This window comes from Enterobacter sp. BIDMC 30 (genome assembly GCF_000534355.1).
Taxonomy (GTDB): Bacteria; Pseudomonadota; Gammaproteobacteria; order Enterobacterales; family Enterobacteriaceae; genus Enterobacter; species Enterobacter ludwigii.
Genome location: NZ_KI973169.1, coordinates 4,640,580 through 4,697,124, shown reverse-complemented (window position 1 = coordinate 4,697,124; position 56,545 = coordinate 4,640,580). Strand labels below are relative to the sequence as shown.

Here is a 56,545-nt window from a genome sequence, read left to right as displayed (position 1 = left end):
CTCGACGCTGCCTGTTCGTTCTGCTGATGAGACCCAGGCCGCCGCGGCTGCCGTTGAAAATGAACGCCTGGTACTGGTGCTGGAAGATGAAGCCGATGTCCGCCAGACCCTGTGCGAGCAGCTGCATCAGCTGGGCTATCTGACGCTTGAAGCGGACAACGGCGAACAGGCCCTGAAGATGCTGGACGCGTCACCGGATATTGGCATGTTTATTAGCGATTTAATGCTGCCCGGCAACCTCAGTGGTGCCGAGGTGATCAACCATGTGCGCAGCCATTATCCGCAGCTTCCGGTGTTGCTGATCAGCGGCCAGGATCTGCGTCCGACGCATAACTCGCAACTGCCGGACGTGGCGTTACTGCGTAAGCCTTTTACCCGTGTTCAGCTGGCGCAGGCGTTGCGCAAGGTGATGACAGGAACTGGCTGAGAGCCAGGGTCGCCGCCCCCTGAGCACCGTTAAAGGATGACGATGATGCTGTAATGAAACGGACTGCCTCATACGGCAGCGGACGGCGCAGATGCTGTTTAATTCTGGCAATCAGCGCGTCGCGTGGAAAATCGACCATATCCATCACGCCGCCGCCGAGGATCACCGCATCCGGGTCGAAGAGATTTACGCTGGTGGCAATGGCTCGGGCTGCATGATTTAAGAGCTGTATGACAAAGGGGTCATGACACGCTGAGGTAAAAATCTCGCCAATCGCGTAATCACGGGGCTGTTGTTCATACCACTGTTTCAGGGCAATACCGGAACAGACGGTTTCCAGACATCCTGTGTTACCACAACCGCAATGGCGTGACATATCGCCCTGCGGAATATGTCCAAGCTCGCCCGCGACCCCGTGTGCACCTGTCCAGGGCGCGCCGTTCAGCCAGATGGCGAACCCCATGCCGGTACCGAGATAGGCTGCCAGAACCTGCTGTTGCTGCAAGTTGTGCTGCATAACATCAAAAGAGAGCTGGAGGTTAACGTCACGGTAGAATTCGACCGGGCATCCCAGCGCGTCCGCCAGTTTACCCGCCAGGTCCCGTCGGTCTGTTGCCTGTAATGGCAGGTTTGGTGTCGAGATAATGGTGCGTTTGTCTTTGCCGACCAGCGCAGGAAAACCCATCACCAGACCCCGACAGCGAACCTGATAGTGGCGAAGCCTTGCAACGATCATTTCTGCGACGCCGCACATGACGCCTGAACGGATAATGTCTGCTGTACGGTGTTTTTCACAGTGCAGCACGGCCCCCTCGGCTGTAAGCAGGCAAAAACGGATATGGGTAGCGCCCATATCCACTCCGGCAACGACATCAGGCTGTTTTTGCATGAGGAAGGGCCTCGTTCTTTGCCGACAGAATCTGTCCGGCCATCAGTTGCCATGCGTCGTCGATATTCTCTGCGTGGTTGAACAGTCCTGACGTCCCGACGATAAAGACATCAGCCCCGGCGGCCATCAGTTTTTTGTAGGTGGACTGATTGCAGGAGCCATCGATCTCAATCTCATAGCGCAGCCCTTCACGTTCGCGCCAGGCTTTCAGCTCGGCAATTTTTTCGAGCATTTCCGGAATGAAAGGCTGCCCGGCAAAGCCAGGATCGACGGTCATGACCGTAATTTTGTCCGCCTTGTGAATGTAATATTTCATCGCTTCAACGGGCGTTTCAGGGTTGAGGATCAGACCGACTCTCATGCCATGACGGCGAATTTCGTCAATCAGACGGAAGGCCTGACCGTTAATCGTTTCCGGATGCAGGGTGATGAAATCCGCTCCGGCCTGTGCCAGTTGACTAATGTAGTCCTGGGGGCGCGTCACCATCAGATGGCAGTCCAGCGGTTTGGTGGCGAGCTTCTTCACCTGGCTGACAAAGAACGGTGACAGCGTCAAATTGGGCACAAAGTGACCGTCCATGATGTCGATATGGAAGTAGTCCGCGTGCTGGTCTATGAATTCGATCTGCTCTTTGAATTTCAGCAGGTCCATACACATCAGGGAGGGGGAAATTTTCATCGTCAATTCCTTACTTACTGATCAATCTATCGAGGGCGACAGCGGCGATAATCAACCCGCCCATCACCACCAGCTGGTAGTAGGTTTGTACTTGTAAAATATTGAGTCCGTTATTGATGGTGCCGATGATGAGCCCCCCAATCACGACAGAGAAGATGCGCCCTTTACCGCCAAAGAAACTGGTTCCGCCGATAATGGCGCTGGCAATGGCGTAGGTTTCAAAGCCCATACCAGCCAGCGGCTCTGCTGCCCCCAGTCGTGCCGTTGACACCACGCCTGCCAGCCCTGCACACACACCGGAGATAATGAAAACCACCAGGATATGAAACTTCACGTCAATACCGGAGTAGAACGCCGAGTTCTTGTTACCGCCCAGCGCGTAGATGTTGCGTCCCAGCCGCATACGGGTGGTGAGGAACCAGAGAATCACCGCCACTACCAGCGAGAAGATCACCGGCACGGGAATACCTAAGAGATTGGCGGCAAAAAAGTTTACAAAGTCGAACGAGAAGCCGTATACCGAGTTGGCATCCGAAATCACCAGCGTAATGCCGCGAAAAATGGCGTTAGTGCCCAGGGTGATAATGAACGGATGCAGCCCGGTCCAGTTGACCAGACAGCCGTTGATCGCGCCTAACGCACCGCCAACCAGCACGCCGCCAATGAGCGCTGCCAGGAACGGGTCGACGCCGGCCAGCATGAGCTTGGCGGTCACCATCCCGGACAGCGCCAGAATCGCCCCGACGGACAGATCGATACCTGCCACCAGAATGGCAAAGAACTCGCCCATCCCGATCAGCACCGTCACCGAACTCTGGACAAAAATTTGAGTGATGTTATTGGTGGTCAGGAAGTATTCCGACGACAGCGTGCCAAAGATGGCAACGATGATCGCGAGGATGAAAAAGGTGCCGTACTTGTCCCAGAACAGCGCGAAATTAAACGGTTTTTTTTCGTCCATATCGCGTTTCACTCTTGTGGTAATGCCCATGCCATAATCTCCTCTTCGCCCATGTCGTCGCGATTGGTCAGGATTTGCGTCAGTCGCCCTTCGCAGAACACGGCGATGCGGTCGCAGACGGCGATAATTTCAGGTAGCTCGGATGACACCATCAGGATGACCTTGCCCTCGTCAGCTAACTGGCGCATCACCTTGTAGATTTCGGCCTTTGCGCCGACGTCGATGCCGCGGGTAGGTTCATCAAAAATGATGACGTCCGGGTTGCAGCACAGCCATTTGGAAATCAGCACCTTCTGCTGGTTTCCGCCGGAGAGCTCAGTGATGTTTTGCTCCACACTATGGCACTTTAACGCCAGCAGCTGGCGCTGCGTTTCAGCAGTTTTGCGCTCTTCATGTTCGCGAAACAGGCCCATGGCACCTTTGTAGCCGCCATTTTTCAGGCTTTGGCTGACCGCCATGTTCTGAGCAATAGAGAAGTTGGGGAAGAAGCCGTTTTCCCGACGACTTTCAGTGATGTAGGCCATCCCTTTTTTCAACGCATCCAACGGCGAGTGTGGGGAGATGGTTTTACCGTTGAGACGGATTTCACCGCTAGCGCGTTTATCCACCCCGAAGAGGCAGTCCATCAGCTCGGTGCGGCCTGAGCCGACGAGTCCTGCAAAGCCAAAGATTTCACCGCGATTCACACTGAACGAGATATCACGTACTTTTTTCTTGTCCCGGCTGGTGACGTTTTTCACTTCGAACACGGTATCGCGTTCGAGGTTGCCGGTACTTTCTTTCATCGCGTTAAAGCGGTTTTGCAACTCGCGGCCCACCATCAGGCGCACAATATCGTCGTTTGTGACATCACTCACCATGCCCGTGCAGACGCTGCTTCCATCTTTCATCACGGTAAAGCGATCGCAAATGCGGCGGATTTCTGCGAGCTTATGCGAGATATACACAATTGCTGTGCCCTCTTTACGTAATTGATTCATGATCAGGAAAAGATAATCCACCTCTTTATTGGTTAAAGACGATGTGGGCTCATCCATAATGATCGCTTTAGCGTTGAGCATTAATGTTTTTGCAATTTCCAGCATTTGCTTGTGGCTGATGGATAAATTCGCCACCTTTTCATCTAAATCGACTTTCAATCCCACGCGTAAAAGCATCATTGCGCCGCGAATACGCATCTCTTTCCAGTCGATGATATTGACGCCACAGACTTTTTTCGTCAGATGACGGCCAATATATAAATTCTCCAGAACGGTTAATTCATCGATAACGCTAAGTTCCTGGTAAATTATGCCAATGCCCAACTGTGCTGCCAGTTTATGATCGAGCTTGTCGTAATTTACCTCGTTGATAGTAATAGTTCCTTTGGTCGGTTCATGTATTCCCGACAATACTTTCATTAAGGTTGATTTACCGGCGCCATTCTCCCCTAATAACGCATGAATCTCGTGGGGATAAATAGTTAAATCAACCGACGTTAATGCGTGAACCGGACCAAAGGATTTGCCGATCCCCGCCATTGAGATATATGGCGTGACCATGTTTACTCCTTATGTTTTCCCTCTCATCCTGCGGGAGAGAGCTGGGGTGTGGGCTTCTGACCGCACCGGATATCAGTTATTTCGTCACCAGAACCGAATCAACCAGTTTGAATTCAGGCGTTTTTTCTAGGGGGATCACGTTGCCGGTTTTCGCCGCATCCACCATCAACTTCAGGCCCGTGGCACCAATATCCGCTGGGTTCTGCGCGACGGTGGCGGTCATTTGTCCGGCGTCGACCATCTTACGTGCTTCAGGAATGCCATCCGTGCCAACGACCAGTACTTTTCCTGTTTTACCGGCGTTTGCCACCGCCTGTGCCACGCCCATTGCCATGGTATCGTTTGCACAGTAGAAGGCTTTCAAATTCGGGTTGCGTTGCAAAACGTTGGTGGCGACATCCAGGGCTTTAATGCGATCCCAGTCGGCGGGTTGGCTGGCAACGAGCTTGATTTGACTTGCTTTTTTAAAGGTTTCTGTAGCGCCATTGCGGCGTGCCTCTCCCGATGCATTTCCGGCTTTCCCTTCAATAATCGCGACTTCACCGCCCTGCACACCGAGTTTATCAATGATAAAGCCTGCCCCTTTTGCCCCAACGGCTACGTTATCCGTCGTGACAAAACCTTCAACGTTACCGCCGGCTTTTTTCAGGTTATCCATATCGATTTTTTCATCGAGGTTGACCAGAAAAATGCCTTTCTGCCAGGCGCGTGACACGGGCATCACCAGGTTGACCGAGGAGAGTGGGGCAAAGGCAATGCCTTTGTATTTCTTATTACTCAAGTCTTCAAAAAGCTGCAGTTGAGACTGAAAATCACCCTCTGACGGCGAAGCAAAAATATCAACACTTACCCCCAGGGTTTTTGCTTCATCTTCAACCCCTTTCTTCATATCCACCCAGAATGGATTGTTCAATGTTTTTAATACTACTGCATATTCTGCGGCAGCAAATGCGCTGGTAGATAACATTAAGCCCATAGCGGCGCCGCTGAAATATTTCAGATATTTATTCATAGCAGTGTTCTCAATGTAGGGTATATTTTGTTGATCCCGCTAGTACGGGATCAACCTTTTATCGTTACTTCAGGGCACCAGGGGAGAAGAAATCCACAATAGCACCGGTTTTTTGCATGTTGAGTGTGGCCTGTTGAATATTCTGTTGTGCAACGGATACAAATAAAGCATCTAATAGTGTGAGTTGTAATATACGCGCGGAGGCGTTGCGCCCTAATAAAGGGGTCTCTGGTGCTGGCGAGCAAATAATATAATCAGCGAGTTTGGCAATGGGCGAATGATAGCTATGGGTAATGCAGATAATCTTCGCACCGTTCTTTTTCGCTAACTCTACTGCAGCTTTCACATCGCTGGTGCGTCCTGAGTGTGTTACCACCAGCACTACGTCTCCCTCTTTCAGCAGCGATGCTGACATCATCATGATATGGGCGTCCTGATAGGACTGGCAGCGCACGCCGATACGTAAAAACTTGTGCTGGATGTCGGCACAAATGGCGTTAGAGCCGCCGACGCCGTACAGATCGCGCTGGTTAGCCTGAGCGAAGAAACGTGCTGCGCGATGAATTTCATCCACATTAACAATCGACTGGCCTTCCATAATGGTGCGAAGCGTAATGTTGAACACTTTATTAACCACATCCTGTGGTGCTTCATCAAAGGCGAGTTCAGCGGGGAGCACCTGCTCGGATTGAGAGAAGTAGTCCACAAGCGCTGCGCGCAGAGTACGAAAACCGCTAAACCCGAGCAGCTTGGCCACTTTGACGATCATCGCTTCCGAGACCAGCAGTGTTTCGGCAACATCTTTAATTGCCGGCGCACCGCTCAGGTTACCTGGCTGAAGCAGCCAGTCGACGATACGGCTCTCGTTGTCGGTCATCCCTTCCTGTTTCATACGCAGGTAAGGTGCCAGACCGATGCCATTAGGCAGCTCTTTTTCAAATTCTGACTGACTCATCGCTCTCTGTTGTCCTTAAAAATGAAGACGACACTATATCATCACAACCTTCCCGGGAAATATGCTGCCAACTTCACAATATTTATAAATTCATAAAGTTTTATTGCTTGTGAAGTTTTGGGCTGTGTGTTGTTGCTTCATTCGTTGTAAATCAATCATTTAATTTATTCTGCATTTAATGACCTAAGACTTACAGGCAAACTTAACCATCAGGTCAGGGTTGAAATGCGATCCTCAGGGGTGTAGAACACGCTCAGAACGCGATGGTTTTGTGGTTTTATTGCACAACTAACCGGTCTTAAATCACAAAATACATCGCGTTCGTAAAGTTTACTCACTGAGAGGCAAATCATGAAAAGGATTGCGTTTGGTTGCGATCACGTTGGCTTCATACTGAAAGAGGACATACTGGCCCATCTGCGTGGGCGTGGCGTAGAGGTGGTGGATAAGGGCACCTGGTCGCCCGAACGCACCGACTACCCGCATTATGCCAGCGCTGTTGCGACGTCCCTGCTCGACGGTGAGGTTGATGGCGGCATCTTAATTTGTGGTACCGGCGTTGGGATCTCTATTACGGCCAACAAATACCCCGGCATTCGTGCAGTGGTATGTAGTGAGCCTTATTCTGCGCAGCTTTCAAGGCAGCATAACAACACCAATATCCTGGCATTTGGCTCACGTGTTGTTGGCCTTGAGCTGGCAAAAATGATTGTCGATGCCTGGCTCAATGCAGAATTTGAGGGCGGGAGACACCAGGTGAGAGTGGAAGCGATAGGGGTGATTGAACAGGCGCAGAAATGAGATTCCTCCGCTACCCCAGCCAGCTGTTGTTCATTACCGTAAGGCCAGTCCACCTGCGAGTCTGGTCTTATGAAACGTTACTCTACCGCTCTGTTATTTGGTCTGCTGTCACTTACCAGCCAACTGGCTCACGCCGATGTTATTGATGAAGCCATTGGCAATATTCAGCAGGCGATCAACGATGCCTATAACCCCAGCAGCAGTCGCAGTAGCGATGATGACGACGATCGCTACGATCGCAGCCGCCAGACCGACAGCCGTCAGTATGACGATCGCCGCAGGCAACTGGAGGATCGCCGTCGCCGTCTGGATGAGCGTCAACGCCAGCTGGATGATGACAGACGTCAGTTAGAAGAAGATGAACGCCGGTTAGAAGACGATTACGATCGCTGATACGCGCGGTTTAGCATCCATACGCCTCGCCCTCTCATTCAGAGAGGGAGTGACCTAATCCAGCAACAACGTCATTCCGTCATATCCCGCCTCGAACCCGTCGGGTAGCGGGTTATCCATCATCCATACGTCGAACTGATGACTGATATGGGTCAGGATCACCTGCGGACAGCCGATGATCTCATTTAAGGCAATAACCGTATTCAGATCGCAATGGTTGCGCGGCGTTTCGTCACGCGGTTCGTGGCTGCAGTCGATGATCATCGCCTGCGGCCGGTTATTGAGCAGGAATTTTACCGTTTTATCAGGTAATCCGGCGGTGTCGGAGAGCCAGGCCACACGGCTGTGGGCGGACTCCAGCAGGTAGCCAAAGGTGATTTTCGAGTGATTCAGCGGCAGCGGCGTGACCCGCAGGCCCTGCAGTTCAAACACCACAAACGGCTCTACCGTATGGCTGAAATCCAGAATCCCCGGGTGTTTAAACAGGTCGTCACACCCCGACTCGTCTGGCGGACCGTACACCGGAACAGGGGCACCGACGCCCCAGCGCAGGGGGAACAGCCCCTGGACGTGATCCATATGGTAGTGGGTCAGTAAAAACTGCTGAAAGCTGCCTGCCGGCCAGTCGTCCATCAGGTGCGGGATACCGGCGTCCAGCAGCGTTACCGCATCGTTGAATTTGACTACCGCGCTACAGGGGCGACGGCGATGGTTATCCTGCAGACGCGCCCGGCGACACGCGGCGCAGTCGCAGCCAAACACCGGCACCAGCTGAGCGCTACCGGTTCCCGTTAACGTAATCGTCAGACTCATCGTGCACCTCTACAACAGTTTGGTGAAACGAAAATGGCTCTGCGTATACCCTTCACGCGCATAAAAACGGTGAGCGTCCAGGCGCTTCACGCTGGTGGATAGCTCTGTCAGTTCAGCGCCCGCCTGCCGCGCCACGTTCTCCGCCCAGGCCAACAGCTGGCTGCCCACCCTGAGACCGCGCGCCTGCGGCATGACCACCAGCTCCTGGATCTCGCCAATCCATCTGGCGTGGTGCAGGTGAAACTGCATATGCAGTCCAATCATGCCCACCACCTGGCCGTTTAGTTCAGCCAGCTGGTAGCGCATATTGTGGTCCTGCAGATTGGCAAGATACCCGGCGTGGAACGCCTGATGATCAAACTCACTCTGCTTGAGTTCGCAAATCAGCGCGTAAACAATCTGCGCATCGTCGGCAGTGGCGGGGCGAAGCTGGCAGTCAGGCATGCTGTTTCTCCTTCTGACGGATAAGCGTTAAAAAGTTATCGACTGACTGTAGCAAACTTCCGTCGTTATTGAGGATATGACAGTTCGATGGGGTATAGCGCGCCGCACGTTCAAGCCGCTGCTCGATCTCTTTGGCGTTTTCACGACCCCGGCTCTGCAACCGGCTGCGCAGCACATCAGGCGAGACCTGCAGACAGACCGGCAACAGCGCTGCTTCATAGCGAGCGCGCGCTTGTTGAAGGTGTGCGCGTGAGCCGTTGACCAGCACGTCGAACCCGGCGTGCAGCCACAGGTCTGTCTCGATGCCTATCCCGTAGTAATAACCGTTGGCGTGCCAGCTAAGCGCCAGCAGATTTTGCCCGGCGCGCGTGAAAAATTCCGGCTCGCTCAGGGCGATATGGTTCTCACTCCCGGCATTCGCCGCACGGGTGATATAGCGGTGCGCAACCAGAAGCTGGGGATGTTCCCGCTGCCGTAACGCGGACAGCAGGCTGTCCTTACCAGAGCCTGACGGCCCCATTAGCCAGATTAGTCTTCCCATCAGAACACCCGTTTCCCCTGACGCCAGACGTGGTCGATATGGATGTGCTCGCCCTTACGGTGAACCAGCACCAGATCCGCCCGTTTACCTTCAGCTATCTCTCCACGATCGTGAAGATTGAGTGCCGTTGCCGGGTTTTTCGTTACCAGACGAATCGCCTGCGGCAGCGTAAAGCGATTGTTTTCGTCAGCCGCGACCCGGAAGGCGGCGTCCAGCAGGCTGGCGGGGTAGTAGTCGGACGAGAGGATATCCAGCAGACCTAGCGACGCGAGCGCGCTTGCCGCCACGTTGCCGGAGTGTGAGCCGCCGCGCACGATATTCGGCGCCCCCATCAGGACGTTCATGCCATGGGTGCGGGAGGCTTCTGCTGCTTCAAACGTGGTGGGAAATTCAGCGATTACGCTGCCAAGCTGGTGTGATTCGCGCACATGTTCATGCGTCGCATCATCATGGCTGGCTAAGGCAATGTTGCGATCCCGACACATGGCGGCAATGGAGAGTCGGTTTGGTTGAGACCACTGCGCCGCAAGCTGTCGCTGTTCCTCTTCATAACGCGCCATTTCCTCGTTGGTCAGCGCGTATTTTCCCTGATAGTACTCGCGGTATTTCTCTATTCTGGCGAACTGACGCTGCCCCGGCGAGTGGTCCATCAACGAGACCAGTGAGACCGGCTCGCGGTCCACCAGCTTTTCAAACAGCGGCAGAGTGGTGTGATGCGGGAGTTCACACCGCAGGTGCAAACGATGCTCGGCGCGGTTAAGGCCGCGTTTTTGCGTCTCTTCCACGGCGTTGATCATCTTCTCAAGGTTTTCCAGACGGTCGCCGCCGTCGCGCACGTCGCCAATCGCTACGGCGTCCAGCACGGTAGTGATGCCGCTGGCGACCATCAGCGCGTCATGGCTGCTCATTGCGGAATGAGCTGGCCAGTCGACTTTCGGACGCGGGGTAAAGAATTTATCCAGATTATCGGTGTGCAGTTCGATAAGGCCCGGCAGCAGCCAGCCCCCTTCACCGTCCATCGCTTCCGGGGCGCGGCTCTGGGTTTCCGCAAAGGCGCGGATCTCTCCGGCCTGGATCTCAATCGAGCCATCAACGACTTCATTTTCCAGCACCAGCTTTACGTTATTCACGATCATGCGAGCGTCCCCATCGGGTGCAGCCTGTCTGCGACGCGGGAGCGAACGGTGTCGTCGTGGAAGATCCCCACGATCGCCGCGCCGCGTGCTTTGGCCTGTTCGATCAGTTCAACCACCGCTGCGCTGTTTTTGCTGTCGAGCGAGGCAGTGGGTTCATCAAGCAGTAAAATCGGGTAGTCGACGATAAACCCGCGGGCGATATTCACCCGCTGCTGCTCGCCACCGGAAAAGGTCGATGGGGCAAGGTGCCAGAGGTGTTCCGGCACGTTCAGGCGCGTGAGCAGGCCGGCGGCTTTCGCGGCGCAGGTTTCGCGCGGAACGCCCAGGTCCAGCAGCGGCTGCATGACCACGTCCAGGGCGGAGATCCGTGGGATCACCCGCAAAAACTGGCTGACCCAGCCGATCGTCGAGCGGCGCACGTCCAGCACCTTACGCGCCGGCGCCTGCACCAGATCGACCCATTCATTGCCATGACGAATATAGATGTGGCCTTCGTCCGGCAGATAGTTGGCGTACAGGGAGCGCAGCAGCGTCGATTTGCCGCTGCCGGAATGGCCGTGCAACACCACGCATTCACCCTTGCTAACGTCCAGAGAGGCGCTGTGCAGGACCGGCAGGCGCACGCCGTTTTGCTGGTGGAGTACAAAGGTCTTACTGACATTTTCTACGCGGATCATGGGGGCCTCTTAATTCTGCAATACCGATGACACCAGCAGCTGGGTGTACGGATGATGGGGATCGTCGAGTACGCGGTCGGTCAGCCCACTTTCCACCACCTGACCCTGCTTCATCACCAGAAGACGGTCCGCCAGCAGGCGGGCAACGCCTAAATCATGGGTGACAATCACCACGGCCAGGTTCAGTTCCACCACCAGGCCGCGCAGCAGGTCGAGCAGACGTGCCTGAACGGAGACGTCCAGCCCACCGGTGGGTTCGTCCATAAACACCAGCTTCGGGTGAGTGACGAGATTGCGGGCAATCTGCAGGCGCTGCTGCATACCGCCGGAGAAGGTGGTGGGCAGGTCATCAATGCGCGAGGTGGGGATCTCCACATCGCTCAGCCATTGCTGTGCCGTGGCGCGGATGTTGCCATAATGGCGTGCGCCGGTGGCCATCAGCCTTTCACCGATATTGCCTCCGGCCGAGACCTGGCGGCGCAGGCCGTCCATGGGATGTTGATGCACCACGCCCCATTCGGTGCGCAGCAGGCGACGGCGTTCGGCCTCGCTCATGCCGTACAGCGACCGGCCCTCATATAAAATGTCGCCCTTTTGCGGCGTCAGTCGTGCAGAGATAGATTTCAGCAGGGTGGTTTTGCCCGAGCCGGACTCGCCGACAATGCCCAGCACCTCACCTGGCCACAGCTCAAACGAGACGTCGCTGAAGCCTTTGCCCGGCGCGTAAAGGTGGGTCAGGTTATTAACCGAAAGCAGCGGTTTCATTGGCTTTTCGCCTCGCTCTGTTGGCGGCAGAAGTCGGTGTCGGAGCAGACAAACATCCGTTTGCCCGTGTCATCCAGCACCACTTCGTCCAGATAGCTGTGTTTTGAGCCGCAAATGGCGCACGGCTCGTCCCACTCCTGCACCGTAAACGGGTGGTCGTCGAAATCGAGACTTTCCACGCGGGTGTAAGGCGGTACGGCGTAGATGCGTTTTTCACGCCCGGCACCAAACAGCTGCAGGGCAGGCATCATGTCCATCTTCGGGTTGTCGAATTTGGGGATGGGGGACGGGTCCATCACGTAGCGTCCATTGACCTTGACCGGATAGGCGTAGGTTGTGGCGATATGGCCGAAGCGGGCGATATCCTCATACAACTTTACCTGCATGACGCCGTACTCTTCCAGGGCGTGCATGGTGCGGGTTTCCGTTTCACGCGGCTCGATAAAGCGCAGGGGCTCCGGAATAGGCACCTGAAAAATCAAAATCTGATCTTCCGTCAGCGGCGTTTCCGGAATGCGGTGACGGGTCTGGATCAGCGTCGCATCTTCGGTTTTTTCGGTGGTATTGACGCCCGTCACCCGTTGAAAGAACTGGCGAATCGACACGGCGTTGGTGGTGTCATCAGCCCCCTGGTCGATGACCTTCAGCACGTCCGACTCGCCAATGACGCTGGCGGTCAGCTGAATGCCGCCGGTACCCCAGCCGTAAGGCATGGGCATTTCGCGGCCGCCGAACGGCACCTGATAACCGGGGATAGCCACCGCTTTCAAAATGGCGCGGCGGATCATGCGTTTAGTTTGTTCATCCAGATAAGCAAAGTTGTAGCCGCTTAAGTTAGTCATGTGCGCGCTCCCGTTGCAGGCGTTTCAGCAGTTCCAGTTCGGCCTGGAAATCGACGTAGTGCGGCAGCTTGAGGTGGGAAACGAAGCCCGCAGCCTCGACGTTATCCGCATGGGCCAGCACGAACTCCTCGTCCTGCGCCGGGCCGGAGACCGCTTCGCCGTAGTCCGGTGCCTGCAGGGCACGGTCGACCAGCGCCATCGCCATTGCCTTGCGCTCACTCATGCCGAACACCAGCCCATAACCGCGGGTAAAATGCGGGGCCTCGTTCTCGGGGGCGACAAATCCATTCACCATTTCGCATTCGGTCATGAGCAGTTCGCCGACGTTCACCGCAAAACCCAGCTCTTCGGGCACGATCTCGACGTTAAGGAAGCCGCTACGAATCTCCGCCGCGAACGGATGGTTGCGGCCGTAGCCACGCTGGGTGGAGTAGGCCAGCGCCAGTAAATACCCCTCGTCGCCGCGCATCAGCTGCTGCAGGCGCGACGAGCGTGAACAGGGGTAAACCGGCGGCGTGCGGGTGATGTCGTCAGGTTGCGCGCCAGTATCGTCTTCGGCCTTCGCCAGACCCTGTTTCGCCAGCAGGCTAAAAACGTGTGGGGAGGGAACCTGCTCTGCATCCGAGGTGCTCAGCTGGGGCGTTTCGCCGTTCGCCAGCAGGGTGAAATCCAGCAGACGGTGGGTGTAGTCATAGGTGGGCCCAAGCAGCTGGCCACCGGGGATGTCTTTATAGACCGCTGAAATACGACGTTCCAGACGCATTTCTGCCGTATTGATCGGTTCGCTCACCGCCAGTTTCGCCAGTGTGGTGCGATAAGCACGCAGCAGGAAGATGGCTTCGACGTTGTCGCCGCTGGCCTGTTTCAGCGCCAGCGCCGCCAGTTCGCGGTCAGCGACGCCGCCTTCAGTCATTACCCGGTCGACGGCCAGATTGAGCTGCTGCTCAATCTGGGTGACGCTGAGCTCGGGAAGCGCGTCATCACCCCGTCGTCTGTGCGCCTGCAAGGCATGGGCGGCGGCGATAGCCTTCTCGCCCCCTTTGACGGCAACGTACATCAGCACACCTCCACATGAGTGGTACGAGGGATGGCCAGCAGGCGTTCTCCGCAGGTGAGGATCAGGTCAATACCGAGTGGGAACGGATGCGGGCGTTCGGTCAGTTCATGAATGATGCACTCCGGCAGCTGTGGCGCGACCATGCGCTCTTCGGCAATACCCGCCCCCGTGAGGCGCAGCATGCGGCCACCACTCAGGCTTGATACCTGCAAAATCAGCGTGGCGCTGGTCTCCGGTGCCACCGCGCTTCCTTCGCTCAGGGCATTAAGCTGCTCGTGGCTGATTTGCTCGTCGGCCACGGCAAACACCGCCTGCCGGGGCTGTTCAACCAGCGGGGCGTTGGTGTGAAAGCGCAGGTTCTGGCTGGCGATATCATTCGATAACGCGCCAGAGAGCCACACCGGGGTGTCGTTGTCGGCGAGCGTCAGCAGTACGCTGGTGGTCGCCAGATTCAGCGGCAGCCAGCCCTGAGAGAGCTGATGCAGCGAGACGATGACGCCCGGCTCGCTCATGGCTTTCAGCAGGCGACGAAAACTTTGTTGGGCATCCTGGACGGCCAGGGTAAAAGCGGGTTGAAGCGTCATGCGTTATCTCCGCGAACGAGCGTAAAGAAGTCGACCCGGCTGGTGTTTATCTGGGCCTGGCGGGCGGCAATCAGTGCAGCACGGTCGGCTTCCAGCGGGGCAATAAGGGTTTCCATCAGGGTCTGGAAATGAGGTTGTTCCTGTAACAGGGCGTCAATCACCGCGCAGCGTTCGGCGTGTGGTTTGTCGCGCCCGAGCACGTAGCTGTAGCCCAGCGTGCCGCTGTTCAGGCGGATCACTGCGCGGGTGAGGGTGGCATCGCCGGCGAAGAAGCGCTCACCGGTACCGCCCATACGTGCCTGGATCTGCACCAGACCGATTTCCGGCGCGCGGATGAGGTCATATTCCGGCGTCAGATTCAGCGCCTGTATGCGGTCCGAAAGCGCAGCGGGCTGGCTGTGCGCCAGAACGCCCATCCAGCGCTGGCGGGTGGAGGTATCGAAATGCATTCAGTGCTCCATGGTGAATTCGATCATGTCGGCGCGGGTCAGGCTGACGGAGTATTCCGTCGCGTCGATCTCGCCGTCACGGTGGTTGAGGGTGCGAACGCAGAGCAGCGGAGCCATGTTGGGGATCTCCAGCACTTTGCTCTCTTTGGCCTGCGCGCGGCGGGCGCTGATGCGCGTCTGGGTACGTTTAAGCGCGATGCCCGTGGCATCCTGAAGAAAATCATGCAGCGAGCCGCTGGAGAAATTTTGCAGCACCGGCCACAGCGCCAGGTCGGCGAAGTAGTGGTCTATCTGGCACACCGCCACGCCGTTGACCCGACGCAGGGTACGCAGGTGGATGACATTGTCGCCCTCCTGAATGCCCAGCGCGTCCGCGACGTGGCTTGAGGCCGGGCGCAGCACCGACAGCAGTTTTTCGCTGGTCGGGTGGCTGCCCTGATCCAGCAGGTTCTGGCTAAAACGCGCCTGCGCATTGAGCGGATAGTCAAACGGACGCATCAACACCAGCACGCCGACGCCCTGACGGCGCTGCACCCAGCCGCGCTCGACCAGCTGATCAATGGCGCGGCGCAGCGTGTGTCGGTTCACTTCATAGCGGTCGGCAAGCTGCTGCTCGGCAGGCAGGTAGTCTCCGCAGCGGTAGTGGGTGCGAAGTTCCACCTCGAGCTTTGCCGCTATCTCTTGCCAGCGGGTAGGGTAACTGGTCGGATGTCTGGATAAGTGCATACAAATCAAAGCCTCGCTTCTCAGATGAAGTGCTTACGCAAACGTTGAGACATAAAATCCAGCAGGCTGACGGTGATGATAATGAGCACCATCAGGGCGCAGGTTTGCTGGAACTGGAACCCGCGAATCGCTTCCCACAGCGTGACGCCAATACCGCCTGCACCCACCATGCCGACGACGGTGGCGGAACGAACGTTGGATTCGAAACGGTACAGGGAGTAGGAGATCAGCAGCGGCATCACCTGGGGCAGTACGCCGAAGAGAATCTCTTCAATTTTGTTGGCGCCCGTTGCGCGGATCCCTTCGACCGGGCCCGGCTCAATAGCTTCCACCGCCTCGGAGAGCAGCTTGGAGAGCACGCCGGTGGTATGAATAAACAGCGCCATCACCCCGGCGAACGGACCCAGGCCGACGGCCACCACGAACAGCATGGCAAAGACCATTTCGTTGATGGCGCGGCAGGCGTCCATCAGGCGACGCATCGGCTGGTAAATCCACCACGGTACGATGTTCTCGGCGCTCATCAGGCCGAACGGAACAGAAAGGATGACGGCCAGGGCGGTGCCCCAGACGGCAATTTGCAGAGTGACCGCCATTTCGCTGAGGTAATCCTGCCACTGGCTGAAATCAGGCGGGAAGAAGTCGGCGGCAAAAGTGGCCATATTGCCGGCATCTTTAAACAGCAGCAGCGGATCCATTTCTGCGCCCTGCCAGGAGATAACGAGCACCGCAAGCAAAATGGCCCAGCTAAAAAGCGAGAACCAGCTGCGTTTCGGCGGTGGGAGGGTGATGGTTTGCATGTATGCCCCTTTGGTCTGAATGCCCTCTCCCACCGGGAGAGGGCGGTAAGCGTTATTGCACCGCTTTATTCACGCTGCTCATGGCGCCGAGCGCGGCGGTCAGGCGGTCAAGGTCTTCGAGCTGAGCCTGAATCGCAGCCACTTTGCTGCTCTTCTCCTCCTCCTTCAGGCCCTTGTTGTCCTTCACGCCCTGCATCTCTTTAAACAGCGCCAGCTGGCGAATCGGGACCAGCTGCAGGTCGCTTGACGGGCGGAAAGGTGCCCAGCCCAGGCGTTCCAGAACCGTTTTTTCTTCCGGCGTTTTGCCGTAATTCATAAAGAAGTCGTACACCTTGTCTTTGGTGGTCTCAGACAGATTTTTGCGCCAGACAATGGGGTCGCCCGGGATCAGAGGGGATTTCCAGATAACCTTCAGCGCTTTCAGCTTGTCCGGTGCCGAGGTTTTCAGCTTGTCGAGGTTCTCGGTGTTGTTCGTGGCGACATCCACCTGCTTATTGGCCACGGCCAGCGCGTTGGTTTCATGGCTGGCGTTCACGGTGCGCTTAAACTCGCTGGCAGAGGCGTTGTTTTTAGCAAAGACGTAATAGCCCGGCACCAGGAAACCAGAGGTGGAGTTGGGATCGCCGTTACCAAACGTCAGCTCTTTACGTTTGGCGAGCATGTCGTTCAGGTTGTTAATGGGGCTGTCTTTATTGACGATCAGCACGCTCCAGTAACCCGGGGAGCCATCCGCGGCAACGGTCTGGGCAAAGACCTGGCCGTTCGCGCGATCCACCGCTTCCATGGCGGAGAGGTTGCCGTACCAGGCGATGTCGACTTTGTTAAAGCGCATCCCCTGGATGATGCCCGCATAGTCCGGGGCGAAGAAGGCGTTCACTTTGATCCCCAGTTTGGTTTCCATATCTTTCAGGAACGGTTCCCACTGAGGTTTCAGGTTCTGCTGTGATTCCGTCGAAATAATGCCAAAGTTCAGCGCTTTTTCCTGCTCCTGGGCGTACGCAGGGCTTAACAGAGTGCTTATGCTGAACATGCTGGTAAACGCCAGCGCGGCAACGGCTTTGTAGCTCATGTACTTTCCTCGGATCGGTTTTAATTAAGCAGCCTGCGCGTTCTCTTCGACGCGGTTAATGCTGCGGTAGAGACGGTCGAAACGGTCGTTATCAAACTGATGGCTTGGGCCATCAAAGAACACATGCCCCTGACGCAACGCGACGATGCGCTCGCAATAGCGCAGGGCGTAATCCACCTGGTGCAGCGTCACCACCACGGTGATGCCGTCGTTGAGGTTGATGTCGCGCAGGGTTTCCATCACGATGCGAGCCGATTCCGGGTCCAGCGAGGCGATGGGTTCATCGGCAAGAATGATTTGCGCTTTTTGCATCAGGGCACGGGCGATAGCCACGCGCTGCTGCTGTCCACCGGACAGGGTGGAGACGCGCTGGTGGGCGAAATGCGCCATTCCGACGCGGGTCAGCGCCTGTAACGCTTCCTGCTTTTGAGAGGGGGAGAACCAGCGCAGACAGGTACGCCAGAACGGGGTGCTGCCGAGCGCGCCGATCAGCACGTTCTCCAGTACCGTCAGGCGATTGACCAGGTTGAACTGCTGGAAGATATAGCCCGTCTGGGCGCGGCTTTTGCGGATATCCCGCGCCAGGCGTCCTGCACGCTGCACGGTGTTGCCCAGCAGCTCGACGTGGCTTTCTGAGGTCTTATCACAGGTGATAAGGCCGCTTAAATGACGCATAAGGGTGGATTTACCAGAGCCGGATGGCCCCAGGAGCGCCACCATTTCGCCCTGCTGGACGGTCAGATCAACGGCATGCAGGGCCTTGTTGTGATGAAAGGTCTTGCTCAGTTTCTCGACGCGGATAACAGTTTGCATATGCTGGGCCTCACAATAAATGTGGCCTCATGCTGGCGCATCAATATGACATTTGGGTTAAGTCTCGGTTGCGGGAGTTTGAAGAGTTGAGGGGAGTTTGATGACAGGCGGGGGCAGACTGCCCACCGCCAGAAGATCACTGCTGTTGCTTAACGACGTTAATCATCCACGGCACGCCGTATTTGTCGGTGACTTTACCGAAACCGTGCGCCCAGAAGGTCTCCTGCCAGGCCATTTCGATATGGCCTTCCGCGGCCAGATTGTCGAACCAGCGTTTGCCTTCTGCCACGTCCTGGGTGTCCAGCACCAGCGTGAACCCGGCATACTGCGCTTTGCTGCCGGGCGGCTGCCCATCACTCATCATGATATCGCTGCCCGCAATGCGAACATTCGAGTGGGCGATCGCCGAATCCGGAAACTGCATGCCAGACGGACAGCCTTCTTCGCTGCTGTCGCCTTTTGGCATTTCACCGAAGGTGATTTTATAGAGGAGCTCTGCGCCGACGGCGTGCTGATAAAAGGCGGAGGCCTCGGCACAGTTACCGGCGAAAGAGATGTAGGGACTTAACGGCATAATCTATACCTCACGTAAGAAGAGCCCGTTAAGTGTAGTTCTCGCCAGCCCGGTAAGCGAAGCGCCACCGGGCGGGTAAATCAGTTCTTTTTCACAAACTCTGATTTCAGTTTCATCGGGCCAAAGCCGTCAATTTTGCAGTCAATATTATGGTCGCCTTCTACCAGACGGATATTCTTCACTTTAGTGCCGATCTTCAGCATGGAAGAGCTGCCTTTAACCTTCAAATCTTTAATCACGGTGACGCTGTCGCCATCAGCCAGCAGATTACCGTTCGCATCTTTTACAACAAGCGTATCAGTATCGTGCGACGGCTCGGCGTCATTCCATTCGTGAGCGCATTCCGGGCAGATGAACATGCCATTATCTTCATAGGTGTATTCAGAATTGCATTTCGGGCAGTGTGGGAGTTGCATAAGGGTATCCTCAAAAAGTGCGTAACACGCTGGAAAGTGCCAGCAAAATGACGGCTGGGTGCCGAAAAAGGGGGCAAGTATAACGCAAATCCACACCGTTGTCGGTGATATTCTATTTAAAAAAAAAGCAAAAAGCGTGTCGCCAGTGACATTTCCTGTCAGTCAGTTAAGCGATGCTTACGGCATTAACACGGTGGAAAGAAATGGCAGTAAATATATCGAATATTTTATTGCAGCAAATTGCTACGCACCTCCATTTCGGATAAGGTGAAGCGACACATTGTTATTTATCTCCTGACTTCCCCGTCATCCATATCTTATGGCGGTGACGCATTACCTCTCTTTTTAGGTGGGTAAATAATGATGATATATCCTGAAGTTTCTTAAAAATGGGCCAGGCTTTTATCTTTTGGCTGTCATGCCAGAGGGGAAGCTTTACACGCCATGCAAGGATAGCGATTTATTTCTGATTATCTTCAATCAGTTATATTTCGGTGAACATGTTTTCCACACGTGATCATATAAGCCTGAACAACATAATTAAAACCAGTGGCTTAATAAAAGTAATAAATTTGCGTTAAGGAAAGGCTTTTATCATGCACACACAGACCATTTTTGAATTAAGCCAGGAAGCAGAGCGTTTGTTACAGCTCGCCCTGCAAAATCTTGATACGTTGAAATCAATGCCGACGGCGAAGCTGGAAAGCACCGCCGCAGCCATTACGGGTGAAAAGAACAACGTCTTACCTTTGCATTTTAGTGCGCGGGGTGTCGAAGCCCAGCAGGCGATGCTGAATAATGAATTACGGAAAATAACCCGTCTGGAAATGGTGCTGGCAATTGTGGGCACCATGAAAGCGGGGAAATCGACCACCATTAATGCCATTGTCGGAACCGAAGTGTTGCCGAACCGCAACCGACCAATGACGGCGCTCCCGACATTGATCCGTCATACGCCGGGTCAGAAAGAGCCGGTGCTCCATTTTGCTCACGTCTCTCCTATCGATGAATTAATCCTTCTGTTACAGAAAAAGCTCTGCGATTACGATCGCGGTAAGCTGGCGCAGCGTCTGGAAATTGATAAGGACATGATTACGCTGCTGGAAAGAATTGAAAAAGGTGAGGCTTTCGAGAAGCATCACCTTGGTGCGCAGCCGATATTTCATTGTCTGAAAAGCCTTAACGATCTGGTGAGGCTCTCACAGGCGTTGGGCGTCGAGTTTCCGTTCTCTGAATATGCGGCCATCGAACACATTCCGGTGATTGAAGTGGAGTTCGTGCATCTCGCGGGTCTGGATGCCCACCTTGGGCAACTGACGCTGCTTGATACCCCCGGGCCGAATGAGGCCGGGCAACCGCATCTGCAAAAAATGCTGAGCGAGCAGTTATCCCGCGCGTCGGCGGTGCTGGCGGTGATGGATTACACCCAGCTCAAATCGATTTCCGATCAAGAGGTCCGGCAGGCCATTTCAGTCGCCGGTAAATCGGTGCCGCTGTATGCGCTGGTTAATAAATTCGATCAGAAAGATCGTAACAGCGACGATGAAGAACAGGTTAAAGCGATGATCTCCGGCACCTTAATGAAAGGGAATATTTCGCCGGGGCAAATTTATCCCGTTTCGTCGATGTGGGCGTATCTGGCGAACCGCGCCCGTTATGAGATGACTACCCACGGTCAGCTACCGGATCACAAGGAGCAGCGCTGGGTTCAGGATTTTGCCGAAGCCGCGTTGGGACGCCGCTGGCGTACGGAGGATTTGGACGACATCGACCATATTCGTCATGCTGCCGATTTGCTGTGGGAAGATTCGTTATTTGAACAGCCGATCCGCAAGCTTATTTATGCTGCCTATGCCAATGCATCGCTCTTCGCCCTGCGTTCGGCGTCGCATAAGCTGCTTAACTACGCCCAAAATGCCCGGGAGTACCTGGACTTCCGCTACCAGGGGCTGACGGTCGCTTTTGAGGCGCTGGAATTGAATATCGCGCGCCTGGAAGAGGACATGGCCCTGCTGCATACGCGTCAGCGCGTGGTGAGCGACGAAGTGAAGCATGAAGTGGAGCAGGCGCTTAACGCTACCGCTGACTTTATGATATCGCAGAATACTTCACTCCAGCAGGCGATTAGCCATGTGTTTAGCGCCCGCTCTGTTCTCGACCTGGCTGGCATCGAACCGCGGGATCTTCGCCGTGACGAGCCGCAGGCGCTGAAACAGCTGGTACTGGATGATGAAGGACAGGCGCAAATTGCGCTGAGTAAAATCCGCTCCTCCTGCGAGCTGATCATGCTGGATGCGCAGACGAAGATCGGCCGGGAGCTGGCGTTACGCTTCGATCAACTGGAGTCGACGCTGGCGCGCTCGCTGAATGAAGCCATGCGGCCAATCGAAACGCGTATTAAAGAACAACTCAGCCATGCGGGTTTTCGCGCGCGGATAAGCTTCCCGGCGTTTCAGGCGCATCAACTTAACTTCAACACCCGGGCGCTGTTTAACGATGCCATTGCGCAGGACCACCGCCCGGCAGGCCAGCCAGCGGGCGCGGCGAGCATGCGTGAAACCGTCTCTCGCTGGCTGAATAACCCGGGCTGGGGCTGGGAAGATTATGTTGTTGCACGCACACGCTATGTCATTGATATTGAACAGCTGCATGAAAAATTCAAGCAGCATATCGATCAGTTCTGTGAACAAATCCGTAAAGCTTTGACCGCCCAGGTCGATGTCTCTGTTACGGCGGGGATGGCAACGTTCTTTGCGGAATTTTCGTTATGCCTGACCGGGTTACAGGAAAGTTTGCGTGATAGCCTCGCAGTACGTCAGCAAAATGAGCATTCGACCCGAGCGCTCAGCCAGCTGTTAAAGCAAAGTATCACGACTGCGACGTGGATACAGGAAGATACCCGACTGTTACGCGATGATATTCAAACCCTATTCGCGGCAGAACAACCATGACAACACAACTACTGGACGGCCCCGGGCGAACGCTGGAGTGTATTCATCCAAAATTTATGGTCGATCTGGTTCAGGGGGTAGATGCGGCGCGTCATCCCCACCCGGGACCACAACAGCTGCAGTTTCGTGAGCGTTTGACCCAGGAGATCATGACGCATACCCGGCTACGGCCCTGGGCGATGGCGGGTATGCTTAATGAAAATGCGGCGCTGCGCCTGGGGCTGGCGGAAAAGCTGGCCGGTATGCTTGACCCCGGGCACCTTGCGCTGACGCTGATGGCAGACAAATTGATTGCGCTGCGTCAGCAGACTAACCCGCGGGCCCAGCAATCGCCCGGCCTGATTCAGCAGTACGCTGAGCTTTCCGCTCATTTTACGCAACGAGCCGCCTATAAAGAGAAGGCGCTCTCCCAGCGAGGGCTGACGGTGCAGGCGGGTGAGCACAGCGAACAAATTTTTACCCGCTGGCGAGCCGGTCACTACGATGGCTGGTCGCTGGCCGGGCGTTGCTATGTCGTCCTGGAAGAGCTGCGCTGGGGTGCATTTGGTGATGCCTGTCGCCTGGCGAATGAAGACGTGGCGGCGATGCTCAAGGATAACTTACGCAGTATGGCGGCAAACTATCTTGCGCAGGGCATCAACGCTTCTCCTTCCACCCGCCATTTCTACCATCAGTGGCTGACAACGCCCGCATCGCCGGGACTGATAGATCATAAAGACATGCTCGGCTGGCTGGGCGACTGGTGTCAGGCGGATAACCATCCGGTGAGCTGGTCGGTGACGCAAAGCTGGCACACTGTCGCGCTGGGTATGCCGAGGTTGTGCTCGGCAAAACGGCTTGTGGATGGGATGGTGGAAGAGATTTTTGGTGGCTGAAATCCCCCTCTCACCGGGAGGGGGGCACCGGTTAATGGTGTGTTTCAACAGGCTTAGGCTCTGTCTGAACCTCAGCAACATGTCCGACGCGTTTTGCGTACAGTGCGGTGATGATGGGAACCAGAATCGCGGTCACAATCACGCTGGCTGCAACCAGTGCCGTCGCGGACGCGGCCACCGGTTCAAAAGCCGGGTTAATCTGCGCAATGATCACCGGGTTGGCCACGGCTGCACCTGCGGCTGAAGAGGCGGCGATCCCCGCCGTTCCGTTTCCTCCCCCAATGACCCGGTCGGCAATAATCAGCGGAATACCGGTGATGATGATAACCGCCACGCCCAGCACGATACCCAGCAGACCCGTATCGAGGATGACATTCAGGTTGATGGTGTTACCCAGCGCAAAACCGAAGAACGGGATCAGCACCGGCGTGGCTTTGCTGAAGAAATCACGCAGATCGTGATCCAGGTTACCCAGAGCAAAACCGATCAGGAAGGGCAGGATCGCGCCGATAAAGTGGTGGGGTTCAAAGGACGCCAGGCCAGCAGAGCCCAGAATCAGCATGGTCATCAGCGGACCGGACTCCAGAGACATCAGGACAAATGCACCTGACTCTTCTTTGGTGCCGTACTGGTTCATCAGGCTGGCATACAAACCGCCGTTGGTCATATCCATCGCAGAGACAATTGCCAGAACCGATAATCCGGCGAAGAATCCGGTCTGAATTCCATTCTCCGGAATGAACATCGCACAGATCATTGCCACTACCCAGGCCACGGCAATTTTCGTAATCACCAGCGTGCCGGATTTTCGTAATACGGTGCCTGTTGCCCGTAAATTAATTGAGGCGCCGATACAAAAGAACCAGACGGCCAGAATGGGAACGGTGCCCGTAATCATCCCTTTTGTGAACCCGCCAAAATAAGCGCCGGTTTCAGGGGCCAGGGTATTCAGGATAGCGCCCAGTACAAGCGGAACCAGCATCATACCGCCCGGTATGCGTTCAATCGTGGCTTTAATCTTCATAGATAACCCTCAAATCGTATCCCGCATGGCGGGCGGCAAAAACAAAAAATAAATCAATAAATTCAATGAATTGAATGTCTCTGGGGTCGATGGCGTCATTACCCATGCAATAAAACTAAAAAAGCGATCCTGGTAAACGCGGTGCCACAGCACCGGGAACGTGGTGTTCGGAATTATCATGCGATCATTGGAATGATGATTCAATGAAAATAAAACAGTGTTTTAGTTATCTGCATCACATATTGACGTAAACGTTTTAAACGCGCGTCGGAGGGTTAGAATTTATGTAAATCTGATGTGAAGTAATGGGGTTTCATTTTCCGTTGTCCGGGAAATAATGACGTGTGTGAGGATGTGTTTTTATGGCGATTGAGAACGTGCAGATTTGCGCTAATTGACAAAAACTGCAGCCAGCTGACGTAACATAAATATATGTGTGAAGTTGATCACAAATATAAACGCTGGTAGGGTAAAAAGGTCATTAACTGCCCAGGCAGGCGTCAACAGGTTCGGTTGTATCGACGTAAAACGTCAATGTAAGTAAACCTGCTACGCTTGAATAAGGCGATTCGCATGGAGCGGATCCCATGGTTCACAGATCGCATACGGGACTGTGAAACGGACAGGGCCGAGTCTACGAGGATAGCTATGCTCAGAAGGAAAAAAATCAAACCCATCACGCTTCGCGACGTCACCATTATTGATGATGCCAAACTGCGCAAAGCGATCACCGCCGCCTCGCTGGGTAATGCGATGGAATGGTTCGATTTTGGTGTTTACGGCTTTGTGGCCTATGCGTTAGGTAAAGTGTTCTTCCCCGGCGCCGACCCCAGTCTGCAGATGATTGCCGCGCTGGGTACGTTCTCCGTCCCCTTCCTGATTCGCCCGCTGGGTGGTCTGTTCTTCGGTATGCTTGGCGATAAATATGGTCGCCAGAAGATCCTTGCTATCACCATTGTCATTATGTCGATCAGTACGTTCTGTATCGGCCTGATACCGTCCTATGCCAGCATCGGCATCTGGGCTCCGATTCTGCTGCTGCTTTGTAAGATGGCCCAGGGCTTCTCCGTAGGCGGTGAGTATACGGGGGCCTCTATCTTTGTCGCAGAGTATTCCCCGGACCGTAAGCGCGGCTTTATGGGAAGCTGGCTGGACTTCGGCTCGATTGCCGGGTTTGTCCTGGGTGCGGGCGTGGTGGTGCTGATTTCTACCGTCGTCGGTGAAGAGAACTTCCTCTCCTGGGGCTGGCGTATTCCGTTCTTCCTGGCGCTGCCGTTAGGGATTATCGGTCTTTACCTGCGTCATGCTCTTGAAGAAACGCCGGCGTTCCAGCAGCACGTTGAGAAGCTGGAGCAGGGCGACCGCGAAGGGCTGCAGGATGGCCCGAAAGTCTCCTTTAAAGAGATTGCGACAAAGCACTGGCGCAGCCTGCTGACCTGTATTGGTCTGGTCATCTCCACGAACGTGACCTACTACATGTTGTTGACCTACATGCCGAGCTATCTGTCGCATAACCTGCACTATTCAGAAGACCACGGTGTGCTGATTATTATCGCCATCATGGTGGGTATGCTGTTTGTGCAGCCGATTATGGGGCTGTTGAGTGACCGCTTTGGCCGTCGACCGTTCATTATTCTGGGGAGTGTCGCGCTGTTTGCCCTGGCAATCCCGGCCTTTATTCTGATTAACAGTAATGTGCTGGGTCTGATTTTTGCCGGTCTGCTGATGCTGGCGGTGATCCTCAACTGCTTTATCGGGGTGATGGCCTCGACGCTGCCTGCGATGTTCCCGACACACATTCGGTACAGTGCGCTGGCGGCTGCCTTTAACATCTCGGTGCTGATTGCCGGTCTGACCCCGACGCTTGCCGCCTCGCTGGTGGAAAGTACGCAGAACCTGATGATGCCGGCTTATTACCTGATGGTTATCGCGGTGATTGGTTTGATTACCGGTATTACCATGAAGGAGACGGCGAATCGTCCTCTTAAAGGGGCCACGCCTGCGGCGTCTGATATCCAGGAAGCGAAAGAGATCCTGCGCGAACACTACGATAATGTAGAGCAGAAGATTGAAGACATTGATGCAGAGATTGAAGAGCTGCAGCAAAAACGCTCCCGCCTGGTGGACCAGCATCCACGAATCAACGAGTAATAAAAAACCCGCCGCTGGCGGGTTTTCTTTTATTAGCAGCCTGCAGCGATGTAATCGCCATTGGCGCTGATGGGGAGTACCGTCAGGAACAGCACGGTCGCGAACAGGATCAGGACTATCCCGCCGGCTATTTTAAAGACCGGAACCAGCCAGCTGAGTGAAGCCCCGCCGCCAAACCAGGCCACCGTCCGCTCTCGGGCATAACGTACCGCCAGTGAGAGGCCCATAATCGATAACGCCGTTCCCAGCGACATGGTCATGACCGCGGCCATCCCCCAGGTAACAATACCCAGTGCATTTGAAAACATCAGGATCATGATCGCCCCGCTGCACGGGCGCGCACCAATCGCCAGTATGACGCCCAACCGGGTTTTCCAGTCGCCTTGCGCCAGATCTGCACCTACACCGTGATGACCACAACCACAGTGTTCATTATGTTGATGAAGGGGTGTGATGGCTGAGATAGCCATCCGGCGAGGTCGCAGGCTTTTCAGCGCCTGGTAAATGACAAATACACCAAATGCACCGATGAGCACCGCGCTTATCTTCTCGACGTACCAGCGGCTGGTACTGATATCCCCGGATGCGAGGTTAAACCCTACCGCCAGAATAAAGACAAAGAGAATGGCGCTGACGCCCTGCATCAGGCTGCCAAGAAAAGGAACGACCCGGGCGGCCCGTTCGCTTTCTTTATTTGTCGTGAGGTAGGTCGTCACAATGAATTTCCCATGCCCCGGCCCGATGGCGTGCAATACGCCATAGAAGAAGGCGCCGGTTAATAGCCATAACCCGCCGCTGTACTGGTGGTTGTTAAGCTGGAGCAGGTACATCACCAGATAACGGTGCAGGGTAATTTGCGTGGCAAGGCACCACTGAAGAAAGGTGTTCCAGTGCGTATGCAGGGCAAACCCGGCTACGAGGATCGCCAGCAACATGATGCCTGCTGTAGGAAGGCGCCAGTCACGCGTCAGTTGTTGTGTGGTCATGGGGTGGCCTGCTGGGGGAATATTTGTCGCTAGTATAGTTGATCTTGCCTGTTAATCCGTAGGATCGCACAGAGATCCCGCCTCAATTGTGGATAAGTCTGTGCGTAAAAGGGTATAAAGCGGGGTTTTGCTGGGGAATACAGCAGTCAGTCATCTTTTTGCAACTTTTAGGTTGCGGCCTGCTGAGAACTCCCTATAATGCGCCTCCATCGACACGGCGGATGTGAATCACTTCACAGTTAACCCGGTCGGTTGAAGAGAAAAAATCCTGAACTTCAGGGTTGACTCTGAAAGAGGAAAGCGTATTATACGCCACCTCGCGACGGTGAGCTGTAAGCCGCGTCGCAACTGCTCTTTAACAATTTATCAGACAATCTGTGTGGGCACTCAAAGTGACATGGATTCTTAATGTCTTCGGACAAAAAATGAATACCAAGTCTCTGAGTGAACATACGTAATTCATTACGAAGTTTAATTCACGAGCATCAAACTTAAATTGAAGAGTTTGATCATGGCTCAGATTGAACGCTGGCGGCAGGCCTAACACATGCAAGTCGAACGGTAGCACAGAGAGCTTGCTCTCGGGTGACGAGTGGCGGACGGGTGAGTAATGTCTGGGAAACTGCCTGATGGAGGGGGATAACTACTGGAAACGGTAGCTAATACCGCATAACGTCGCAAGACCAAAGAGGGGGACCTTCGGGCCTCTTGCCATCAGATGTGCCCAGATGGGATTAGCTAGTAGGTGGGGTAACGGCTCACCTAGGCGACGATCCCTAGCTGGTCTGAGAGGATGACCAGCCACACTGGAACTGAGACACGGTCCAGACTCCTACGGGAGGCAGCAGTGGGGAATATTGCACAATGGGCGCAAGCCTGATGCAGCCATGCCGCGTGTATGAAGAAGGCCTTCGGGTTGTAAAGTACTTTCAGCGGGGAGGAAGGTGTTGTGGTTAATAACCGCAGCAATTGACGTTACCCGCAGAAGAAGCACCGGCTAACTCCGTGCCAGCAGCCGCGGTAATACGGAGGGTGCAAGCGTTAATCGGAATTACTGGGCGTAAAGCGCACGCAGGCGGTCTGTCAAGTCGGATGTGAAATCCCCGGGCTCAACCTGGGAACTGCATTCGAAACTGGCAGGCTAGAGTCTTGTAGAGGGGGGTAGAATTCCAGGTGTAGCGGTGAAATGCGTAGAGATCTGGAGGAATACCGGTGGCGAAGGCGGCCCCCTGGACAAAGACTGACGCTCAGGTGCGAAAGCGTGGGGAGCAAACAGGATTAGATACCCTGGTAGTCCACGCCGTAAACGATGTCGACTTGGAGGTTGTGCCCTTGAGGCGTGGCTTCCGGAGCTAACGCGTTAAGTCGACCGCCTGGGGAGTACGGCCGCAAGGTTAAAACTCAAATGAATTGACGGGGGCCCGCACAAGCGGTGGAGCATGTGGTTTAATTCGATGCAACGCGAAGAACCTTACCTACTCTTGACATCCAGAGAACTTTCCAGAGATGGATTGGTGCCTTCGGGAACTCTGAGACAGGTGCTGCATGGCTGTCGTCAGCTCGTGTTGTGAAATGTTGGGTTAAGTCCCGCAACGAGCGCAACCCTTATCCTTTGTTGCCAGCGGTCCGGCCGGGAACTCAAAGGAGACTGCCAGTGATAAACTGGAGGAAGGTGGGGATGACGTCAAGTCATCATGGCCCTTACGAGTAGGGCTACACACGTGCTACAATGGCGCATACAAAGAGAAGCGAACTCGCGAGAGCAAGCGGACCTCATAAAGTGCGTCGTAGTCCGGATTGGAGTCTGCAACTCGACTCCATGAAGTCGGAATCGCTAGTAATCGTAGATCAGAATGCTACGGTGAATACGTTCCCGGGCCTTGTACACACCGCCCGTCACACCATGGGAGTGGGTTGCAAAAGAAGTAGGTAGCTTAACCTTCGGGAGGGCGCTTACCACTTTGTGATTCATGACTGGGGTGAAGTCGTAACAAGGTAACCGTAGGGGAACCTGCGGTTGGATCACCTCCTTACCTTAAAGAACCTGCCTTTGTAGTGTCCACACAGATTGTCTGATGAAAAGTAAATAGCAAGGCGTCTTGCGATTGAGACTTCAGTGTCCCCTTCGTCTAGAGGCCCAGGACACCGCCCTTTCACGGCGGTAACAGGGGTTCGAATCCCCTAGGGGACGCCACTTGCTGGTTCGTGAGTGAAAGTCACCTGCCGACATATCTCAAAACTCATCTTCGGGTGACGTTTGAGATATTTGCTCTTTAAAAATCTGGATCAAGCTGAAAATTGAAACGACACACATGTTATGTGTGTTCGAGTCTCTCAAATTTTCGCAAACCGGTGATGAATCGAAAGAAACATCTTCGGGTTGTGAGGTTAAGCGACTAAGCGTACACGGTGGATGCCCTGGCAGTCAGAGGCGATGAAGGACGTGCTAATCTGCGAAAAGCGCCGGCGAGGTGATATGAACCTTTGACCCGGCGATGTCCGAATGGGGAAACCCAGTGTGTTCCGACACACTATCGTTAACTGAATACATAGGTTAACGAGGCGAACCGGGGGAACTGAAACATCTAAGTACCCCGAGGAAAAGAAATCAACCGAGATTCCCCCAGTAGCGGCGAGCGAACGGGGAGCAGCCCAGAGTCTGAATCAGCTTGTGTGTTAGTGGAAGCGTCTGGAAAGTCGCACGGTACAGGGTGACAGTCCCGTACACGAAAGCACACAGGCTGTGAACTCGAAGAGTAGGGCGGGACACGTGGTATCCTGTCTGAATATGGGGGGACCATCCTCCAAGGCTAAATACTCCTGACTGACCGATAGTGAACCAGTACCGTGAGGGAAAGGCGAAAAGAACCCCGGCGAGGGGAGTGAAAAAGAACCTGAAACCGTGTACGTACAAGCAGTGGGAGCCTCTTTATGGGGTGACTGCGTACCTTTTGTATAATGGGTCAGCGACTTATATTCTGTAGCAAGGTTAACCGTATAGGGGAGCCGAAGGGAAACCGAGTCTTAACTGGGCGTTAAGTTGCAGGGTATAGACCCGAAACCCGGTGATCTAGCCATGGGCAGGTTGAAGGTTGGGTAACACTAACTGGAGGACCGAACCGACTAATGTTGAAAAATTAGCGGATGACTTGTGGCTGGGGGTGAAAGGCCAATCAAACCGGGAGATAGCTGGTTCTCCCCGAAAGCTATTTAGGTAGCGCCTCGTGAACTCATCTTCGGGGGTAGAGCACTGTTTCGGCTAGGGGGCCATCCCGGCTTACCAACCCGATGCAAACTACGAATACCGAAGAATGTTATCACGGGAGACACACGGCGGGTGCTAACGTCCGTCGTGAAGAGGGAAACAACCCAGACCGCCAGCTAAGGTCCCAAAGTCATGGTTAAGTGGGAAACGATGTGGGAAGGCACAGACAGCCAGGATGTTGGCTTAGAAGCAGCCATCATTTAAAGAAAGCGTAATAGCTCACTGGTCGAGTCGGCCTGCGCGGAAGATGTAACGGGGCTAAACCATGCACCGAAGCTGCGGCAGCGACGCTTATGCGTTGTTGGGTAGGGGAGCGTTCTGTAAGCCGTTGAAGGTGTCCTGTGAGGGGTGCTGGAGGTATCAGAAGTGCGAATGCTGACATAAGTAACGATAAAGCGGGTGAAAAGCCCGCTCGCCGGAAGACCAAGGGTTCCTGTCCAACGTTAATCGGGGCAGGGTGAGTCGACCCCTAAGGCGAGGCCGAAAGGCGTAGTCGATGGGAAACAGGTTAATATTCCTGTACTTGGTGTTACTGCGAAGGGGGGACGGAGAAGGCTATGTTAGCCGGGCGACGGTTGTCCCGGTTTAAGCATGTAGGCGGAGGTTCCAGGTAAATCCGGTTCCTTGTTAACGCTGAGGTGTGATGACGAGGCACTACGGTGCTGAAGTAACAAATGCCCTGCTTCCAGGAAAAGCCTCTAAGCATCAGGTAACACGAAATCGTACCCCAAACCGACACAGGTGGTCAGGTAGAGAATACCAAGGCGCTTGAGAGAACTCGGGTGAAGGAACTAGGCAAAATGGTGCCGTAACTTCGGGAGAAGGCACGCTGATATGTAGGTGAAGCCCCTGCGGGTGGAGCTGAAATCAGTCGAAGATACCAGCTGGCTGCAACTGTTTATTAAAAACACAGCACTGTGCAAACACGAAAGTGGACGTATACGGTGTGACGCCTGCCCGGTGCCGGAAGGTTAATTGATGGGGTTAGCGGTAACGCGAAGCTCTTGATCGAAGCCCCGGTAAACGGCGGCCGTAACTATAACGGTCCTAAGGTAGCGAAATTCCTTGTCGGGTAAGTTCCGACCTGCACGAATGGCGTAATGATGGCCAGGCTGTCTCCACCCGAGACTCAGTGAAATTGAACTCGCTGTGAAGATGCAGTGTACCCGCGGCAAGACGGAAAGACCCCGTGAACCTTTACTATAGCTTGACACTGAACACTGGTCCTTGATGTGTAGGATAGGTGGGAGGCTTTGAAGCGTGGACGCCAGTCTGCGTGGAGCCAACCTTGAAATACCACCCTTTAATGGCTGGTGTTCTAACGTAGACCCGTGATCCGGGTTGCGGACAGTGTCTGGTGGGTAGTTTGACTGGGGCGGTCTCCTCCCAAAGAGTAACGGAGGAGCACGAAGGTTAGCTAATCCTGGTCGGACATCAGGAGGTTAGTGCAATGGCATAAGCTAGCTTGACTGCGAGAGTGACGGCTCGAGCAGGTGCGAAAGCAGGTCATAGTGATCCGGTGGTTCTGAATGGAAGGGCCATCGCTCAACGGATAAAAGGTACTCCGGGGATAACAGGCTGATACCGCCCAAGAGTTCATATCGACGGCGGTGTTTGGCACCTCGATGTCGGCTCATCACATCCTGGGGCTGAAGTAGGTCCCAAGGGTATGGCTGTTCGCCATTTAAAGTGGTACGCGAGCTGGGTTTAGAACGTCGTGAGACAGTTCGGTCCCTATCTGCCGTGGGCGCTGGAGAATTGAGGGGGGCTGCTCCTAGTACGAGAGGACCGGAGTGGACGCATCACTGGTGTTCGGGTTGTCATGCCAATGGCACTGCCCGGTAGCTAAATGCGGAAGAGATAAGTGCTGAAAGCATCTAAGCACGAAACTTGCCCCGAGATGAGTTCTCCCTGAGACTTTAAGTCTCCTGAAGGAACGTTGAAGACTACGACGTTGATAGGTCGGGTGTGTAAGCGCAGCGATGCGTTGAGCTAACCGATACTAATGAACCGTGAGGCTTAACCTTACAACGCCGAAGGTGTTTTGGCGATGAGAGACGATTTTCAGCTGATACAGATTAACAGAATTTGCCTGGCGGCTTTAGCGCGGTGGTCCCACCTGACCCCATGCCGAACTCAGAAGTGAAACGCCGTAGCGCCGATGGTAGTGTGGGGTCTCCCCATGTGAGAGTAGGGAACTGCCAGGCATCAATTAAAAGAACCCCGTACCGTATGGTGCGGGGTTTTTTGCTTTGGGGCGCGAAATACACATCTGAATACCCCAAAGAGTGCCGCCAGACAAGGCGAAGCCACGATACGGTAACCCCAAACCCCATCATCTCCCTTCAGGATTCCCCAAACACTTCAGATCAGTACGGAATTTAGCGTGCACAGGACCACTTTAAGCGCCATGAAATACTGCAGGAACAGGTTTACGAGGATGTGACCAGAGAGTGGTTACAGGAGAGTTTATCAGACGCAGAAAAGCAAAAACCCAGCCATAGGCTGGGTTCTTTAAATAGTGGTGCCCGGACTCGGAATCGAACCAAGGACACGGGGATTTTCAATCCCCTGCTCTACCGACTGAGCTATCCGGGCAACGGAGCGCATTAAACCGCAATCGCGCCTGATCGTCAACACTATTTCGGGAAAAGCCGTTCAACTGCTTAACTTTGCGGCAATCTGACGGTTTACGCGCCGAACAGGTCAAATTCTTCAGACAGATTACGTCAGCGCACCACCCATACGACACTGCGCAAAACGCAGGATATCTTCGGCCAGACGGTGTGCTGTATCCACATCGGCCTGGCTACGGTTTACCAGCATACGGCTCAGGCAACCTTCCAGTACCAGCTCCATCTGCTTAGCGACCATCGCCGGGTCATCCACTTCGAGCGTGGTCAGCAGTTCGTGCGTGAAATCATGCGCCGCCCGCTTTTGCTGATCCGCCAGTTGATGGATAGGATGGCCGGGGTCAGGGTAGAAGGTGCAGGCGGCAATAAACAGGCAACCCGGATAACGGTTGTTGCTTACGCATTCGCTCAGGGCGGTATAACGCGCCAGCAGCTTTTGCTCCGCAGTCAGTTCTTCATTTAACATTAGCTGCCTGCGCCAGACATCAACCTGCTGGCTGAGATAACGCAGGGCATCGTAAAGCAGCGCCTCTTTATCCGGCCAGAAGCGCATGAGTTCATCCAGAGGATAATCAATACGGTCGGCTACCATCTCAAGCGTGGTGCTGGCGATCCCTTGAATCTCAAGTAATTGCAGGGCTTGTCCCAGTACGTCTTCGCGTTGCACGGTTATCTCCTCCGTTATTCCCAACGGTTTGTCCCGTTTCAAGTGTTGTTTACGGTTGGCGATTGCGCAAATGCGCGCTGAATGCCGTCGCGTCCATAAACCCGGTTACACGCTGTGCAGGCTGCTCCTGGCCCTGTTCGTTGAAGAACAGAATGGTTGGCAGACCCAGCACGTTAAGTTGCTTCAGCAGTGCCTTATCCGCTGTACTGTTGGCGGTGACGTTTGCCTGGAGCAGAACCGTCTCTTTCAGTGCACTTTGCACCTGCGGATCGCTAAACGTGTACTTTTCGAATTCTTTACAGGCGACACACCAGTCAGCATACAGATCCAGCATGACCGGTTTGCCTTTCGCCTGCGCCAGTGCGCTGTTGAGTTCATCCACGTTCTTTATCTGGATGAAGTTCAAATGCGCCTGCGTTTGTCCCGCGGGTGTGCCAAATGCCCAGTCCTGCAGTGGCCGTACGCTCACCAGCGCGGCGGCGAGCAGGAGGATTTGCACCAGACGCATCCACGGCTTTTTCGCTGCCAGGCTTGTGATAAACGCCCAACAGAAGAAGGCAACACCGAGCATTGCCCACAGGCGCATCCCCCAGGCGTCGCCGATAATACGCTCGAGCAAGAACACCGGCAGCGCCAGAATGACAAAACCAAACGCGGTTTTCACCGTCTCCATCCATGGGCCGCTCTTGGGCAGCAGACGGTTGCCGAATACCGTTACCAGAATCAATGGCAGACCCATTCCCAGCGCGTAGAGATACAACGTACCACCGCCGAGCCACATGTTACCGCTCTGGGCAATATATAGCAGGATCGCGCTCAGTGGCGCGGTAGTGCACGGTGAGCAAATCAACCCGGCGATGGCACCCATCACGAACACGCCGCCCGGGGAGCCCCCCTGCTGACGGTTACTCATCAGCGTTAAGCGAGTCTGCAACGCGGACGGCAGCTGTAAGCTGAACAAACCAAACATCGACAGCGCCAGCAGAATAAATACGATCGACAGGCCAGCCAGCACATAAGGGTGCTGAAGTGCAGCCTGGAACTGCAGTCCGGCAGCAGCAACCACGAGGCCCAGTGCGGTGTAGGTTAACGCCATACCCTGCACGTAGATAAAGGCCAGCAGCAGGGCGCGTGCGGTTGAAAGACGTTGCTTGCCGCCAAGGACAATTCCGGAGATAAGCGGATACATGGGCAGCACGCACGGCGTGAAGGCGATGCCGATACCAATCAGTAAAGCCCACAAGGCGGAGAAGGGCAGTGCTGTGTGACCGTCGTCCTTCATTCCGGCGCTCTCATCTGCGGGAGGCGCAGGCATACTGTCGGCCGCTTTAACTTCGCTCAGCGGAATGACTTTGGTTTCCGGCGGATAGCAGAAGCCCGCGTCGGCACAGCCCTGATACGTGACGGTCACTGTGGCGCCTTTATCGGCCTGATTGAGCGTCACGGGCACGCTTAACCGCTGGCGATAGATTTCACTTTTGCCGAAAAACTCGTCTTCATGCCACTCGCCCGCAGGCATCTGAAGTGGGCCTACCTTTGCCTGAGCAGGCGTGATGCTGACCTGCTTGCGATAGAGGTAATACCCCTCTTTTATCTGCCAGGTAAGATTCAGGTCATGCTGGTCTTGTTGAAAATCGAAAACAAATGCCTGGTCGGCAGAAATAACGTTCGAACGGCCGGGAGCGTCAAATAACCCGGCAAAAACTGATGTGCTGCACAGCAGCAGGATCAGCGTAAGGAAGCGTTGAGCCATGAGAGATAATCGTTGTCGCCGTGGACCACTGGCAATACCAGCAGTTCGGGGGTTTGATAAGGATGATGAGATTTGAGGCAGTCCAGGAGTGCCTGCTGGTTCGCCAGATTGGTTTTGAGCAACATCTGGACTTCGTACTCCTGCTCCAGTTTACCTTCCCAGTAGTAAAGGGAGGTGGCGCCAGGAAGGAGCGTCACGCAGGCTGCCAGTTTTTCGGCCAGCACTTTGGCGGCGAGATCCTGGGCAGAGGCTTCATCAGGGGCGGTACAAAGGACAACAACAGCATCAGGCGTGTTCACAAGTCGACCTCCTCATCACGAAAGTCTTCACTATATCACGCAAGGCTATTGGTCATTAATGAAACGGGCCGCAGAGCGGCCCGTTTTTAACTATTTTTACAACCCATCATTGTTTACAGCACGATGCCGCCAATGATAAAGCCGAGGATCACGCACAGCGAGATAGCCACCACGCCCGGGATCAGGAACGCATGGTTAAACACGTACTTACCGATGCGAGTCGAGCCAGTGTCATCCATCTCAACCGCCGCCAGCAGGGTTGGGTAGGTGGGTAAAACGAACAGTGCAGAAACGGCAGCAAACGAGGCAATAGCCGTCAGCGGGGTAACACCCAGCATCAGCGCCGCAGGCATCAGGGCTTTGGTGGTGGCCGCCTGAGAGTAAAGCAGGGTTGCGGCAAAGAACAGCACCACAGCCAGGAGCCACGGATAGTTGTGCAGCAGGTCGCCCGCAACGGTCTGGATATCGCTGATGTGAGCTTTCACGAAGGTATCACCAAGCCAGGCCACACCCAGTACACACACGCAGGCGCTCATACCGGATTTAAAGGTGCTGGCGTTGAGCACTTCGCTGGTGTCGATTTTACAGGTGATGCTGATCAGCGTAGCGATAGTCAGCATGAATACCACAATCGCTTCGTTACGCGGCAGGACCGGGTTTTGGATCAGACCCACGGTGTCACTGATGGCGGTTGCGTAGAACATGACCGCAACGATACCGATCAGGAACAGCAAGACAGAGCGTTTTGCATGCGGCTTCAGTTCGAAGACCTGGCTACCACGCAGTTTCACTTCACCTTTTGCCAGACGCTCCTGATAAACCGGATCGTCTTTCAGTTCGGCGCCGAGGAAGTTACACAGCACGGCGGTGATCATCACTGCAATCAGCGTCACCGGAATACAGATGGCCAGCAGCGTCAGGTAACTCACGCCCATAGGCTCAAGGATACCGGCGAAGAAGACCACCGCAGCGGAGATAGGTGATGCGGTAATCGCAATCTGGGACGCGACCACGGCAATCGAGAGTGGACGAGACGGACGGATGCCCTGCTCTTTCGCCACTTCGGTAATGACCGGCAGCGTGGAGAAGGCGGTGTGGCCAGTACCGGCGAGAATGGTCATAAACCACGTCACCAGCGGGGCAAGGAAGGTAATGTATTTTGGATGGCGGCGTAACATACGCTCCGCCAGGCTCACCAGGTAGTCCATACCGCCTGCCACCTGCATGGCTGCGATAGCGGCAATAACCGCCATGATGATTTCGATAACGTCAAAAGGGATTGCGCCGGGTTTAATCTGAAAGATAAGGGTAAGTACGAGCACCCCGAGACCGCCGGCAAAACCAATGCCGATACCCCCGAGTCTTGCTCCCAAATAAATCGCCAACAGGACGATGACGAGTTCTGCTCCAAACATAAGGACCTGCCTTGCTTATTAACAAGTTGATATTGAATTGTTGTATTTTGGTAACGCCTATAAAGAAAAAAGGCACGTCACAAGTGACGTGCCTTAAGGAAGCCTAGCCTGAACTGCTACTGTTCGCTTTCATCGGTATATCGTTTCGCTTTGTATGCCGGGTGCATCAGGTTCTGGGCCGAGAAGATATCGTCCAGCTCGGCTTCGGTCAACAGTCCACGTTCCAGAACGACTTCACGCACGCTCTTACCTGTTTCGGCGCAAATCTTACCGACGATGTCGCCGTTATGGTGGCCGATGAACGGGTTGAGGTAGGTGACGATGCCGATGGAGTTGTAGACATACCCTTCACAAACTTCTTTGTTCGCGGTGATGCCGTTAACGCATTTCTCCAGCAGGTTGTAGCAGGCGTTGGTCAGAATGTGGATGGATTCAAACATTGCCTGGCCGATGACCGGCTCCATGACGTTCAGCTGCAGCTGGCCGGCTTCAGAGGCCATGGTCACGGTTGTATCGTTACCGATGACTTTAAAGCAGACCTGGTTCACCACTTCTGGCACTACCGGGTTCACTTTCGCCGGCATGATGGACGAACCGGCCTGCAGCTCTGGCAGGTTGATTTCATTCAGACCAGCGCGTGGACCGGAAGAGAGCAGGCGCAGGTCATTACAGATTTTGGAGAGTTTCACCGCCAGACGTTTCAGGGCGCTGTGAACCATAACGTACGCGCCGCAGTCGGAGGTGGCTTCAATCAGATCTTCTGCAGGCACAACCGGCAGGTTAGAGACTTCAGCCAGCTTCTGTACCGCCAGCTGCTGGTAACCGTCCGGCGTATTCAGACGCGTGCCGATGGCGGTTGCGCCCAGGTTCACTTCCAGCAGCAGCTCGGAGGTGCGCAGCAGGTTTTTAGTTTCTTCGTTAAGCAGCACGTTAAACGCGTGGAATTCCTGACCGAGGGTCATCGGAACCGCGTCCTGCAGCTGGGTACGACCCATTTTCAGGATGTCCTGGAACTCAACGGCTTTGCGCTGGAAGCCATCACCCAGCTGATTAATGGCGTCCACCAGTTTCACCACGGAGGCATACACCGCGATACGGAAGCCGGTTGGATAGGCGTCGTTAGTGGACTGACATTTATTAACGTGGTCGTTCGGATTCAGATACTGGTATTCACCTTTCTGATGACCCATCAACTCCAGGCCGATGTTTGCCAGTACTTCATTGGTGTTCATGTTGACGGAGGTACCCGCGCCGCCCTGATAGACATCGACCGGGAACTGATCCATGCATTTGCCGTTGTTCAGCACTTCATCGCAGGCAGCGATAATCGCATTTGCCGCGCTTTTCGGAATGGTTTGCAGCTCTTTATTGGCCAGTGCTGCGGCTTTTTTCACCATCACCATGCCACGTACAAATTCAGGGATGTCGCTGATTTTGTTGTTGCTGATGTAGAAGTTTTCAATCGCTCTCAGAGTGTGAACACCATAGTAGGCATCCGCTGGAACTTCCCTGGTACCCAACAAGTCTTCTTCGATACGAATGTTGTTTAACATGTGAACCTTCTTTTCAAGCTGCCGATGGATTGTACTAAACACACAGTATTTATGTGGTTTTGAATATTTTCTGACCGACGATTATTCCCTCAATCAGCCAGATGTTCGAGATCATATGCTGATGATAGCGAATTGCCGTAATCTGGATCACTTATTATCGACCCGATTCCATGATAATTATTAATCTGTGAAATGAGTCACCGCTTTAAAATTTCCAGAAAAAATATCCGTGCAAACCGATTGAATTTTGGCTAACCGTCACCATTTCTTACAGACGCGTTTCGCGAACACATTCAGACAGGGGCCTGAGGGCGCCTGCCACACAGGAGATGCCAGTGCGCTGGGTACCATTTATTGCTTTCTTTCTCTATGTTTACATCGAGATTTCAATTTTTATCCAGGTCTCCCATGTACTGGGTGTCCTGCTAACGCTGATTCTGGTGATTTTCACTTCGGTGATCGGCATGTCGCTGGTGCGTAATCAGGGTTTCAAAAATTTCCTGATAATGCAGCAGAAGATGGCCGCAGGCGAAAGCCCGGCCGCAGAGATGATCAAAAGCGTCTCGCTGATTATTGCTGGCCTGCTGCTGATCCTGCCGGGGTTCTTCACTGACTTCCTCGGCCTGCTGCTGCTTCTGCCGCCGGTGCAAAAACACCTGACCATGAAGCTACTGCCGCATCTGCGTTTTAGCCGTATGCCGGGCGGTGGCTTCAGTACAGGGCCGGGGGATACTTTCGAAGGGGAGTATCAGCGTAAAGATGAACAGCGCGACCGTTTAGACCATAAAGACGATCGGTAAAAGAGGCCAGGCCCGGTAAGCGAATCGCTACCGGGCTTTGTTTTACAGGGTGCCGCGTTTCGGTAAAAACAGCCACAGCCCCGCCAGCATGCTAATCGCATACAGACTTTTCCACCCCACCATCGCCAGCAACAGCAGGCAAAGCACGCCACCAACCACTGCCAGCGCTTTATAGCGACCTTTCAGCAGACGACAACCCGCCAGCATGCACAGCAGGTAGATCATGATGAAAATCCCGTTGGCGTACACGATCAGGGCATCAAGATTGATATTCAGCGCGTAAATACATAGCGAACTCAAGACGCAGCAGCCCAGCACGGTATTAAGCGCATTCAACGGCAGCTGACGTTTAGACAGGCGCGCAAGGCGGCTCTCTGGTTTATCAAGCGCCTGCGACCACACCAGACGCGCAAAGCTCTGGATGTAGATATTGAGGCTGGCAAAACAGGCCAGATAGCCAATAACACAGGCGACCCACAGCGCTTTCAGACCAAACAGTTGCACCACAATGCCCGGCAGCGAGGCAGCGGCCGCTTTATCCGCGGCGAACGCGTTGAAATACAGTACCAGCACGGTACAGGCCCAGTAAACGGTACCTGCTAACAGCAGGCCAATCATCAGGGCGCGCGGGAAATCCCGTTCCGGTTGTTTAAACTCAGAGGCCAGATGGGCGAACGCCTCCAGCCCGACAAAACACCAGAACATCACCGATAGCGCAGCGAACAGCTGCGAATGGTTGACGTCACTTACCGCGGGGAAGGGGATCTCCTTCAGCGTAATATCCCCTTTCCACCAGATGGCGACAATGAGGGCCACAATCAGTATTGCAACGACGGTTTGCAGGTTGGCACTTGAACTGGCACCCCGTGAGCCGACCCACCAGACGATGGCCAGCGTACCCAGCTCGGCCAGCAGCAGTTGCTCGTTATGCCAGCCAAACAGCGCCTGGCCAAAACCGGTCGCGATATGCAACGCTGCCGGTAGACCGACGGGAATAACAGAAAGAAACAGCCAGCCGGTGACCCGCTCCAGTCGCGGACCAAACGCCATACCGACAAAGTGCGCTACGCCGCCCGCGCTGGGGAAATGCCGTCCGAGGATGGCAAACACGACCGCGACCGGAAACACCAGCACAATCAGCACTGGCCACGCCCACAAGCTATTATTGCCGGCCACCAGTGCTGCCAGCGCGGGTACCGCAAACACACCCGTACCTAACAAGGAGGTCGACAGCAGACCCACGCCCTGCGCCAGTCCCAACTCCTGTTTTAGTCCACTCATTGACATCGCCCTGCCACGATCAAAAGAGAGGCGATGGTAACACTTTCGCAAATTTTTTTTCGTCTGCCCCTTGAAGGGGGAAAAAGCTATCCCCATCTCTCAGGGCACTAGTCGGAAAACCGCGTGCGGACCGGCGTCATCCATAACTGATAATGACTTTCTCAAAGGAGAGCTATCAATGAGTATTCGTCCGTTACATGATCGTGTGATCGTCAAACGTAAAGAAGTTGAAACCAAGTCTGCTGGCGGCATCGTTCTGACTGGTTCTGCAGCAGCAAAATCAACGCGTGGCGAAATCATCGCTGTCGGTAAGGGCCGCATTCTGGAAAACGGAACTGTGCAGCCACTGGACGTTAAAGTTGGTGACATCGTAATTTTCAACGATGGCTACGGCGTGAAATCCGAGAAGATCGACAATGAAGAAGTGTTGATCATGTCCGAAAGCGACATTCTGGCAATTGTTGAAGCGTAATTTTACGCACGAGAATTTGAGGAAATAAGAACATGGCAGCTAAAGACGTAAAATTCGGTAACGACGCTCGTGTAAAAATGCTCCGCGGCGTAAACGTACTGGCAGATGCAGTTAAAGTGACCCTGGGCCCGAAAGGCCGTAACGTAGTGCTGGATAAATCCTTCGGCGCGCCAACCATTACTAAAGACGGTGTTTCTGTAGCACGTGAAATCGAGCTGGAAGACAAGTTCGAAAACATGGGCGCGCAGATGGTGAAAGAAGTTGCCTCTAAAGCGAACGACGCTGCAGGCGACGGTACCACCACCGCAACCGTACTGGCACAGGCTATCATCACCGAAGGTCTGAAAGCCGTTGCTGCGGGTATGAACCCAATGGATCTGAAGCGCGGTATCGACAAAGCGGTTACTGCGGCGGTTGAAGAACTGAAAGCGCTGTCCGTTCCATGCTCCGACTCTAAAGCGATTGCTCAGGTTGGTACTATCTCCGCTAACTCCGACGAAACCGTAGGTAAACTGATCGCGGAAGCGATGGACAAAGTCGGTAAAGAAGGCGTGATCACCGTTGAAGACGGTACCGGTCTGGAAGACGAACTGGACGTGGTTGAAGGTATGCAGTTCGATCGCGGTTACCTGTCCCCATACTTCATCAACAAGCCAGAAACGGGCGCTGTTGAGCTGGAAAGCCCATTCATCCTGCTGGCTGACAAGAAAATCTCCAACATCCGTGAAATGCTGCCAGTGCTGGAAGCCGTTGCGAAAGCAGGCAAGCCGCTGGTTATCATTGCTGAAGACGTTGAAGGTGAAGCACTGGCGACCCTGGTGGTTAACACCATGCGTGGCATCGTGAAAGTGGCTGCGGTTAAAGCACCTGGCTTCGGCGACCGCCGTAAAGCGATGCTGCAGGATATCGCTACCCTGACTGGCGGTACCGTAATCTCTGAAGAGATCGGTATGGAGCTGGAAAAAGCGACCCTGGAAGACCTGGGCCAGGCTAAACGCGTTGTGATCAACAAAGACACCACCACCATCATCGATGGCGTGGGTGAAGAAGCGGCTATTCAGGGCCGTGTTGCTCAGATCCGTAAGCAGATTGAAGAAGCAACCTCTGATTACGACCGTGAAAAACTGCAGGAGCGCGTAGCGAAACTGGCAGGCGGCGTGGCAGTAATCAAAGTGGGCGCGGCAACTGAAGTTGAAATGAAAGAGAAGAAAGCACGCGTTGACGATGCTCTGCACGCGACCCGTGCAGCAGTAGAAGAAGGCGTGGTAGCTGGTGGTGGTGTCGCGCTGGTGCGTGTTGCCGCTAAACTGGCTGGCCTGACTGCTCAGAACGAAGATCAGAACGTGGGTATCAAAGTTGCGCTGCGCGCAATGGAAGCACCACTGCGTCAGATCGTTTCCAACGCCGGTGAAGAGCCATCCGTGGTTGCGAACATGGTGAAAGCGGGCGAAGGTAACTACGGTTACAACGCTGCAACTGAAGAATACGGCAACATGATCGACTTCGGTATCCTGGATCCAACCAAAGTGACCCGTTCTGCACTGCAGTACGCGGCCTCTGTAGCGGGTCTGATGATCACTACCGAGTGCATGGTGACCGACATGCCTAAAGGCGACGCACCTGACTTAGGTGCTGCGGGTATGGGCGGCATGGGTGGTATGGGCGGCATGATGTAATCGTGCGCTTTACCGCTTAGAATGAGAAAAACCCCCGGGCAGAAATGCTCGGGGGTTTTTCTTTTGGTCATCTTTTTAGTATAAGGTTTACACACGGACAACATCTGCTGTCCAGCTTATTGAAAACGAGGAATAACATGCGCGTAAAAGTCTGTGCAGGGATCGTAGGAGCAGCATTGCTGCTGGCGGGTTGTAGCTCCAGCAATGAGCTGTCTGCTGCAGGTCAGGGCGTTCGCTTTGTTGAAGATAAGCCGGGTAACGAGTGCCAGTTTTTAGGCACGGCAACCGGTGAGCAAAGCAACTGGATGTCGGGTCAGCACGGTGAAGAAGGTGGATCTATGCGCGGTGCCGCTAACGCGCTGCGTAACCAGGCTGCAGAGATGGGTGGCAACGTGATTTACGGTGTGAGCAGCCCGTCGCAAGGGATGTTGTCCAGCTTCGTGCCAACGGCCAGCCAGATGAATGGCCAGGTCTATAAGTGCCCTAACTGATCTACATTGCTGATGGCGCTGCGCCCAACCCCACCGGGCAGATAAGCGTAGCGCCACCTGCCGTTATTGTTGCCGCAGTTGCAAATCCAGCGGCGTCTTACTCGGCTCACCGCCAATCTCTCGCGCCAGCTTCGGCACCATATAGCCTGAAACCAGCGTTAACAGTTCGCGCATAATCTGCCGGGCCTCATCATCCGTGACCATGAAATGCGCCGCGCCTTGCACACGATCCAGTACGTGCAGGTAGTAGGGCATCACGCCCGCATCGAATAACGCATTACTGAGCTCCGCCAGAACCCGGGCATTATCATTCACACCGCGCAGCAACACGCTCTGGTTCAAGAGCGTCACACCCGCTTTGCGCAGACGCGCCATCGCCGCACGGAATGCCTCGTCGATTTCATTCGCATGGTTGATATGGTTCACCAGCAGAACCTGTAAACGAGACTGCTCAAGGCGAGATACCAGACCGTCCGTGATGCGTGCCGGAATAACAATCGGTAAACGGCTGTGGATGCGCAAACGCTTGATGTGTGGAATGGCTTCAAGCTGGGTCAACAGCCAGTCCAGTTCATGATCTTTTGCCATCAGCGGATCGCCACCTGAAAAAATGATCTCATCCAGTTCCGGATGGGCGGCGATATAGTCCAGGGCGACCTGCCAGTTGCGTTTATTACCCTGATTTTCGGCATACGGGAAGTGGCGACGGAAACAATAACGGCAGTTTACCGCGCAACCGCCTTTCACCAGCAGAAGAGCACGGTTGAGATATTTGTGCAGTAAACCCGGTACCACACTGTTCTGCTCTTCCAGAGGATCGGTGCTGTATCCTGGCGCTGATATAAACTCTTCCTGCGCAGTAAGCGTTTGTTTTAATAATGGATCGTCAGGGTTTCCTTTCTCCATACGGGCAACAAACGCGCGGGGAACACGCAGGGCAAAAAGTCGCTTAGCCTCGCGGCCTGCAAGCAACTCTGGGTGCTGATCGAGGTCTAACAGACGCAGCAATTCATCAGGACTGGTGATTACATCGGCAAGTTGCGATAACCAATCTTCTCTGGACGGGGTGTTTAGGGTTACAATATGCGCCATTTTGTGGCTTAGCTACCAGTTAACAAATTTAGAGGGCCTTATGGCAACGTACTATAGCAACGATTTTCGTGCTGGTCTTAAAATCATGATGGACGGCGAACCGTACGCAGTTGAAGCCAGCGAATTCGTTAAACCAGGTAAAGGCCAGGCATTCGCGCGCGTTAAGCTGCGTCGCCTGCTGACCGGTACCCGTGTTGAGAAAACCTTCAAGTCTACTGACTCCGCTGAAGGCGCTGATGTTGTCGATATGAATCTGACTTACCTGTACAACGACGGTGAGTTCTGGCACTTCATGAACAACGAAACGTTCGAGCAGCTGTCTGCGGATGCTAAAGCGATTGGCGATAGCGAAAAATGGCTGCTGGACCAGGCTGAGTGCATCGTGACCCTGTGGAACGGCCAGCCTATCGCTGTTACCCCACCAAACTTCGTAGAGCTGGAAATCGTTGAAACCGACCCAGGTCTGAAAGGTGATACCGCAGGTACTGGCGGCAAGCCAGCTACCCTGTCCACCGGTGCAGTGGTTAAAGTTCCACTGTTTGTACAGACTGGTGAAGTGATCAAAGTAGATACCCGCTCCGGCGAATACGTATCTCGCGTGAAGTAATTTACGTCAAGACTGAAGGCGCAGCGCCCGCTGCGCCTGTTTTTTGCAGGCAGGGATGATGAACCGTACCGTTAAAATTCTGCTTCTGTTAGCGCTGTCCAGCGCGTTGCTTTCCGGCTGTAACACCACGCGTGGAATGGGGGAAGATATCCAGGATCTCGGCCATATCATTTCTCACGCGGCCAGCTAACCCCGTCTAATTTTCCTAAAAATGCGTCCTTTTCCGTCAAACGACGGGATATTGTCTATTCTTAAGTTGCTATACACAAAACAACTTTGGCTATAAAAGGAAGATATTATGGTTAAGAAGACAATTGCAGCGATCTTTTCAGTCCTGGTACTTTCTTCAGTATTAACAGCCTGTAATACCACGCGTGGCGTTGGTCAGGATATTTCTGAAGGTGGTAGCGCAATCTCTGGTGCGGCAAGTAAAGCACAGCAGTAATTGAATAAACGGTACGGAACCAGACGGGTTTCGTACCGTCAGCTTTCTGATTCCTGCAGGGATAAAAACGGTGAATAACGCGTATCCATATGCAATTTCATGCGGATATTCCGTTTATAGGTATAGACCGTTTTACCGTTAATACTCAGGTGAGCCGCAATTTTCTGATTGCTGGCACCCTCCATCCACAACGTCAGCACTTTCTCCTCCTGGCGCGTCAGCAAAGGCGCGGTTACCTTTGGCTTTTCACTGTTCGCGTGCGAAATGAGTGCGTCGTGGATAACTGTCCCCAGTTGTTCAAGACGGGCATTTTTCAACAGCGATGACCAGACCGGGAATTGCTTCAGCCAGGCGGTCATTTCACTATCCTCACCCGATTGCAGCAAAATAAAGGGCACTCTTTCGCTGGCGTTCAGCAAAGATGAGAGGGACTGAAAGGGATGTACATCCTGTCTGAACCCATGCAGGTCAGCAATAACCAGCGTCGGTTTCCATTGCAGAATGTGCTCTCTGGCGAGGAAAAGATTATTCAGGCCGGTCACAACGACGTTTTCCGGAAATAAACCGGAATGATTGAGCCATGCTTCAAACCCGGTGCGGGTGAAGTGACAACGGTCAATCAAAAGAATTTTGAACATATTATATTCGCAGTCGGCTAGTGGTTTGGCTTCCTGCCATCAGAAAGCACATCATCATAGAGAAGTCGGATGAGTGATAAATGCCTGAACTGCGCGGCATACTGCGGCTATTTCTTGCCTTAACATGTTCAGCACAAAAGGATTGAAAAAAAATCGCACGCTAACCAAAATATGAGGCGTAATCTTTGCCTTGCGGGACGACCCGTAAGCGCTTCCTTCATCGGGGACGGCCCCAACTTGCATTTAAGTTAAGGAGCCTGAAATGTCCTGGATCATTCTTGTTATTGCTGGCCTGCTCGAAGTGGTATGGGCGATAGGTCTGAAGTACACCCACGGTTTTACCCGCCTGACACCCAGCGTCATTACCCTTACCGCGATGATTGTGAGTATCGTTTTGCTCTCGTGGGCGATGCGTTCTTTACCGGTGGGGACAGCGTATGCCGTCTGGACGGGAATTGGCGCCGTGGGGGCGGCCATCACGGGGATCCTGCTGTTGGGTGAGTCAGCGAGTCTGGCGCGTATCGCCAGCCTCGCCCTGATTGTGGCCGGTATTATTGGGTTGAAGCTCAGCACCCATTAATGGGGTTGTTCTACCCAGATGAGTTTCGACACATCAAACCCTTGCCGGGTCGCGACGTCCAGCATCTGCTGTTTCATCTCAGGTGAAAGGGTTGGGGTGCGAGAGAGGATCCACAGATAGTTGCGATCCGGCCCGCAGACCAGTGCGTGACGGTACTCTCTGTCGAGCGCGATCACGTTATATCCGCCATAGAACGGGCCGAAGAAGGAGACTTTGAGCGCGGCCCGTCGCGGGTCGCCGGTAAAGTACGCTTGTCCAATCGACTGCTGCCACATTTCCCGGTCCGGATTATAGCCCCGGTTGATAACCTGAATACCGCCGTCATCCATCGGGCTGTAATTTGCCGTGACCTTCTCTAAACCCCGTTCAAAACGGTGGTCAAGGCGCGCGATTTCATACCATGTTCCAAGAAAACGTTGTGCGTCGAAATTGCTGACAACGGTGACGCCGGGAGGGGGAGTAGGGGAGCTGCAGGCAACCACTAAAAACGCGGCTGTCACTGCGGCGATAACAGGCAAAATGCGCATAGGAGTTTCCTTACTGTTTTTTGTTAAGTGTAGATGACAGCAAGGAAAATGCGGGAATTTTGCAGGCCGGGTGGGCATCAGCATCACCCGGCAAGATGTTACTGCAGAGCGCTCAGAATACGGTATGCCGCTTCCACGCGCGCCGGGTTCGGGTAGCTCTTGTTCGCCAGCATAACAATGCCGAGTTCCTTCTCAGGGATAAATGCCACGTAGCTGCCAAATCCGCCCGTCGAGCCTGTTTTATGTACCCATGACGCTTTTACCGGTGGAGCCGGAGGGTTCACTTCTGCCACGGGCAACGGTGCAAGCGCTACCTTGTTGTCGCTGCCCTCCACCACGGCTTTGGCTTCTACCGGCCAGTTGAGCATCTCCCAGCCCAGGCCCTGGTACATCGAGCCTGTGCGCCAGTAGCGAGACTGTGCAAGCGCCATGCCCTGCTTCAGTGAGGCATCCTGTACCCCATCGGGGGCCATGTTAGCCACCACCCAGCTCGCCATATCCTTCACGTTGGTTTTCACGCCATACGCTTCGGCGTCGAGCATGCCCGGCGAAACGTGAACCGCTTTACCGTCACGATAACCCCAGGCGTAATGCTGTTCTTCTGCCTTCGGAACGTTAATCCACGTATGGTTCAGGTTAAGCGGCTTCAGGACCCGCTCCGTCATCGCCTGCTCAAAGCGCATGCCAGAAGGTTTTACCGCCAGAGCCCCAAACAGACCGATGCTGGCATTCGCATAAAGACGCGTGGTGCCTGGCGCCCACTGTGGTTGCCAGGACTGGTAAAAACGCAGCAGCGAGGCATTATCGGTAACCTCATCGGGCACCTGTAACGGCAGGCCACCGGCAGTATAGGTTGCCAGGTCCAGCATGCGAACGCCCTGCCACTGTTTGCCGGTCAGTTCAGGCCAGTATTTGGTCACCGGATCGCCCAGCGAAATTTCACCGCGAGCAATAGCATCGCCACCCAGAACGCCGGTGAAGGTTTTGCTGATTGAGCCCAGCTCAAACAGCGTTTGTGCAGTGACGGGTGTGTTCGCGGCGACATCGGCCTTGCCGAAGGTGAAGTAGTGCGGCTGGCCCTGATAGATCACGGCGACCGCCATACCCGGAATAGACTGCGCTTTCATCAGGGGCGTAACGGTACGTTCCACGACCTTCGCCAGCTGTGTTTCTGACAGAGGTGCGGCTAATGCAGCGCAGGAGGTGCTGAGCAGCAGAGCGCAGCACAGGGATTTTTTCATCATCAGTTATCTTCCGTAATAGCGAGTCAAGGGAGTGTCCGGGCCCGTCAGACATACCCAGTCTGTTGGATTTGACTGTGGCTGACAAACGGTTAAATTTAGCATTAGCTGTTAATTTTTCTAACGGATGGGTTGATGACACGCAGCTATTTACCGCTTAATTCGCTTCGTGCCTTCGAAGCCGCCGCAAGGCACCTCAGTTTTACTAATGCTGCCATTGAGCTGAATGTCACCCATTCAGCCATCAGTCAGCACGTTAAGACGCTGGAACAACATCTGAACTGTCAGCTGTTTGTCCGGGTTTCGCGCGGATTGATGCTGACGACAGAGGGCGAGAATCTGCTGCCGGTGCTGAACGATTCGTTTGATCGTATCGCCGGCATGCTGGATCGCTTTGCCAGTCATCGCGCTCTGGAGAAGCTTAAAATTGGCGTGGTGGGGACTTTTGCGACCGGGGTGTTATTCGCGCAGCTGGATGATTTCCGTCGCCGCTATCCGCATATCGATCTGCATCTTTCGACCCATAATAACCGCGTCGATCCGGCCGCCGAAGGGCTGGATTACACGATCCGCTACGGTGGAGGGGCGTGGCATGGCACTGAAGCGACGTTTCTGTGTTCTGCGCCGCTGGCTCCGCTGTGCACGCCTGAAATTGCCGTCGGGCTACAAGCACCGGCGGACATGCTGAAGTTTACGCTGCTGCGCTCTTACCGACGCGACGAATGGTCGGCGTGGATGCAGGCCGCGGGCGAACTCCCGCCGTCACCAACGCATCGGGTGATGGTGTTTGATTCATCCGTTACCATGCTGGAAGCCGCGCAGGCCGGCGTGGGAATTGCTATCGCGCCTGTGAGTATGTTCACTCATCTGCTGAACAGTGAACGTATCATTCAGCCGTTTGCGACACAGATTGAGCTGGGCAGTTACTGGTTAACCCGATTGCAGTCACGGACAGAAACCCCTGCAATGCGTGAGTTTGCGCAGTGGCTGGTGGGGAAAATGCAGAAATGACAGGCCCGCCGGGGGGCGGGCCTGATGTATCAGATAGTAACCACGGCAATCAGCGTAACCACCGTCAGGATGGTTGCCAGGCCGTAGAACACCCATTTCCCGCTCGGGACATGGATTTTCAGGTCATGCATCGCATGGTGAATACGGTGCAGGCCACACCACAGCGGCAGGACGATCATAAGGAAGATGAACACACGGCCAATAAAGCTGCTGGCAAAGGCCAGTACTCGCTCGTAACCCAGCGCATCGCCCGGAAACAGCCCCAGTGGCAGCATAATACCGACCAGCAGGATGATGACCGGCGCGATGATGGCGCTCCACATCCCCCCTGCGCCAAACAGTCCCCAGAAGACCGGCTCGTCAGAACGTTTTGGATTTGGATTAATCACAGTAGTCTCCTTACCAGAACAGTGCGACAAACAGAATGACCACAGTGACGAGGATCGTCACTCCCCATAGCCCTTTAATGACAGGCTCTGGCCCCATTTTCTCGTCTTTAATGATGATGTTCGCCGCTTTTGGCGCCAGTTCAAACCAGGTTTTGGTATGAAGCAGCGCTGCCGCGAGCACAATCAGGTTCAGGATCACGATGATGGGGTTTTGCAGGAAGCCGACAAAGCTGGCCCAGGTTTCAGGGCCATGTTTGAGGGCATAAACGCCGTACATCAGCTCCAGGCTGAACCAGACCGCCGGCACCGCGGTGCCTTCACGCAGCATATAGAAGCGATAAAACGGCAGTTTCTTCCACCAGGTGGACGGCATTGGCCGCACGTAGGCTTTGCGTTTAGTCGTCATTATGCACTCCTTAGCGTGGTTTCAGGGTGGCGATAAGAAAGTCTTTCGAGCTTTCCACTTTACCCTGCTGAATAGCGGCGGCCGGGTCGACGTGCTTCGGACAGACTTCGGAGCAGTAGCCCACAAAAGTACAGCTCCAGACGCCGTTCTGGCTGTTAAGCTGCGCCATACGTTCTTTTTTACCGTGGTCGCGGCTGTCCTCGTTATAGCGGTGCGCCAGGGTAATGGCCGCCGGGCCAATAAACTCTGGATTCAGGCCAAACTGTGGACACGCGGCGTAGCACAGACCACAGTTGATGCAGCCGGAGAACTGATGGTATTTCGCCATCTGAGCTGGCGTCTGGGTGTTCGTCCCCTGATCCGGCGTACGTGGATTGCCGATGATGTACGGCTTAATCGCTTCCAGACTTTCGATAAAGTGAGTCATATCGACCACCAGATCGCGTTCAATCGGGAAGTTACCCAACGCTTCTACTTTGATGCCTTTGGTGTATTCACGCAGGAAAGTTTTACAGGCCAGTTTCGGCACCTTGTTGACCATCATGCCGCAGGAGCCGCAGATTGCCATACGGCACGACCAGCGGTAGCTCAGGTCCGGCGCAAGGTTATCTTTGATATAGCCGAGCGCATCCAGCAGAGAGGTTTGCTCGTCATAAGGGACTTCATAGAATGCGCTGTGCGGTGCAGTGTCCACTTCCGGATTGTAGCGCACCACTTCGATTTTCAGTTTCTGCATCTCAGCCATTCGCCTTCTCCTTCTTCTCGGCGGCTTCTGCTTCTGCGCCATACACGCGTTTAGCCGGTGGCAACGTCGTGATTTTCACGTCGCTGTAGTCCAGACGGGTGGTGCCATCCGCATCGCGCCAGGCGAGAGTGTGTTTCAGGAAATTGACGTCATCACGTTCGGTGCAGCCTTCATCAAGACGCTGATGCGCGCCGCGTGACTCTTTACGTGCCAGCGCAGAGTGCGCCATACATTCCGCCACGTTCAGGCCGTGACCCAGCTCGATGGTATAGAGCAGGTCTGTGTTGAACACGCTGGAGGTATCGGTAATGCGCACGCGCTTGAAGCGCTCCTGCAGCTCAGCCAGCTTATCCACGGTTTTTTGCATCAGCTCAGGGGTACGGTAGATACCGCAGCCTTCTTCCATCGACAGGCCCATCTCGTCGCGGATTTTCGACCAGTTTTCATTTCCTTCCTGGTTCACCAGGTTTTTCAGCCGTTTTTCGACGTCAACGACCTGGGCATCCAGCGCCGCGCTGTTCGCCTCGCCGGCGGTGGCAGCACGCTCCATCGCGCGTTCGCCCGCCATGCGGCCAAATACCACCAGCTCCGCCAGTGAGTTTGACCCCAGACGGTTAGCACCGTGCAGGCCGACAGAGGAGCACTCGCCCACGGCAAACAGCCCTTTAATGCGGGTTTCGCACTGCTGATCGGTTTCGATACCGCCCATGGTGTAGTGGGCCGTTGGACGTACCGGGATCGGCTCTTTCACCGGATCGACGCCAACGTAGGCTTTTGCCAGTTCGCAAATGAATGGCAGACGTTCCAGCAGTTTCTTCTCGCCAAGATGACGCAGGTCGAGGTAGACCACATCGCCGCGTGGCGTAGCGATGGTGTTGCCTTTGCGCCACTCGTGCCAGAAGGCCTGAGACACTTTGTCGCGCGGGCCCAGTTCCATGTATTTGTTTTTCGGCTCGCCGAGCGGGGTTTCCGGGCCCATGCCGTAATCCTGCAGATAGCGGTAGCCATTTTTATTGACCAGGATCCCGCCTTCACCACGGCAGCCTTCCGTCATCAGAATGCCGGAGCCCGGCAGGCCAGTAGGGTGATACTGCACGAACTCCATATCCCGCAGCGGCACGCCGTGGCTGAGCGCCATGCCCATGCCGTCACCGGTGACGATACCGCCGTTGGTGTTGTAGCGGTAAACACGCCCCGCACCGCCGGTAGCCATGACCACCGCGTTGGCGCGGATCTGGACGAGGGTACCTTCCATCATGTTCATCGCCACCAGACCGCGCGCCTGACCGTCATCAACCAGAATGTCGAGGACGAAATGTTCGTCAAAGCGCTGAATCTGTGGGAACTGAAGGGAGGTCTGGAACAGGGTGTGCAACATGTGGAAGCCGGTTTTATCGGCGGCGAACCAGGTGCGCTCGATCTTCATCCCGCCGAAGCGGCGAACGTTGACGCTGCCGTCCGGACGACGGCTCCACGGACATCCCCACTGTTCAAGCTGGGTCATCTCCGTAGGACAATGGTGTACAAAGTAGTCAACGACATCCTGCTCGCAAAGCCAGTCGCCCCCTGCAACCGTGTCGTGGAAATGGTATTCGAAGCTGTCATGATCCTGCGCAACGGCGGCGGATCCTCCTTCTGCGGCAACCGTATGGCTGCGCATCGGATAGACTTTTGAAATCAATGCGATTTTAGCGTTGGGATTAGCTTGTGCTGCAGCAATCGCAGCACGTAATCCAGCCCCGCCAGCGCCTATAACGGCAAGATCGGCTTGAAAAGTTTGCACGACATTCCTCCAGATTTTTGTTATTTCGCAACGCGATAAACTAAAGGTAGTTCACCCGTCCAAAAGGACGATTGCGAAAGCGTTTCCACTGCTCCTTTATGGGTAAAGCAGTATAACCGCGTGGATGTCAGGGAAATTTGACGTGTTCGATTTTTTTGCTGTTATGTGCGGCGATTTATCGCGGTGAGTAATGAATTTCGTCGCGCAATTGTTCACCTAAATGAAATGCGCTTTTTTACTGCGCAAAATTTGTCTCCGTCCCTGGTAACGAGTAGACTTCGTGCCCTTGTCTGAAATCGGAGAAAAACTCATGAGCGAAACGGCCACCTGGCAGCCGAGCGCATCCATCCCCAACCTGCTAAAACGCGCTGCAATTATGGCGGAGATCCGCCGCTTCTTTGCCGACCGCGGCGTCCTTGAGGTGGAAACCCCGTGCATGAGTCAGGCAACGGTAACGGATATTCATCTGGTCCCGTTTGAAACCCGTTTTGTTGGTCCTGGCCACTCACAGGGCATGAATTTGTATCTGATGACCAGCCCGGAATACCACATGAAACGCCTGCTGGCGGCAGGGTGTGGCCCGGTCTATCAGCTGTGCCGCAGTTTCCGTAATGAAGAGATGGGGCGTCACCACAATCCGGAATTCACCATGCTGGAGTGGTACCGTCCGCATTATGATATGTACCGCCTGATGAACGAGGTGGACGATCTGCTGCAGCAGGTGCTGGAGTGCTCAGAAGCGGAAACGCTCTCTTATCAGCAGGTTTTCCAGCGTTACCTGGAAATTGATCCGCTTTCTGCGGATAAAGCGCAGCTGCGCGAAGTGGCGGCAAAACTGGATCTGAGCAACGTGGCAGATACCGAAGAAGACCGCGACACGCTGCTGCAACTGCTCTTCACCTTTGGCGTTGAGCCGCAAATTGGCAAAGACCGGCCGACGTTTGTATATCACTTCCCGGCAAGCCAGGCTTCGCTGGCGCAGATCAGCACCGAAGATCACCGCGTGGCGGAGCGTTTTGAGGTCTATTACAAAGGTATCGAGCTGGCGAACGGCTTCCACGAACTGACCGACGCACGCGAACAGCAGCAGCGTTTTGAGCAGGATAACCGCAAGCGCGCGGCACGTGGTCTGCCGCAGCAGCCGATTGATACCCATCTGCTGGAAGCATTGAAGGCGGGTCTACCGGACTGCTCCGGCGTGGCGCTGGGCGTTGATCGTCTGGTGATGCTGGCGCTGGGCGCAGAACAGCTGGGCGAAGTGATCGCGTTTACGGTCGATCGCGCATAACGCACCGTATTGCCGGGTAGCACTGTCGCTTACCCGGCTCACCTCTGATGTCAATTAACCTTTCCATTTCCGCACGACAACATTAAAAACTGCCACATTCTCTGTACGCAGGTCTTTTTCTTAATTTGCCCCTAATAGCCACAATATTAGTCTGGTCATCTGCTACCATCCGCGCAGTTTAACTTCCTTTGGATGGCGCTATGTCCCAGTCACTTAAAAAGATGACCCTCACCGGGCTCATCCTGATGATTTTTACCTCCGTCTTTGGCTTTGCCAACAGCCCGTCGGCTTTCTATCTGATGGGCTACAGCGCAACGCCGTTCTACATCGTCTCGGCCCTGTTTTTCTTCATACCGTTTGCGCTGATGATGGCGGAAATGGGGGCGGCCTACCGCAAAGAAGAGGGCGGGATCTATTCCTGGATGAACAACAGCATCGGCCCGCGCTACGCGTTTATCGGCACGTTTATGTGGTTCTCCTCGTATGTGGTCTGGATGGTCAGTACGGCGGCCAAGGTCTGGGTACCGTTTTCGACGTTTGTTTTCGGCAGCGATTACACTCAGGTCTGGTCTTTGGCCGGTCTGAGCTCCACGCAGGTGGTCGGGATTCTGGCCGTCTGCTGGATGGTGGTTGTAACGCTGGTGGCGTCTAAGGGCATCAACAAAATAGCCCGCATTACCGCCGTGGGTGGGATCTCGGTGATGTGCCTGAATCTGGTGCTGCTGGTGGTCAGCATTGCTATTCTGTGCCTGAACGGCGGACATTTCGCTCAGGAGGTGAACTTCGTTTCCTCGCCCAACCCGAGCTATCAGTCCGGGCTCGCTATGCTCTCCTTTGTGGTGTTTGCCATTTTTGCGTACGGCGGTATTGAGGCGGTGGGCGGCCTGGTCGACAAGACCGAGAACCCGGAAAAGAACTTTGCGAAAGGCATTATTTTTGCCGCGATAGTTATCTCCATTGGCTATTCACTGGCAATTTTCCTCTGGGGCGTCAGCAGCAACTGGCAGCAGGTACTCAGCAACAACACCACTAACCTGGGCAACATTACCTATGTGCTGATGAAAAGCCTGGGGATGACGCTGGTACAAGCGATGAATCTGACATCGGAAGCGGCGGCAACGATGGGCGTCTGGTTTGCACGCATCACCGGCTTGTCCATGTTCCTTGCCTATACCGGCGCGTTTTTCACGCTGATTTACTCTCCGTTGAAAGCGATAATTCAGGGCACGCCAAAAGCGCTGTGGCCTGCACGCATGACGCAACTGAATACCGCAGGTATGCCCGCCAACGCCATGTGGATGCAGTGCCTGCTGGTCAGCGTGTTCATTTTGCTGGTGTCGTTTGGTGGGGATACCGCGTCAGCGTTTTATAACAAGCTGACCCTGATGGCGAACGTGTCGATGACGCTGCCTTATCTCTTTCTGAGCCTGGCCTTCCCGTTCTTTAAGGCGAAGGAGGATCTTGAGCGTCCGTTTGTGATTTTCAAAACGCGCGCCGCCACGCTGCTGGCAACCACGGTGGTGGTGCTGGTAGTGGCATTCGCCAACATCTTTACCGTTATTCAGCCGGTGATTGAGGCGAATGACTGGAGTAGCGCACTGTGGATGGTGGGCGGTCCAGTCTTCTTCTCGCTTCTGGCGATGGGGATTTATGAGAATTACCGCCGACGTTCTGTGGCGTTGCTGACGGAAGTGGCGTAGCGGTCAAACATTCCCCTCCCGGAAGGGAGGGGAGAAGGGTTACAGACTTCCTGCCGGGCGTGTGCGCGCCGCTGACGTTAACGTTCTTCCCGTTTTGCGCCCGTCCAGGCTTTCCAGACGCATCTGGAACGGTGGGAACGGCATATCAATGCCGTGCTCACGGAACCCTGCCAGAATCAGCTGGTGGATCTCATGACGCAGTGGCATACGGTGTCCCATTTCGGCGGCGTAAATACGCAGTTCGAAAATCTGGATCCCCTGTTGTAAATCCACCAGGAACACTTCCGGCGCCGGGTTGTCGATCACAAATGAACAGCGCTCCGCGGCGGTGTAGAGGATCTGAGTGACCTCTTCGCTATTGGCATCCGACGGCGCAGGTACCGTCAGCACCACACGCGTGACGGAGTCTGACAGCGACCAGTTGATAAACTGCTCGG

The 56,545-nt window shown here is 54.6% G+C and carries 56 protein-coding genes, 2 tRNA genes and 3 rRNA genes (2 of these 61 only partly in view); 21 read left to right on the top strand and 40 right to left on the bottom strand.

All coding sequences use genetic code 11. The features are described from left to right. Window positions 1-427, top strand: partial view of an ATP-binding protein gene (locus L466_RS00385; protein ID WP_032681902.1) — the end only. The gene continues 1,862 nt to the left of window position 1, outside the view; the window shows 427 of its 2,289 coding nt (coding positions 1,863-2,289); the start codon falls outside the window, past its left edge; it ends in the stop codon at window positions 425-427. On the opposite strand, the gene alsK is transcribed toward L466_RS00385, so the two are convergent. The 6 genes from alsK to alsR all read right to left on the bottom strand — a co-directional run bounded on the left by alsK (window position 372) and on the right by alsR (window position 6,464). After that, entirely contained in the window at window positions 372-1,316 is a 945-nt protein-coding gene (gene alsK / locus L466_RS00390; protein ID WP_032681901.1) for an allose kinase, read from the bottom strand. The genes L466_RS00385 and alsK overlap by 56 nt on opposite strands. Further along, window positions 1,300-1,995, bottom strand: a complete 696-nt coding sequence (alsE, locus tag L466_RS00395) for a D-allulose 6-phosphate 3-epimerase (RefSeq protein WP_020882821.1) — start codon at window positions 1,993-1,995, stop codon at window positions 1,300-1,302. The genes alsK and alsE overlap by 17 nt, the downstream gene beginning before the upstream one ends. A gap of 10 nt (window positions 1,996-2,005) precedes the next feature. Then, window positions 2,006-2,986, bottom strand: coding sequence for a D-allose ABC transporter permease (gene alsC, locus L466_RS00400; RefSeq protein ID WP_014168249.1), 981 nt, complete (start codon window positions 2,984-2,986; stop codon window positions 2,006-2,008). Beyond that, window positions 2,965-4,497 carry a D-allose ABC transporter ATP-binding protein AlsA gene (gene alsA, locus L466_RS00405; RefSeq protein ID WP_014168250.1) on the bottom strand — a complete coding sequence of 511 codons (1,533 nt, stop codon included), beginning with the start codon at window positions 4,495-4,497 and terminating at the stop codon, window positions 2,965-2,967. Before alsA ends, alsC begins: the two co-directional genes overlap by 22 nt. A gap of 76 nt (window positions 4,498-4,573) precedes the next feature. Then, window positions 4,574-5,509: a D-allose transporter substrate-binding protein gene (gene alsB / locus L466_RS00410; protein ID WP_032681900.1), complete on the bottom strand. Its 936-nt coding sequence runs from the start codon at window positions 5,507-5,509 to the stop codon at window positions 4,574-4,576. A gap of 64 nt (window positions 5,510-5,573) precedes the next feature. Then, window positions 5,574-6,464: a MurR/RpiR family transcriptional regulator gene (gene alsR, locus L466_RS00415; protein ID WP_014168252.1), complete on the bottom strand. Its 891-nt coding sequence runs from the start codon at window positions 6,462-6,464 to the stop codon at window positions 5,574-5,576. A 351-nt stretch (window positions 6,465-6,815) separates the two neighbouring features. Here alsR and rpiB point away from each other — a divergent pair, with 351 nt between their 5' ends. Next, on the top strand, window positions 6,816-7,265 hold the full coding sequence (gene rpiB, locus L466_RS00420) for a bifunctional allose-6-phosphate isomerase/ribose-5-phosphate isomerase RpiB (RefSeq protein ID WP_032681899.1): 450 nt from the start codon (window positions 6,816-6,818) through the stop codon (window positions 7,263-7,265). Between the two features lie 69 nt (window positions 7,266-7,334). Next, entirely contained in the window at window positions 7,335-7,658 is a 324-nt protein-coding gene (yjdP, locus tag L466_RS00425) for a DDRRRQL repeat protein YjdP (RefSeq protein WP_014168254.1), read from the top strand. Between the two features lie 54 nt (window positions 7,659-7,712). Here yjdP and phnP read toward each other — a convergent pair whose 3' ends face one another. The 16 genes from phnP to L466_RS00505 form a co-directional block, all read right to left on the bottom strand. Next, window positions 7,713-8,471: a phosphonate metabolism protein PhnP gene (gene phnP, locus L466_RS00430; protein ID WP_014168255.1), complete on the bottom strand. Its 759-nt coding sequence runs from the start codon at window positions 8,469-8,471 to the stop codon at window positions 7,713-7,715. Window positions 8,472-8,480: 9 nt separating this feature from the next. Further along, complete coding sequence (phnO, locus tag L466_RS00435; RefSeq protein ID WP_014168256.1) at window positions 8,481-8,915, bottom strand: aminoalkylphosphonate N-acetyltransferase; 435 nt, start codon at window positions 8,913-8,915, stop codon at window positions 8,481-8,483. After that, window positions 8,908-9,459 (bottom strand): ribose 1,5-bisphosphokinase, encoded by a 552-nt coding sequence (gene phnN / locus L466_RS00440; RefSeq protein ID WP_040018699.1) that lies wholly within the window; start codon window positions 9,457-9,459, stop codon window positions 8,908-8,910. Before phnN ends, phnO begins: the two co-directional genes overlap by 8 nt. Then, complete coding sequence (gene phnM, locus L466_RS00445) at window positions 9,456-10,592, bottom strand: alpha-D-ribose 1-methylphosphonate 5-triphosphate diphosphatase (RefSeq protein WP_014168258.1); 1,137 nt, start codon at window positions 10,590-10,592, stop codon at window positions 9,456-9,458. The genes phnN and phnM overlap by 4 nt, the downstream gene beginning before the upstream one ends. After that, a complete protein-coding gene (phnL, locus tag L466_RS00450) occupies window positions 10,589-11,269 on the bottom strand; it encodes a phosphonate C-P lyase system protein PhnL (protein ID WP_014168259.1) in 681 nt (226 codons plus the stop codon). The genes phnM and phnL overlap by 4 nt, the downstream gene beginning before the upstream one ends. Window positions 11,270-11,278: 9 nt before the next feature. Further along, a complete protein-coding gene (gene phnK / locus L466_RS00455) occupies window positions 11,279-12,034 on the bottom strand; it encodes a phosphonate C-P lyase system protein PhnK (protein ID WP_020882816.1) in 756 nt (251 codons plus the stop codon). Further along, a complete protein-coding gene (gene phnJ, locus L466_RS00460) occupies window positions 12,031-12,876 on the bottom strand; it encodes an alpha-D-ribose 1-methylphosphonate 5-phosphate C-P-lyase PhnJ (protein WP_014168261.1) in 846 nt (281 codons plus the stop codon). The genes phnK and phnJ overlap by 4 nt, the downstream gene beginning before the upstream one ends. Next, window positions 12,869-13,933: a carbon-phosphorus lyase complex subunit gene (locus L466_RS00465; RefSeq protein ID WP_025206371.1), complete on the bottom strand. Its 1,065-nt coding sequence runs from the start codon at window positions 13,931-13,933 to the stop codon at window positions 12,869-12,871. The genes phnJ and L466_RS00465 overlap by 8 nt, the downstream gene beginning before the upstream one ends. After that, complete coding sequence (gene phnH, locus L466_RS00470) at window positions 13,933-14,517, bottom strand: phosphonate C-P lyase system protein PhnH (RefSeq protein ID WP_014168263.1); 585 nt, start codon at window positions 14,515-14,517, stop codon at window positions 13,933-13,935. Before phnH ends, L466_RS00465 begins: the two co-directional genes overlap by 1 nt. After that, window positions 14,514-14,966, bottom strand: coding sequence for a phosphonate C-P lyase system protein PhnG (phnG, locus tag L466_RS00475; RefSeq protein WP_032681898.1), 453 nt, complete (start codon window positions 14,964-14,966; stop codon window positions 14,514-14,516). Before phnG ends, phnH begins: the two co-directional genes overlap by 4 nt. Then, window positions 14,967-15,692, bottom strand: coding sequence for a phosphonate metabolism transcriptional regulator PhnF (gene phnF / locus L466_RS00480; RefSeq protein WP_020882813.1), 726 nt, complete (start codon window positions 15,690-15,692; stop codon window positions 14,967-14,969). A gap of 20 nt (window positions 15,693-15,712) precedes the next feature. Then, window positions 15,713-16,492, bottom strand: coding sequence for a phosphonate ABC transporter, permease protein PhnE (gene phnE, locus L466_RS00485; RefSeq protein WP_025206369.1), 780 nt, complete (start codon window positions 16,490-16,492; stop codon window positions 15,713-15,715). 52 nt (window positions 16,493-16,544) lie between these two features. Next, window positions 16,545-17,561: a phosphonate ABC transporter substrate-binding protein gene (phnD, locus tag L466_RS00490; protein WP_014168267.1), complete on the bottom strand. Its 1,017-nt coding sequence runs from the start codon at window positions 17,559-17,561 to the stop codon at window positions 16,545-16,547. Between the two features lie 24 nt (window positions 17,562-17,585). Further along, window positions 17,586-18,374 (bottom strand): phosphonate ABC transporter ATP-binding protein, encoded by a 789-nt coding sequence (phnC, locus tag L466_RS00495; RefSeq protein WP_032681897.1) that lies wholly within the window; start codon window positions 18,372-18,374, stop codon window positions 17,586-17,588. A 136-nt stretch (window positions 18,375-18,510) separates the two neighbouring features. Then, window positions 18,511-18,948: a VOC family metalloprotein YjdN gene (gene yjdN / locus L466_RS00500; RefSeq protein WP_014168269.1), complete on the bottom strand. Its 438-nt coding sequence runs from the start codon at window positions 18,946-18,948 to the stop codon at window positions 18,511-18,513. A gap of 80 nt (window positions 18,949-19,028) precedes the next feature. Continuing rightward, entirely contained in the window at window positions 19,029-19,364 is a 336-nt protein-coding gene (locus tag L466_RS00505; protein WP_020882810.1) for a zinc ribbon domain-containing protein YjdM, read from the bottom strand. A gap of 596 nt (window positions 19,365-19,960) precedes the next feature. Here L466_RS00505 and crfC point away from each other — a divergent pair. Further along, a complete protein-coding gene (gene crfC / locus L466_RS00510; protein ID WP_032681895.1) occupies window positions 19,961-22,315 on the top strand; it encodes a clamp-binding protein CrfC in 2,355 nt (784 codons plus the stop codon). Then, the gene (locus L466_RS00515; RefSeq protein ID WP_014168272.1) at window positions 22,312-23,190 is read left to right on the top strand and encodes a diguanylate cyclase regulator RdcB family protein; all 879 of its coding nucleotides are present in this window, start codon (window positions 22,312-22,314) and stop codon (window positions 23,188-23,190) included. The genes crfC and L466_RS00515 overlap by 4 nt, the downstream gene beginning before the upstream one ends. 31 nt (window positions 23,191-23,221) lie before the next feature. On the opposite strand, the gene kdgT is transcribed toward L466_RS00515, so the two are convergent. Continuing rightward, window positions 23,222-24,214 (bottom strand): 2-keto-3-deoxygluconate transporter, encoded by a 993-nt coding sequence (gene kdgT / locus L466_RS00520; RefSeq protein WP_014168273.1) that lies wholly within the window; start codon window positions 24,212-24,214, stop codon window positions 23,222-23,224. Between the two features lie 648 nt (window positions 24,215-24,862). Here kdgT and proP point away from each other — a divergent pair. Next, window positions 24,863-26,365 carry a glycine betaine/L-proline transporter ProP gene (proP, locus tag L466_RS00525; RefSeq protein WP_020882807.1) on the top strand — a complete coding sequence of 501 codons (1,503 nt, stop codon included), beginning with the start codon at window positions 24,863-24,865 and terminating at the stop codon, window positions 26,363-26,365. A gap of 32 nt (window positions 26,366-26,397) precedes the next feature. On the opposite strand, the gene L466_RS00530 is transcribed toward proP, so the two are convergent. Further along, the gene (locus L466_RS00530) at window positions 26,398-27,351 is read right to left on the bottom strand and encodes a nickel/cobalt transporter (protein WP_032681893.1); all 954 of its coding nucleotides are present in this window, start codon (window positions 27,349-27,351) and stop codon (window positions 26,398-26,400) included. A gap of 493 nt (window positions 27,352-27,844) precedes the next feature. Between L466_RS00530 and L466_RS00535 the strand changes: the two genes are divergently transcribed. From L466_RS00535 to rrf, 4 genes are all read left to right on the top strand, one after another. Beyond that, window positions 27,845-29,384: ribosomal RNA gene (locus L466_RS00535) — 16S ribosomal RNA — on the top strand. A gap of 85 nt (window positions 29,385-29,469) precedes the next feature. Then, window positions 29,470-29,545: transfer RNA gene (locus L466_RS00540), tRNA-Glu, on the top strand. A gap of 192 nt (window positions 29,546-29,737) precedes the next feature. Further along, a 23S ribosomal RNA gene (locus L466_RS00545) occupies window positions 29,738-32,643 on the top strand. A 64-nt stretch (window positions 32,644-32,707) separates the two neighbouring features. Beyond that, window positions 32,708-32,823: ribosomal RNA gene (rrf, locus tag L466_RS00550) — 5S ribosomal RNA — on the top strand. Together the 16S, 23S and 5S rRNA genes with 1 tRNA gene alongside form the textbook arrangement of a ribosomal RNA operon. A gap of 315 nt (window positions 32,824-33,138) precedes the next feature. Here the strand turns inward: rrf and L466_RS00555 are convergent. The 6 genes from L466_RS00555 to aspA all read right to left on the bottom strand — a co-directional run bounded on the left by L466_RS00555 (window position 33,139) and on the right by aspA (window position 38,936). Further along, window positions 33,139-33,214 (bottom strand) — tRNA-Phe (locus L466_RS00555). A 126-nt stretch (window positions 33,215-33,340) separates the two neighbouring features. Then, the gene (locus L466_RS00560; RefSeq protein ID WP_020882970.1) at window positions 33,341-33,916 is read right to left on the bottom strand and encodes a transcriptional regulator; all 576 of its coding nucleotides are present in this window, start codon (window positions 33,914-33,916) and stop codon (window positions 33,341-33,343) included. Window positions 33,917-33,965: 49 nt separating this feature from the next. Further along, window positions 33,966-35,669 (bottom strand): protein-disulfide reductase DsbD, encoded by a 1,704-nt coding sequence (locus tag L466_RS00565; RefSeq protein ID WP_032681891.1) that lies wholly within the window; start codon window positions 35,667-35,669, stop codon window positions 33,966-33,968. After that, a complete protein-coding gene (cutA, locus tag L466_RS00570; RefSeq protein WP_014168278.1) occupies window positions 35,645-35,968 on the bottom strand; it encodes a divalent cation tolerance protein CutA in 324 nt (107 codons plus the stop codon). The genes L466_RS00565 and cutA overlap by 25 nt, the downstream gene beginning before the upstream one ends. 113 nt (window positions 35,969-36,081) lie before the next feature. Then, window positions 36,082-37,383, bottom strand: coding sequence for an anaerobic C4-dicarboxylate transporter (locus L466_RS00575; RefSeq protein WP_006178930.1), 1,302 nt, complete (start codon window positions 37,381-37,383; stop codon window positions 36,082-36,084). Between the two features lie 116 nt (window positions 37,384-37,499). Continuing rightward, window positions 37,500-38,936: an aspartate ammonia-lyase gene (gene aspA, locus L466_RS00580; protein WP_020882968.1), complete on the bottom strand. Its 1,437-nt coding sequence runs from the start codon at window positions 38,934-38,936 to the stop codon at window positions 37,500-37,502. Between the two features lie 335 nt (window positions 38,937-39,271). Between aspA and L466_RS00585 the strand changes: the two genes are divergently transcribed. Continuing rightward, window positions 39,272-39,736 carry an FxsA family protein gene (locus L466_RS00585; protein ID WP_032681890.1) on the top strand — a complete coding sequence of 155 codons (465 nt, stop codon included), beginning with the start codon at window positions 39,272-39,274 and terminating at the stop codon, window positions 39,734-39,736. A gap of 42 nt (window positions 39,737-39,778) precedes the next feature. Here L466_RS00585 and yjeH read toward each other — a convergent pair whose 3' ends face one another. Then, window positions 39,779-41,017, bottom strand: a complete 1,239-nt coding sequence (gene yjeH / locus L466_RS00590; RefSeq protein ID WP_032681888.1) for an L-methionine/branched-chain amino acid transporter — start codon at window positions 41,015-41,017, stop codon at window positions 39,779-39,781. Window positions 41,018-41,195: 178 nt separating this feature from the next. Between yjeH and L466_RS00595 the strand changes: the two genes are divergently transcribed. The 3 genes from L466_RS00595 (at window position 41,196) to L466_RS00605 (ending at window position 43,656) form a co-directional block, all read left to right on the top strand. Continuing rightward, window positions 41,196-41,489, top strand: a complete 294-nt coding sequence (locus tag L466_RS00595; RefSeq protein ID WP_003855929.1) for a co-chaperone GroES — start codon at window positions 41,196-41,198, stop codon at window positions 41,487-41,489. 32 nt (window positions 41,490-41,521) lie between these two features. Then, the gene (groL, locus tag L466_RS00600) at window positions 41,522-43,165 is read left to right on the top strand and encodes a chaperonin GroEL (RefSeq protein ID WP_014168284.1); all 1,644 of its coding nucleotides are present in this window, start codon (window positions 41,522-41,524) and stop codon (window positions 43,163-43,165) included. Window positions 43,166-43,302: 137 nt separating this feature from the next. After that, window positions 43,303-43,656: a DUF4156 domain-containing protein gene (locus L466_RS00605; protein ID WP_020882965.1), complete on the top strand. Its 354-nt coding sequence runs from the start codon at window positions 43,303-43,305 to the stop codon at window positions 43,654-43,656. Between the two features lie 63 nt (window positions 43,657-43,719). On the opposite strand, the gene epmB is transcribed toward L466_RS00605, so the two are convergent. Then, the gene (gene epmB / locus L466_RS00610; protein WP_032681886.1) at window positions 43,720-44,748 is read right to left on the bottom strand and encodes an EF-P beta-lysylation protein EpmB; all 1,029 of its coding nucleotides are present in this window, start codon (window positions 44,746-44,748) and stop codon (window positions 43,720-43,722) included. Window positions 44,749-44,788: 40 nt separating this feature from the next. Here epmB and efp point away from each other — a divergent pair, with 40 nt between their 5' ends. The 3 genes from efp to ecnB all read left to right on the top strand — a co-directional run bounded on the left by efp (window position 44,789) and on the right by ecnB (window position 45,800). Beyond that, entirely contained in the window at window positions 44,789-45,355 is a 567-nt protein-coding gene (efp, locus tag L466_RS00615; protein ID WP_014882207.1) for an elongation factor P, read from the top strand. Between the two features lie 58 nt (window positions 45,356-45,413). Next, window positions 45,414-45,545, top strand: coding sequence for an entericidin A/B family lipoprotein (locus tag L466_RS00620; RefSeq protein ID WP_025206267.1), 132 nt, complete (start codon window positions 45,414-45,416; stop codon window positions 45,543-45,545). Window positions 45,546-45,653: 108 nt separating this feature from the next. Continuing rightward, window positions 45,654-45,800 carry a lipoprotein toxin entericidin B gene (gene ecnB / locus L466_RS00625; RefSeq protein WP_014168289.1) on the top strand — a complete coding sequence of 49 codons (147 nt, stop codon included), beginning with the start codon at window positions 45,654-45,656 and terminating at the stop codon, window positions 45,798-45,800. A gap of 38 nt (window positions 45,801-45,838) precedes the next feature. Here the strand turns inward: ecnB and L466_RS00630 are convergent, their stop codons facing one another. Beyond that, window positions 45,839-46,438, bottom strand: coding sequence for a LuxR C-terminal-related transcriptional regulator (locus tag L466_RS00630; RefSeq protein ID WP_014168290.1), 600 nt, complete (start codon window positions 46,436-46,438; stop codon window positions 45,839-45,841). A 262-nt stretch (window positions 46,439-46,700) separates the two neighbouring features. Between L466_RS00630 and sugE the strand changes: the two genes are divergently transcribed. After that, on the top strand, window positions 46,701-47,018 hold the full coding sequence (gene sugE / locus L466_RS00635) for a quaternary ammonium compound efflux SMR transporter SugE (protein WP_032681885.1): 318 nt from the start codon (window positions 46,701-46,703) through the stop codon (window positions 47,016-47,018). On the opposite strand, the gene L466_RS00640 is transcribed toward sugE, so the two are convergent. Together L466_RS00640 and blaACT are read right to left on the bottom strand one after the other, a co-directional pair. After that, window positions 47,015-47,545, bottom strand: coding sequence for a lipocalin family protein (locus L466_RS00640; RefSeq protein WP_014168292.1), 531 nt, complete (start codon window positions 47,543-47,545; stop codon window positions 47,015-47,017). The genes sugE and L466_RS00640 overlap by 4 nt on opposite strands. Before the next feature lie 98 nt (window positions 47,546-47,643). Beyond that, the gene (blaACT, locus tag L466_RS00645) at window positions 47,644-48,789 is read right to left on the bottom strand and encodes an ACT family cephalosporin-hydrolyzing class C beta-lactamase (protein ID WP_032681884.1); all 1,146 of its coding nucleotides are present in this window, start codon (window positions 48,787-48,789) and stop codon (window positions 47,644-47,646) included. Window positions 48,790-48,921: 132 nt separating this feature from the next. Between blaACT and ampR the strand changes: the two genes are divergently transcribed. After that, a complete protein-coding gene (gene ampR, locus L466_RS00650; protein WP_025206264.1) occupies window positions 48,922-49,797 on the top strand; it encodes a LysR family transcriptional regulator AmpR in 876 nt (291 codons plus the stop codon). Window positions 49,798-49,826: 29 nt separating this feature from the next. On the opposite strand, the gene frdD is transcribed toward ampR, so the two are convergent. From frdD to frdA, 4 genes are read right to left on the bottom strand one after another with little or no spacing between them, the layout of a single operon-like run. After that, window positions 49,827-50,186 carry a fumarate reductase subunit FrdD gene (gene frdD, locus L466_RS00655; RefSeq protein ID WP_020882959.1) on the bottom strand — a complete coding sequence of 120 codons (360 nt, stop codon included), beginning with the start codon at window positions 50,184-50,186 and terminating at the stop codon, window positions 49,827-49,829. A 10-nt stretch (window positions 50,187-50,196) separates the two neighbouring features. Continuing rightward, a complete protein-coding gene (frdC, locus tag L466_RS00660) occupies window positions 50,197-50,592 on the bottom strand; it encodes a fumarate reductase subunit FrdC (RefSeq protein ID WP_014168296.1) in 396 nt (131 codons plus the stop codon). A 10-nt stretch (window positions 50,593-50,602) separates the two neighbouring features. After that, on the bottom strand, window positions 50,603-51,337 hold the full coding sequence (gene frdB, locus L466_RS00665) for a fumarate reductase iron-sulfur protein (protein WP_020882957.1): 735 nt from the start codon (window positions 51,335-51,337) through the stop codon (window positions 50,603-50,605). Beyond that, a complete protein-coding gene (gene frdA / locus L466_RS00670) occupies window positions 51,330-53,120 on the bottom strand; it encodes a fumarate reductase (quinol) flavoprotein subunit (protein ID WP_025206263.1) in 1,791 nt (596 codons plus the stop codon). Before frdA ends, frdB begins: the two co-directional genes overlap by 8 nt. Before the next feature lie 310 nt (window positions 53,121-53,430). On the opposite strand from frdA, the gene epmA reads away from it, so the two are divergent. Both epmA and yjeM read left to right on the top strand, forming a co-directional pair. After that, window positions 53,431-54,408: an elongation factor P--(R)-beta-lysine ligase gene (epmA, locus tag L466_RS00675; RefSeq protein ID WP_020882955.1), complete on the top strand. Its 978-nt coding sequence runs from the start codon at window positions 53,431-53,433 to the stop codon at window positions 54,406-54,408. Between the two features lie 200 nt (window positions 54,409-54,608). Continuing rightward, on the top strand, window positions 54,609-56,108 hold the full coding sequence (yjeM, locus tag L466_RS00680) for a glutamate/gamma-aminobutyrate family transporter YjeM (protein ID WP_032681883.1): 1,500 nt from the start codon (window positions 54,609-54,611) through the stop codon (window positions 56,106-56,108). A 39-nt stretch (window positions 56,109-56,147) separates the two neighbouring features. Here the strand turns inward: yjeM and mscM are convergent, their stop codons facing one another. Further along, a protein-coding gene (gene mscM / locus L466_RS00685; RefSeq protein WP_025206261.1) for a miniconductance mechanosensitive channel MscM crosses the window boundary here: on the bottom strand, window positions 56,148-56,545 show its 3' portion. The gene runs 2,926 nt beyond the window's last position; 398 of the gene's 3,324 nt are visible here — the last part of the coding sequence; its start codon lies off the right edge, out of view; it ends in the stop codon at window positions 56,148-56,150.

Coding starts and splice junctions, on each gene's coding strand:
- alsK (WP_032681901.1), bottom strand. CDS start 1,316: ATGCAAAAACAGCCTGATGTCGTTGCCGGAGTGGATATGGGCGCTACC.
- alsE (WP_020882821.1), bottom strand. CDS start 1,995: ATGAAAATTTCCCCCTCCCTGATGTGTATGGACCTGCTGAAATTCAAA.
- alsC (WP_014168249.1), bottom strand. CDS start 2,986: ATGGGCATTACCACAAGAGTGAAACGCGATATGGACGAAAAAAAACCG.
- alsA (WP_014168250.1), bottom strand. CDS start 4,497: ATGGTCACGCCATATATCTCAATGGCGGGGATCGGCAAATCCTTTGGT.
- alsB (WP_032681900.1), bottom strand. CDS start 5,509: ATGAATAAATATCTGAAATATTTCAGCGGCGCCGCTATGGGCTTAATG.
- alsR (WP_014168252.1), bottom strand. CDS start 6,464: ATGAGTCAGTCAGAATTTGAAAAAGAGCTGCCTAATGGCATCGGTCTG.
- rpiB (WP_032681899.1), top strand. CDS start 6,816: ATGAAAAGGATTGCGTTTGGTTGCGATCACGTTGGCTTCATACTGAAA.
- yjdP (WP_014168254.1), top strand. CDS start 7,335: ATGAAACGTTACTCTACCGCTCTGTTATTTGGTCTGCTGTCACTTACC.
- phnP (WP_014168255.1), bottom strand. CDS start 8,471: ATGAGTCTGACGATTACGTTAACGGGAACCGGTAGCGCTCAGCTGGTG.
- phnO (WP_014168256.1), bottom strand. CDS start 8,915: ATGCCTGACTGCCAGCTTCGCCCCGCCACTGCCGACGATGCGCAGATT.
- phnM (WP_014168258.1), bottom strand. CDS start 10,592: ATGATCGTGAATAACGTAAAGCTGGTGCTGGAAAATGAAGTCGTTGAT.
- phnL (WP_014168259.1), bottom strand. CDS start 11,269: ATGATCCGCGTAGAAAATGTCAGTAAGACCTTTGTACTCCACCAGCAA.
- phnK (WP_020882816.1), bottom strand. CDS start 12,034: ATGAAACCGCTGCTTTCGGTTAATAACCTGACCCACCTTTACGCGCCG.
- phnJ (WP_014168261.1), bottom strand. CDS start 12,876: ATGACTAACTTAAGCGGCTACAACTTTGCTTATCTGGATGAACAAACT.
- L466_RS00465 (WP_025206371.1), bottom strand. CDS start 13,933: ATGTACGTTGCCGTCAAAGGGGGCGAGAAGGCTATCGCCGCCGCCCAT.
- phnH (WP_014168263.1), bottom strand. CDS start 14,517: ATGACGCTTCAACCCGCTTTTACCCTGGCCGTCCAGGATGCCCAACAA.
- phnG (WP_032681898.1), bottom strand. CDS start 14,966: ATGCATTTCGATACCTCCACCCGCCAGCGCTGGATGGGCGTTCTGGCG.
- phnF (WP_020882813.1), bottom strand. CDS start 15,692: ATGCACTTATCCAGACATCCGACCAGTTACCCTACCCGCTGGCAAGAG.
- phnE (WP_025206369.1), bottom strand. CDS start 16,492: ATGCAAACCATCACCCTCCCACCGCCGAAACGCAGCTGGTTCTCGCTT.
- phnD (WP_014168267.1), bottom strand. CDS start 17,561: ATGAGCTACAAAGCCGTTGCCGCGCTGGCGTTTACCAGCATGTTCAGC.
- phnC (WP_032681897.1), bottom strand. CDS start 18,374: ATGCAAACTGTTATCCGCGTCGAGAAACTGAGCAAGACCTTTCATCAC.
- yjdN (WP_014168269.1), bottom strand. CDS start 18,948: ATGCCGTTAAGTCCCTACATCTCTTTCGCCGGTAACTGTGCCGAGGCC.
- L466_RS00505 (WP_020882810.1), bottom strand. CDS start 19,364: ATGCAACTCCCACACTGCCCGAAATGCAATTCTGAATACACCTATGAA.
- crfC (WP_032681895.1), top strand. CDS start 19,961: ATGCACACACAGACCATTTTTGAATTAAGCCAGGAAGCAGAGCGTTTG.
- L466_RS00515 (WP_014168272.1), top strand. CDS start 22,312: ATGACAACACAACTACTGGACGGCCCCGGGCGAACGCTGGAGTGTATT.
- kdgT (WP_014168273.1), bottom strand. CDS start 24,214: ATGAAGATTAAAGCCACGATTGAACGCATACCGGGCGGTATGATGCTG.
- proP (WP_020882807.1), top strand. CDS start 24,863: ATGCTCAGAAGGAAAAAAATCAAACCCATCACGCTTCGCGACGTCACC.
- L466_RS00530 (WP_032681893.1), bottom strand. CDS start 27,351: ATGACCACACAACAACTGACGCGTGACTGGCGCCTTCCTACAGCAGGC.
- L466_RS00565 (WP_032681891.1), bottom strand. CDS start 35,669: ATGGCTCAACGCTTCCTTACGCTGATCCTGCTGCTGTGCAGCACATCA.
- L466_RS00575 (WP_006178930.1), bottom strand. CDS start 37,383: ATGTTTGGAGCAGAACTCGTCATCGTCCTGTTGGCGATTTATTTGGGA.
- aspA (WP_020882968.1), bottom strand. CDS start 38,936: ATGTTAAACAACATTCGTATCGAAGAAGACTTGTTGGGTACCAGGGAA.
- yjeH (WP_032681888.1), bottom strand. CDS start 41,017: ATGAGTGGACTAAAACAGGAGTTGGGACTGGCGCAGGGCGTGGGTCTG.
- L466_RS00595 (WP_003855929.1), top strand. CDS start 41,196: ATGAGTATTCGTCCGTTACATGATCGTGTGATCGTCAAACGTAAAGAA.
- groL (WP_014168284.1), top strand. CDS start 41,522: ATGGCAGCTAAAGACGTAAAATTCGGTAACGACGCTCGTGTAAAAATG.
- L466_RS00605 (WP_020882965.1), top strand. CDS start 43,303: ATGCGCGTAAAAGTCTGTGCAGGGATCGTAGGAGCAGCATTGCTGCTG.
- epmB (WP_032681886.1), bottom strand. CDS start 44,748: ATGGCGCATATTGTAACCCTAAACACCCCGTCCAGAGAAGATTGGTTA.
- efp (WP_014882207.1), top strand. CDS start 44,789: ATGGCAACGTACTATAGCAACGATTTTCGTGCTGGTCTTAAAATCATG.
- L466_RS00620 (WP_025206267.1), top strand. CDS start 45,414: ATGAACCGTACCGTTAAAATTCTGCTTCTGTTAGCGCTGTCCAGCGCG.
- ecnB (WP_014168289.1), top strand. CDS start 45,654: ATGGTTAAGAAGACAATTGCAGCGATCTTTTCAGTCCTGGTACTTTCT.
- L466_RS00630 (WP_014168290.1), bottom strand. CDS start 46,438: ATGTTCAAAATTCTTTTGATTGACCGTTGTCACTTCACCCGCACCGGG.
- sugE (WP_032681885.1), top strand. CDS start 46,701: ATGTCCTGGATCATTCTTGTTATTGCTGGCCTGCTCGAAGTGGTATGG.
- L466_RS00640 (WP_014168292.1), bottom strand. CDS start 47,545: ATGCGCATTTTGCCTGTTATCGCCGCAGTGACAGCCGCGTTTTTAGTG.
- blaACT (WP_032681884.1), bottom strand. CDS start 48,789: ATGATGAAAAAATCCCTGTGCTGCGCTCTGCTGCTCAGCACCTCCTGC.
- ampR (WP_025206264.1), top strand. CDS start 48,922: ATGACACGCAGCTATTTACCGCTTAATTCGCTTCGTGCCTTCGAAGCC.
- frdC (WP_014168296.1), bottom strand. CDS start 50,592: ATGACGACTAAACGCAAAGCCTACGTGCGGCCAATGCCGTCCACCTGG.
- frdB (WP_020882957.1), bottom strand. CDS start 51,337: ATGGCTGAGATGCAGAAACTGAAAATCGAAGTGGTGCGCTACAATCCG.
- epmA (WP_020882955.1), top strand. CDS start 53,431: ATGAGCGAAACGGCCACCTGGCAGCCGAGCGCATCCATCCCCAACCTG.
- yjeM (WP_032681883.1), top strand. CDS start 54,609: ATGTCCCAGTCACTTAAAAAGATGACCCTCACCGGGCTCATCCTGATG.